The organism is Maribacter sp. 1_MG-2023 (assembly GCF_030547005.1).
Lineage (GTDB): Bacteria > Bacteroidota > Bacteroidia > Flavobacteriales > Flavobacteriaceae > Maribacter.
In genome coordinates this window covers 1-57671 of the sequence record NZ_JAUOPN010000017.1, presented here as the reverse complement: position 1 = coordinate 57671, position 57671 = coordinate 1, and the positions used below count along the sequence as shown (strand labels likewise).

General features: G+C 34.2%; 60 protein-coding genes (1 of these 60 running past the window's edge). 17 read left to right on the top strand and 43 right to left on the bottom strand.

Translation table 11 applies throughout. The features are described from left to right. A protein-coding gene (locus Q4500_RS16310) for an RNA polymerase sigma factor RpoD/SigA (RefSeq protein ID WP_036154298.1) crosses the window boundary here: on the bottom strand, nt 1-469 show its 5' portion. Its footprint begins 395 nt before the window's first position; only the first 469 of its 864 coding nucleotides appear in the window; its start codon is at nt 467-469; its stop codon lies off the left edge, out of view. A gap of 172 nt (nt 470-641) precedes the next feature. On the opposite strand from Q4500_RS16310, the gene Q4500_RS16305 reads away from it, so the two are divergent. The 4 genes from Q4500_RS16305 (at nt 642) to Q4500_RS16290 (ending at nt 6070) form a co-directional block, all read left to right on the top strand. Then, nucleotides 642-1151: a DUF6155 family protein gene (locus tag Q4500_RS16305; protein ID WP_299799536.1), complete on the top strand. Its 510-nt coding sequence runs from the start codon at nt 642-644 to the stop codon at nt 1149-1151. Nucleotides 1152-1154: 3 nt separating this feature from the next. Then, nucleotides 1155-2084, top strand: coding sequence for a glyoxylate/hydroxypyruvate reductase A (locus Q4500_RS16300; protein WP_303600657.1), 930 nt, complete (start codon nt 1155-1157; stop codon nt 2082-2084). 99 nt (nt 2085-2183) lie between these two features. Further along, on the top strand, nt 2184-3695 hold the full coding sequence (locus Q4500_RS16295; protein ID WP_303600656.1) for a DEAD/DEAH box helicase: 1512 nt from the start codon (nt 2184-2186) through the stop codon (nt 3693-3695). 164 nt (nt 3696-3859) lie between these two features. Further along, on the top strand, nt 3860-6070 hold the full coding sequence (locus Q4500_RS16290) for a hypothetical protein (RefSeq protein WP_303600655.1): 2211 nt from the start codon (nt 3860-3862) through the stop codon (nt 6068-6070). A gap of 57 nt (nt 6071-6127) precedes the next feature. Here the strand turns inward: Q4500_RS16290 and Q4500_RS16285 are convergent, their stop codons facing one another. After that, entirely contained in the window at nt 6128-6364 is a 237-nt protein-coding gene (locus tag Q4500_RS16285; protein ID WP_303600654.1) for a hypothetical protein, read from the bottom strand. A 485-nt stretch (nt 6365-6849) separates the two neighbouring features. On the opposite strand from Q4500_RS16285, the gene Q4500_RS16280 reads away from it, so the two are divergent. Further along, nucleotides 6850-8019, top strand: a complete 1170-nt coding sequence (locus Q4500_RS16280; protein ID WP_303600653.1) for a glycosyltransferase — start codon at nt 6850-6852, stop codon at nt 8017-8019. Nucleotides 8020-8093: 74 nt separating this feature from the next. Beyond that, nucleotides 8094-8975: an NAD(P)-dependent oxidoreductase gene (locus Q4500_RS16275; RefSeq protein WP_303600652.1), complete on the top strand. Its 882-nt coding sequence runs from the start codon at nt 8094-8096 to the stop codon at nt 8973-8975. Nucleotides 8976-9201: 226 nt separating this feature from the next. Here the strand turns inward: Q4500_RS16275 and Q4500_RS16270 are convergent, their stop codons facing one another. The 5 genes from Q4500_RS16270 to Q4500_RS16250 form a co-directional block, all read right to left on the bottom strand. Further along, the gene (locus Q4500_RS16270; protein ID WP_303600651.1) at nt 9202-9864 is read right to left on the bottom strand and encodes a hypothetical protein; all 663 of its coding nucleotides are present in this window, start codon (nt 9862-9864) and stop codon (nt 9202-9204) included. A gap of 310 nt (nt 9865-10174) precedes the next feature. Beyond that, nucleotides 10175-12025 (bottom strand): hypothetical protein, encoded by a 1851-nt coding sequence (locus Q4500_RS16265; RefSeq protein WP_303600650.1) that lies wholly within the window; start codon nt 12023-12025, stop codon nt 10175-10177. 185 nt (nt 12026-12210) lie between these two features. Beyond that, on the bottom strand, nt 12211-13398 hold the full coding sequence (locus Q4500_RS16260) for a TlpA disulfide reductase family protein (RefSeq protein ID WP_303600649.1): 1188 nt from the start codon (nt 13396-13398) through the stop codon (nt 12211-12213). A 196-nt stretch (nt 13399-13594) separates the two neighbouring features. Beyond that, a complete protein-coding gene (locus tag Q4500_RS16255) occupies nt 13595-14110 on the bottom strand; it encodes a hypothetical protein (protein ID WP_303600648.1) in 516 nt (171 codons plus the stop codon). Between the two features lie 208 nt (nt 14111-14318). Next, complete coding sequence (locus tag Q4500_RS16250) at nt 14319-14558, bottom strand: hypothetical protein (RefSeq protein WP_303600647.1); 240 nt, start codon at nt 14556-14558, stop codon at nt 14319-14321. A 122-nt stretch (nt 14559-14680) separates the two neighbouring features. Here Q4500_RS16250 and Q4500_RS16245 point away from each other — a divergent pair, with 122 nt between their 5' ends. Continuing rightward, nucleotides 14681-16525 (top strand): cystathionine beta-synthase, encoded by a 1845-nt coding sequence (locus tag Q4500_RS16245; protein ID WP_303600646.1) that lies wholly within the window; start codon nt 14681-14683, stop codon nt 16523-16525. A gap of 17 nt (nt 16526-16542) precedes the next feature. Here the strand turns inward: Q4500_RS16245 and Q4500_RS16240 are convergent, their stop codons facing one another. The 30 genes from Q4500_RS16240 to Q4500_RS16095 form a co-directional block, all read right to left on the bottom strand. Continuing rightward, nucleotides 16543-17523 carry a PLP-dependent cysteine synthase family protein gene (locus Q4500_RS16240; protein ID WP_303600645.1) on the bottom strand — a complete coding sequence of 327 codons (981 nt, stop codon included), beginning with the start codon at nt 17521-17523 and terminating at the stop codon, nt 16543-16545. Between the two features lie 105 nt (nt 17524-17628). Further along, the gene (locus Q4500_RS16235; protein WP_303600644.1) at nt 17629-18018 is read right to left on the bottom strand and encodes a RidA family protein; all 390 of its coding nucleotides are present in this window, start codon (nt 18016-18018) and stop codon (nt 17629-17631) included. Between the two features lie 145 nt (nt 18019-18163). After that, nucleotides 18164-18727: a Crp/Fnr family transcriptional regulator gene (locus Q4500_RS16230; protein WP_303600679.1), complete on the bottom strand. Its 564-nt coding sequence runs from the start codon at nt 18725-18727 to the stop codon at nt 18164-18166. A gap of 448 nt (nt 18728-19175) precedes the next feature. Then, a complete protein-coding gene (locus Q4500_RS16225; protein WP_303600643.1) occupies nt 19176-19760 on the bottom strand; it encodes a hypothetical protein in 585 nt (194 codons plus the stop codon). A gap of 126 nt (nt 19761-19886) precedes the next feature. Further along, nucleotides 19887-20459, bottom strand: coding sequence for a Crp/Fnr family transcriptional regulator (locus Q4500_RS16220; RefSeq protein WP_303600642.1), 573 nt, complete (start codon nt 20457-20459; stop codon nt 19887-19889). 43 nt (nt 20460-20502) lie between these two features. Further along, nucleotides 20503-21315: a bifunctional hydroxymethylpyrimidine kinase/phosphomethylpyrimidine kinase gene (gene thiD / locus Q4500_RS16215; RefSeq protein ID WP_303600641.1), complete on the bottom strand. Its 813-nt coding sequence runs from the start codon at nt 21313-21315 to the stop codon at nt 20503-20505. After that, nucleotides 21303-21956 (bottom strand): thiaminase II, encoded by a 654-nt coding sequence (tenA, locus tag Q4500_RS16210; RefSeq protein WP_303600640.1) that lies wholly within the window; start codon nt 21954-21956, stop codon nt 21303-21305. The genes thiD and tenA overlap by 13 nt, the downstream gene beginning before the upstream one ends. Then, the gene (gene thiE / locus Q4500_RS16205; RefSeq protein WP_303600639.1) at nt 21935-22576 is read right to left on the bottom strand and encodes a thiamine phosphate synthase; all 642 of its coding nucleotides are present in this window, start codon (nt 22574-22576) and stop codon (nt 21935-21937) included. The genes tenA and thiE overlap by 22 nt, the downstream gene beginning before the upstream one ends. Then, the gene (thiM, locus tag Q4500_RS16200) at nt 22569-23360 is read right to left on the bottom strand and encodes a hydroxyethylthiazole kinase (RefSeq protein WP_303600638.1); all 792 of its coding nucleotides are present in this window, start codon (nt 23358-23360) and stop codon (nt 22569-22571) included. The genes thiE and thiM overlap by 8 nt, the downstream gene beginning before the upstream one ends. A 152-nt stretch (nt 23361-23512) precedes the next feature. After that, nucleotides 23513-24613 carry a polysaccharide lyase family 7 protein gene (locus tag Q4500_RS16195; protein ID WP_303600637.1) on the bottom strand — a complete coding sequence of 367 codons (1101 nt, stop codon included), beginning with the start codon at nt 24611-24613 and terminating at the stop codon, nt 23513-23515. Between the two features lie 94 nt (nt 24614-24707). Beyond that, a complete protein-coding gene (locus tag Q4500_RS16190) occupies nt 24708-25139 on the bottom strand; it encodes a DUF3995 domain-containing protein (protein WP_303600636.1) in 432 nt (143 codons plus the stop codon). Nucleotides 25140-25210: 71 nt separating this feature from the next. Next, nucleotides 25211-25681, bottom strand: a complete 471-nt coding sequence (locus Q4500_RS16185; protein ID WP_303600635.1) for a Crp/Fnr family transcriptional regulator — start codon at nt 25679-25681, stop codon at nt 25211-25213. 242 nt (nt 25682-25923) lie between these two features. Beyond that, nucleotides 25924-26868 (bottom strand): NAD(P)-dependent alcohol dehydrogenase, encoded by a 945-nt coding sequence (locus tag Q4500_RS16180; RefSeq protein WP_303600634.1) that lies wholly within the window; start codon nt 26866-26868, stop codon nt 25924-25926. 23 nt (nt 26869-26891) lie between these two features. Then, nucleotides 26892-27824, bottom strand: a complete 933-nt coding sequence (locus Q4500_RS16175) for a carbon-nitrogen hydrolase family protein (RefSeq protein ID WP_303600633.1) — start codon at nt 27822-27824, stop codon at nt 26892-26894. A gap of 32 nt (nt 27825-27856) precedes the next feature. Then, the gene (locus Q4500_RS16170) at nt 27857-28582 is read right to left on the bottom strand and encodes a siderophore-interacting protein (RefSeq protein ID WP_303600632.1); all 726 of its coding nucleotides are present in this window, start codon (nt 28580-28582) and stop codon (nt 27857-27859) included. 112 nt (nt 28583-28694) lie between these two features. Further along, entirely contained in the window at nt 28695-29552 is an 858-nt protein-coding gene (locus tag Q4500_RS16165) for an SDR family oxidoreductase (RefSeq protein ID WP_303600631.1), read from the bottom strand. A 4-nt stretch (nt 29553-29556) separates the two neighbouring features. Continuing rightward, a complete protein-coding gene (locus Q4500_RS16160) occupies nt 29557-29757 on the bottom strand; it encodes a hypothetical protein (protein ID WP_303600630.1) in 201 nt (66 codons plus the stop codon). A 224-nt stretch (nt 29758-29981) separates the two neighbouring features. Beyond that, entirely contained in the window at nt 29982-30755 is a 774-nt protein-coding gene (locus Q4500_RS16155) for a DUF4405 domain-containing protein (RefSeq protein WP_303600629.1), read from the bottom strand. A gap of 99 nt (nt 30756-30854) precedes the next feature. Continuing rightward, nucleotides 30855-31490: an O-methyltransferase gene (locus tag Q4500_RS16150; RefSeq protein WP_303600628.1), complete on the bottom strand. Its 636-nt coding sequence runs from the start codon at nt 31488-31490 to the stop codon at nt 30855-30857. A gap of 141 nt (nt 31491-31631) precedes the next feature. Next, nucleotides 31632-32579, bottom strand: coding sequence for a nuclear transport factor 2 family protein (locus Q4500_RS16145; RefSeq protein WP_303600627.1), 948 nt, complete (start codon nt 32577-32579; stop codon nt 31632-31634). Nucleotides 32580-32885: 306 nt separating this feature from the next. Continuing rightward, the gene (locus Q4500_RS16140) at nt 32886-33635 is read right to left on the bottom strand and encodes a nuclear transport factor 2 family protein (protein ID WP_303600626.1); all 750 of its coding nucleotides are present in this window, start codon (nt 33633-33635) and stop codon (nt 32886-32888) included. Nucleotides 33636-33681: 46 nt separating this feature from the next. Beyond that, nucleotides 33682-34692, bottom strand: a complete 1011-nt coding sequence (locus tag Q4500_RS16135) for an MBL fold metallo-hydrolase (protein WP_303600625.1) — start codon at nt 34690-34692, stop codon at nt 33682-33684. Between the two features lie 11 nt (nt 34693-34703). Then, nucleotides 34704-36284 carry a GMC family oxidoreductase gene (locus Q4500_RS16130; RefSeq protein ID WP_303600624.1) on the bottom strand — a complete coding sequence of 527 codons (1581 nt, stop codon included), beginning with the start codon at nt 36282-36284 and terminating at the stop codon, nt 34704-34706. A 72-nt stretch (nt 36285-36356) separates the two neighbouring features. Next, nucleotides 36357-36746 (bottom strand): hypothetical protein, encoded by a 390-nt coding sequence (locus Q4500_RS16125; protein WP_303600623.1) that lies wholly within the window; start codon nt 36744-36746, stop codon nt 36357-36359. A gap of 170 nt (nt 36747-36916) precedes the next feature. Then, entirely contained in the window at nt 36917-37927 is a 1011-nt protein-coding gene (locus Q4500_RS16120; protein WP_303600622.1) for a hypothetical protein, read from the bottom strand. A gap of 40 nt (nt 37928-37967) precedes the next feature. After that, complete coding sequence (locus Q4500_RS16115) at nt 37968-39422, bottom strand: nuclear transport factor 2 family protein (protein WP_303600621.1); 1455 nt, start codon at nt 39420-39422, stop codon at nt 37968-37970. 102 nt (nt 39423-39524) lie between these two features. Then, a complete protein-coding gene (locus Q4500_RS16110; protein ID WP_303600620.1) occupies nt 39525-40391 on the bottom strand; it encodes an AraC family transcriptional regulator in 867 nt (288 codons plus the stop codon). 18 nt (nt 40392-40409) lie between these two features. Continuing rightward, nucleotides 40410-40982 (bottom strand): DUF2911 domain-containing protein, encoded by a 573-nt coding sequence (locus Q4500_RS16105; RefSeq protein WP_303600619.1) that lies wholly within the window; start codon nt 40980-40982, stop codon nt 40410-40412. A gap of 80 nt (nt 40983-41062) precedes the next feature. Continuing rightward, complete coding sequence (locus Q4500_RS16100; protein WP_303600618.1) at nt 41063-42052, bottom strand: 2-hydroxyacid dehydrogenase; 990 nt, start codon at nt 42050-42052, stop codon at nt 41063-41065. Nucleotides 42053-42120: 68 nt separating this feature from the next. Continuing rightward, nucleotides 42121-42873 carry a phosphatase PAP2 family protein gene (locus Q4500_RS16095; RefSeq protein WP_303600617.1) on the bottom strand — a complete coding sequence of 251 codons (753 nt, stop codon included), beginning with the start codon at nt 42871-42873 and terminating at the stop codon, nt 42121-42123. 160 nt (nt 42874-43033) lie between these two features. Between Q4500_RS16095 and Q4500_RS16090 the strand changes: the two genes are divergently transcribed. After that, nucleotides 43034-43876, top strand: a complete 843-nt coding sequence (locus Q4500_RS16090) for a 1,4-dihydroxy-2-naphthoyl-CoA synthase (protein WP_073244243.1) — start codon at nt 43034-43036, stop codon at nt 43874-43876. A gap of 272 nt (nt 43877-44148) precedes the next feature. Here Q4500_RS16090 and Q4500_RS16085 read toward each other — a convergent pair whose 3' ends face one another. Both Q4500_RS16085 and Q4500_RS16080 read right to left on the bottom strand, forming a co-directional pair. Further along, the gene (locus Q4500_RS16085) at nt 44149-45483 is read right to left on the bottom strand and encodes a serine hydrolase (protein ID WP_303600616.1); all 1335 of its coding nucleotides are present in this window, start codon (nt 45481-45483) and stop codon (nt 44149-44151) included. A 72-nt stretch (nt 45484-45555) separates the two neighbouring features. Then, on the bottom strand, nt 45556-45960 hold the full coding sequence (locus tag Q4500_RS16080) for a DUF2452 domain-containing protein (RefSeq protein ID WP_303600615.1): 405 nt from the start codon (nt 45958-45960) through the stop codon (nt 45556-45558). A 140-nt stretch (nt 45961-46100) separates the two neighbouring features. Between Q4500_RS16080 and Q4500_RS16075 the strand changes: the two genes are divergently transcribed. Genes Q4500_RS16075 through Q4500_RS16060 form a run of 4 tightly spaced genes read left to right on the top strand, consistent with a single transcriptional unit; the run spans nt 46101 to nt 50158 of the window. After that, nucleotides 46101-47579, top strand: a complete 1479-nt coding sequence (locus tag Q4500_RS16075; protein WP_303600614.1) for a VCBS repeat-containing protein — start codon at nt 46101-46103, stop codon at nt 47577-47579. A 5-nt stretch (nt 47580-47584) separates the two neighbouring features. Continuing rightward, the gene (locus tag Q4500_RS16070) at nt 47585-48007 is read left to right on the top strand and encodes a 3D domain-containing protein (protein WP_303600613.1); all 423 of its coding nucleotides are present in this window, start codon (nt 47585-47587) and stop codon (nt 48005-48007) included. Then, nucleotides 48004-48666, top strand: a complete 663-nt coding sequence (locus Q4500_RS16065) for an N-acetylmuramoyl-L-alanine amidase (RefSeq protein WP_303600612.1) — start codon at nt 48004-48006, stop codon at nt 48664-48666. The genes Q4500_RS16070 and Q4500_RS16065 overlap by 4 nt, the downstream gene beginning before the upstream one ends. Nucleotides 48667-48694: 28 nt before the next feature. Then, entirely contained in the window at nt 48695-50158 is a 1464-nt protein-coding gene (locus tag Q4500_RS16060) for a M14 metallopeptidase family protein (protein WP_303600611.1), read from the top strand. A 71-nt stretch (nt 50159-50229) separates the two neighbouring features. Here the strand turns inward: Q4500_RS16060 and Q4500_RS16055 are convergent, their stop codons facing one another. Further along, the gene (locus Q4500_RS16055; protein WP_303600610.1) at nt 50230-51060 is read right to left on the bottom strand and encodes an OmpA family protein; all 831 of its coding nucleotides are present in this window, start codon (nt 51058-51060) and stop codon (nt 50230-50232) included. A gap of 204 nt (nt 51061-51264) precedes the next feature. Beyond that, nucleotides 51265-52356 carry a VWA domain-containing protein gene (locus Q4500_RS16050; protein WP_303600609.1) on the bottom strand — a complete coding sequence of 364 codons (1092 nt, stop codon included), beginning with the start codon at nt 52354-52356 and terminating at the stop codon, nt 51265-51267. A 209-nt stretch (nt 52357-52565) separates the two neighbouring features. Here Q4500_RS16050 and Q4500_RS16045 point away from each other — a divergent pair, with 209 nt between their 5' ends. Genes Q4500_RS16045 through Q4500_RS16035 form a run of 3 tightly spaced genes read left to right on the top strand, consistent with a single transcriptional unit; the run spans nt 52566 to nt 55289 of the window. Then, on the top strand, nt 52566-53573 hold the full coding sequence (locus Q4500_RS16045; RefSeq protein ID WP_303600608.1) for an XdhC family protein: 1008 nt from the start codon (nt 52566-52568) through the stop codon (nt 53571-53573). Continuing rightward, nucleotides 53570-54196 (top strand): nucleotidyltransferase family protein, encoded by a 627-nt coding sequence (locus Q4500_RS16040; protein WP_303600607.1) that lies wholly within the window; start codon nt 53570-53572, stop codon nt 54194-54196. The genes Q4500_RS16045 and Q4500_RS16040 overlap by 4 nt, the downstream gene beginning before the upstream one ends. 1 nt (nt 54197) lies before the next feature. Next, complete coding sequence (locus tag Q4500_RS16035; protein ID WP_303600606.1) at nt 54198-55289, top strand: amidohydrolase family protein; 1092 nt, start codon at nt 54198-54200, stop codon at nt 55287-55289. 1 nt (nt 55290) lies between these two features. On the opposite strand, the gene Q4500_RS16030 is transcribed toward Q4500_RS16035, so the two are convergent. Next, nucleotides 55291-55467: a hypothetical protein gene (locus Q4500_RS16030; RefSeq protein WP_303600605.1), complete on the bottom strand. Its 177-nt coding sequence runs from the start codon at nt 55465-55467 to the stop codon at nt 55291-55293. A gap of 115 nt (nt 55468-55582) precedes the next feature. On the opposite strand from Q4500_RS16030, the gene Q4500_RS16025 reads away from it, so the two are divergent. Together Q4500_RS16025 and Q4500_RS16020 are read left to right on the top strand one after the other, a co-directional pair. Beyond that, a complete protein-coding gene (locus tag Q4500_RS16025) occupies nt 55583-56068 on the top strand; it encodes an RNA polymerase sigma factor (protein WP_303600604.1) in 486 nt (161 codons plus the stop codon). Nucleotides 56069-56074: 6 nt separating this feature from the next. Continuing rightward, on the top strand, nt 56075-56674 hold the full coding sequence (locus tag Q4500_RS16020; protein ID WP_303600603.1) for a hypothetical protein: 600 nt from the start codon (nt 56075-56077) through the stop codon (nt 56672-56674). Between the two features lie 5 nt (nt 56675-56679). Here Q4500_RS16020 and Q4500_RS16015 read toward each other — a convergent pair whose 3' ends face one another. Beyond that, nucleotides 56680-57309 (bottom strand): GntR family transcriptional regulator, encoded by a 630-nt coding sequence (locus tag Q4500_RS16015; protein ID WP_303600602.1) that lies wholly within the window; start codon nt 57307-57309, stop codon nt 56680-56682. Nucleotides 57310-57671: the final 362 nt, after the last annotated feature.

The following is a 57671-nucleotide window of genomic DNA, read 5'->3' as shown; positions in this document are numbered from 1 at the left end:
CTTCTGGAGAAGGCGGACGTTCGTGTGCCTGCTCTAAATAAGAAAATGTCTTTTTGATTTTATTAATTGAACCAATTTTGTTCAACGGTAAACGAACTACTCTAGATTGTTCAGCTAAAGCTTGTAATATAGATTGTCTGATCCACCAAACGGCATAGGATATAAACTTAAATCCTCTTGTTTCATCAAATCTTTTTGCTGCTTTAACTAAGCCTAAATTTCCTTCATTAATTAAATCTGGTAATTTAAGACCTTGATTTTGATATTGTTTTGCTACGGAAACTACGAATCTTAAGTTTGCAGTGGTTAATTTTTCCAAAGCTGCTTGACTACCTTCGCGAATCTTCTGCGCTAGTTCTACCTCTTCATTCGCTGTAATCAAATCAATTTTACTGATATCTTGCAAATATTTATCCAGTGATTTCGACTCACGATTCGTTACCTGCTTGATAATCTTTAGTTGCCTCATATGTGTGTATGGAATTTAGAAGTTGTACAAGTTTACAACATACCGCTTTTTATCCGTATTTCCTAATGAATATCACTATACTTCTACAGCATTTATTAGCTTTTACAAAGATTTAGCTATTTAGGACATTGTTTCTGTAAAGCGTATTTTTGAATATAGACACTGTATTTTTATGAGTAAAAGGGCATTAAAATCTTATATATCCAAGCTTCCAAAAAAGGCGCTTGAAGAGCAAATAGTAGAGCTGTACGAGAAATTTCCTGCCGTAAAAACCTATTACGATTTTGCATTCAACCCTAAAGAGGATAAATTGGTGCAAGATGCAAAAGCTAAAATATCTAACGAGTATTTTCCGCTTAAGCGAAGAAGACCTAAAGCAAGACGTTCTGTTGCTCAAAAGTTCTTAAAGCATTTTATCAAATTAGGAGTTGACCCACATTTAATTGCAGATGTTATGTGCTATAATCTAGAAATTGCACAAACCTTCTCGATGGAGAAGAATGTACCCGATTCTTTTTATAGAAGTATGCTGAATTCATTTAACGAGGTTATTCAATTTACTACCGTGCAGGGTGTCTTTCCTGAATTTAGAGAGCGTATCTTAAAAATATATACAGAAACACAAAAACAAAAATGGCTATTTGAAGATGAGTTCTCAAAAGCATTAGATATCATAGATTAGCATATGGCAATAGTAGTTATTAGACAAGATAATAAAATTGAACTTTGGAAGAATGTCTTACAAAAGGCAGATAACTCTTTAAAGGTATACAGCTATCTAGAAGATCACCCAAAAGATGAAATCACCATGGCGGTCATCTGGAAGCATTCTACCGGTACACTTGCCAATTACCCTAATTTAAAATGTATTGCTTCTGCCGGTGCTGGGGTAGATTATATTTTTGAAGACGATAGCCGCCCTAAAAACATTCCTATTACCCGTATCGTTGATCCGTTTTTGGCGGGTGATATGTCTGAGCATGTGCTTGCTGTAATCTTTGCACATCTAAAGAATTTAAACGTTTACAAATTAGACCAAGTTGCCAATGTATGGGGACCTAAGGAGTACTTAAGAATTAAAGATGTTACCGTTGGTATTTTGGGTCTCGGTGAATTGGGTGCACTTACAGCTACTGATCTTACCAAATTCGGATTCAAAGTACAAGGGTGGAGTAGAAGTAAAAAGAATATTGAGGGCGTAGCAACTTTTTCTGGTGCTGATGGACAACAAGAGTTCTTAAAAACTACCGATGTTTTAGTATGTTTATTACCCTTAACTACGGCAACCGAAGGTATTCTAAACAAAGCGTTGTTGTCTCAACTTCCTAAAAATTCATACGTCATTAATGTTGCCCGTGGCGGTCATTTGGTGGACGAAGATTTAATTAAGCTGTTAGATACAGACCATCTTTCTGGGGCTTGTTTAGATGTATATCATACAGAACCATTGCCTAAAAGCCATCCTTTTTGGAATCATAAAAAAGTACACATGACTCCGCATTACGCTAGTGTTTCCGATACTAACTCCGTAATTCCGCAGATTATTGAAAACTACAAAAGGTTAAACTCCGGTGAGAAACTGCAAAATTTAGTAGATTCTGACAAGGGCTACTAATATTGTTTTTTTCAAGTTTTTTATTTCCTAGACCCATAAAAATCTCATAATTTTATAAGGTTTTTGCATTATTAACATAAATAAACGCCTACAAACCTTTTGAAGCTACAAAACGATACTACTGAAAAGACCCTGTACGATTATCAAGAGGAGGATCTACATTCCATTTTTAAATATTTAGATGAGAATGGCGATAATTCTAATTTATTATACCAATTGCCAACCGGTGGTGGTAAAACGGTTGTATTCTCTGAAATTGCCAAACGGTACATTGCAAGAACCAATAAAAAGGTAATTGTACTGACCCACCGTATAGAATTAAGTCAGCAGACATCTAGAATGTTGAACGGCTTCGGTGTTAAGAACAAAATTATAAATAGCGAAGTAAAAGAATGGCAAGACCAAGATGAGTTCATGTGTTTTGTAGCCATGGTCGAAACACTGAATAATCGTTTACAAGAAGAGAAGATCGAGATTAATAATATCGGCTTGGTAATTATTGATGAGGCGCATTATAACTCGTTCCGTAAGCTTTTTAAGTTCTTTGAAAACTCCGTTATTCTTGGGGTTACGGCAACACCGTTAAGTTCTAATATTAAACTACCCATGAAAGACAACTATAAAAAGTTGATCGTGGGCGAGTCTATAGAATCATTGATTCAGAAAAAGTTCTTGGCAAAGGCAAACATGTATAATTATGATGTTAGCCTACAGACCTTAAAACTTGGTATTAGTGGTGATTACACGGTAAAATCTTCTGATGAATTGTATGGTAACCACAGCATGCTTAACAAGCTTGTTTCTGCCTATAATGAAATAGGTAAAGGCACCAAAACGTTAATATTCAATAATGGTATTAACACGTCTAGGTATGTTTGTGAGACTTTTAAAAAGGCTGGTTATAACATTCGTCATTTAGATAATAAGAATAATGCTACGGAGCGAAAAGATATTCTAAAGTGGTTTAAAGAAACACCCGATGCTATTTTGACATCGGTAAGTATTTTGACTACCGGTTTTGATGAACCAAGTGTAGAGACTATTATATTAAACCGTGCTACGAGATCTTTAACGCTCTATTTTCAAATGATTGGTCGTGGTTCTCGATACTTACCTCATAAAGAAGAATTCAACGTTATAGATATGGGAAACAATGTTGCCCGTTTTGGATTATGGAATGCAGGTATCGATTGGCAAGAAATATTTCATTTTCCTGATTTCTATTTAGAGAATATCAAAAACGACGAAGAGATCGAAAGAGAATTCGTTTACGAAATGCCCGCAGATCTACGTGCTGAATTTGCTAAATCTACAGACATAGATTTTGATATAAAAGCAGAATACAAAAAGAGTTTTGCCAACGGCGAAAAATCTAAATTGGTTCTTGAAAGAAGTATTCAGCAGCATGCCAAAATATGTGTTGAAAATTCTGAAGATGTTTTTGATGCTCGTATTCTAGCCAAAAAATTAAAAGAGGAAATCAAATATCGCGTACGCCAATATTCGTATTGTATTATGAACAATACCAAGAATTACAAAGAATGGTTAGAAGAAGATTATGAACGAAAATTGCGTTCTAAAATCTCTAAAATGTTTGCTGCGAAAATGTAAACTTCTTGGGAGTTAGATATTCAGAATTATAGCAGGTCTCATTATCAATTCTATATTCTAGGTTGGTCATTATTAGCGGATAGTCAAAAAGACTTCGTACGTTATTTATATCCACTTAAGTTGTTTAAATTCAAGTGCTACAACCACCAGAATTTATCCTTTTAATGAAAAACCGCTTATTCTCCCTCATTTTACTTCTTACCCTTGTCTTTTATGCAATTGCTGGCTATCTCTTTTTAACTGGTTGGCACCCCATTGTTATGATGCTCATAGCTATTCTTATAGGGGTGGTCATCAACTTAGTAGTTTATATAGTATTTAATTTTTTAGGGAAAGGAATCAGAAATATTCCACTGAAATCTATTACCGCTATTCTAAGTGGTATCGTAGTTTTTATCATTTTAAAATATTTTGGTTTCGGTTGGCCAACAATACTCTATAGCGGTATTGCTGCAGTTGGTATACTACTATGTATTGCTATTTATAGATTTCAATTAAAAAGAACCTTCTCCTCAAACACATTTTTAATTATCATGCTAATCGGTAGCGGTTATATCCTATTCATTTTGGCTGATACCGGCGCTGACCCATATGATAAAGAAGTGCCTTTGGCTTTCTCTGAAAATGAAAACATTTTACCTTCATCGTTACCATTAGAGAACCCTGCTGCTGTTGGTACTCATACAGTTAAAACATTTACTTATGGTAGTGGAACCGATGAGCAACGAGCGGAGTTCTCTACAGGAGTTACCTATACAACCAATTCCGTAGATGGTACCTGGCTAATTCCTGATTGGAAAGACAAAAAGAAAAAATGGCGTGAACGTTACTGGGGTTTTGGTGCCGAGAACTTTCCTTTAAACGGTAGAGTATATATGCCCGAGGGCGATGGTCCATTTCCATTAACGCTTATTGTTCACGGCAACCATAGCATGATTGATTACTCAGATGATGGTTATGGCTATCTGGGCGAGCTTTTGGCAAGTAGGGGAATCATAACTGTTTCTGTCGATGAGAATTTTTTAAACGGCCATTGGTCTGGCGATTTTATGGGTAAAGAAATGCCTGCTCGTGCTTGGCTGCTTCTAAAACATTTAGAACAATGGAGAAACTGGAATGCTGAAGAGGGGCATGAACTTGCAAGTAAAGTAGATATGGATAATATTATGCTCGTTGGGCATTCTCGTGGTGGTGAGGCGGTTTCTATCGCTGCTGCTTATAATCCGTTACCCTATTTTCCTGACCAGGCGAAACAGAAATTCGATTTTAATTTTAATATTAAAAGTGTCATTGCACTAGCACCTACAGATTATAGGTATGATCGCAAGATAATCTTGAACAATATTAATTTCCTTAGCATACAAGGTTCTTATGATTCAGATGAAGTTAGTTTTTGGGGCATGAGACCGTACCGCCGTTTGCAGTATACAGATTCTATTAATCGATTTAAATCGGGCGTGTATATTCACCATGCAAATCACGGTCAGTTTAATTCTACTTGGGGTAATTCAGATTTTGGCGCTCCAGCAAAGTGGTTGTTGAACCTAAATCCGTTATTGAAAGAAGAACAACAACAAGAAGCTGCCAAGGTTTTTATCAGTGCATTTGCCGAAACTACTTTAAAGGACAACCAAGAAAATAGATCTATCTTCAAAAACGTTTCTGTAGCTAAACAATGGTTGCCTGTAGAACATTATTTAACTTCTTTTGAGTCATCTAATTTTCATACTATTGCCGATTTTGAGGAGGATTTAGATATTACTACAGCAAAAAATAACACTAGTATTAGTACTAGCAATTTAGCTTTATGGAAAGAGCAATACTTGCCAACTCGCGATAAAGGTAGCCAAGAGAATAATGCTGTTATCTTAGGATGGGATTATGAAAATTCGATTAGTTCTTCGGATAAGGGAATATATGAAATGATGCTTTCTGCGGATGATTCCATTCCGTTTTCTGCCAATTCAAGTTTACAATTCACCCTAGGTTCAGGAAATCATAAATGGCTAGATATCAATTTAACAGAAGCCCAAAAGGAAGCTAAAAAAGATAAGGAAGAACGGGAAGTGCCACAATTAGATTTCACTATTCAACTAACCGATGCCGCGGGACAAATAAGTACTTTGAAAATAAGTGAGATAAAAGGGATTACGAAACCATTAAAAACTAGGTTTACTAAATTCGCATTTTTAGATAAAGAGATAATCGGTGAAGATTGGGAAGTGCAATTACAGACCTACCATTTTCCTTTGAAGGTATTTGAAAGTATAAATCCAAATTTTAAGGCTTACAAGTTAATATCGATTGTATTTATTTTTGATCAAACAGATTATGGTGTAGTGGTAGTAGATGAAATTGGTATTGCAGGGGAGTAGTGGTGTATAAATACGTGTTAGTCGGTATATGATGACCGAAATAGTATGAGACTAAATTTAAGCCATTTTAGGTTTGTTCGCTTTAGTAATAAAGTTCAAGTCTTTTTTAATTCTAGAATTTTTGAACTTGTGTAAACGCGCAACTTCAGTTTCTTTTTCTGCGCTTAATTGGTAAATTGATTCTGTTACAATAGTAGTTTCAACTGTTTCTATCTCTACCGTAGTGTCATTATACTGAGCTTGAGCATTGATGTTTAAAAAGATGATAAAGAAGATTGTTACTATTGTTTTCATGACTTGCGTTTGTTACCCTTATAAAACGCAGTATACCTTGTTTTACTAGGGTATGAATCGCTGAAAAACACAAAATTCTCGTTAATTGACCGTACTACGGATGAAGTGTAAAATTGCCTCGATTAACGACAAGTCCCATTTTTTCACCTTATCGATATTAAGTGTCGTTGACCGATTAGTGTCTATTTTAAGGTTAATAAATTTTAGTCGTTTATAAGATTGCCACTAAGTGAAAATTAATCTGCAACTGGTGCGAATAGCTTCTCGCAAAGACGAATTAAAACTGAGCACTGTCAACTGAACTGAATACTGAATACTGAGACTGCCTACTGAAACTGAAACTGCCAACTAAATACTTGCTATCGGTCCAACGATTCATTTACTTTGCACTAACACCTAACACCTAAATTCCTATCGAAACCCAAACCCTCCTCGTTATCGCTCTAGTATGGCCAGAACCTGCTTCTACGGCTGCCGGTGTTCGTATGATGCAGTTATTAGACGTATTGCAAAATCAGGGATATTCGATAACTGTTGCTTCTGCAGCATCTAATTCAGATTTTTCGGCTGATGTTACTTCTTTAGGATATCAAACGGCGTATATTAAAATGAACGATAGTTCTTTTGATATTTTTGTTACCGATTTGAAGCCTGATGTGGTATTGTTTGATCGCTTTCTGACCGAAGAGCAATTTGGGTGGCGCGTGGCGGAAATCTGTCCCGATGCGCTTCGGATGTTAGATACCGAAGATTTACATTCCCTTCGTCATGTGCGTGAACAGTGCTTTAAAAAAGATATTCCATTTACTACAGATGCTTGGTTAGCAGATGATAAAACCAAGCGAGAAATTGCTAGTATTTATCGTTGCGATTTGTCTTTAATTATCTCTAGCTATGAACTGAAATTGTTGACCGATGTTATCATAATAGACAAAAGTCTATTGTTGTTACTTCCTTTTATGGTCGATGAAATTACCAACGAAACTACTTGGAAAACTTTTGAAGAAAGAAAAGATTTTATATTTATTGGTGGCGGAAAGCATGCTCCTAATATAGATGCGGTTAAATATTTAAAAACTACCATTTGGCCACTAATTCATACCCAATTACCTGAAGCCAAATTACATATTTACGGTGCCTATTTACCACAGCAAATTGTAGAAATGAATAATCCTGCTGGCGGATTTCTAGTACATGGTAGGGCAGAAGATGTTAATGAAGTCATGCAATCGGCAAAAGTATGTCTAGCTCCGTTACGTTTTGGAGCGGGAATTAAAGGAAAACTACTTTCTGCCATGGAAAATGGTACACCAAGTGTCACCACAACTATAGGTGCCGAAGGTATGCACGGAATTTTAGATTGGAACGGTTACATAGAAAACGACCCTAACGAGTTTGCTAATGCCGCTGTACGTTTGTACTCAACTGAACATGAATGGAATAACGCTCAAGAGAAAGGTAAAACCTTAGTGAATACTTTGTATGCTAAAACCAGTTTAGAAAGTATTCTTTTAGTAAAAATAGACCAACTTCAAAAGGGTTTGAAATCTCACAGAACACAGAACTTCACAGGGGCTTTATTACAACACCAAACCATGACTGCTACTAAGTTTATGAGCAAATGGATTGAGGTGAAGAATAGGGGGGTGAGTTGATGAGTTTCTTTTTAAAACTAGTAAAATATGTTAACTAGTAAATTTATATTTTTACACTAAATAATGAAACAAATATGAAAAACCCTACTATCGGATTTATAGGACTCGGCCTAATGGGCGCCAATATGGTTGAGAACCTACAAAAAAGAGGATTCCAGCTAAATGTAATGGACCTTAACAAAGATGCAGTAGCAACTGTTATCGCTCGCGGTAATGCTAAAGAAGCTGCCTCTCCAAAAGAATTAGCAGAAAATAGTGACATTATCATGTTCTGTTTAACGACTTCTGCTGTTGTAGAAAAAATCGTTTACGGTGAAAATGGTATTCTTGAAGGTATTAAAAAAGGTGCTGTTTTGATAGACTTCGGAACATCAATTCCTGCATCTACGCAGAAAATTGGTAAAGACCTTGCTGCAAAAGGCGCTGGTATGATCGATGCTCCGCTTGGTCGTACACCCGCTCATGCAAAAGACGGATTGCTAAACATTATGGCTGCCGGCGATAAAGATACCTTTGAAAAGGTAAAACCTATATTAGATCAACAAGGGGAACATGTATTTCATTTAGGACCTCTAGGTGCTGGTCATACTACGAAGTTGATCAATAACTTTATGGGTATGACTACAGTTGTAGCAATGTCACAAGCTTTTGCAGCGGCTAAACTTGCTGGTGTAGATGGGCAACAACTTTTCGATATTATGTCTTCTGGACCTTCGAATTCTCCGTTCATGAAGTTTTGTAAAAACTACGCAGTAGATCATGTAAGTGATTTAGGCTTTTCTATCGCCAATGCGAATAAAGATTTAGGTTATTTTGTACAGATGATGGATGATCTTGGTACAGAATCTAAAGTTGCTTCTGCTACATCTGCTAGCCTACAGGCTGCATTCGATGATGGTATGGCAAGCGCAAATGTTCCTGAAATCTTCGATTATTTTGTGAAGTTGAAGAAATAATTGATTTGAGATATTTTAGTTGTGTGAAACAGTTCGCACAACGGTCAAGCTAAGCTTGGTGCGTAAGTAAGGAATTTTTTAGTTTTACTACACGCACGAAGCTTAGTTTTTTTTGTTTAAAGCTAAATCAGCAGTCCTAACATCTACCTAGTTTATAGGGAAATAAATAGAAGAGAAGAATAGGGGGTAGTTGGGGTTTCGTTATCGTTCGGTGTAGAGTGCGTTTTTACACCTTGTTAGCAGCTTTATTTTGTATGTATTTATCCAAATCTTCAAGCTTTCCATCAAATGGTTCTTGTTCCGTCAGTTGATTCCATAGTTCTGAGTTCATCAATTCTTCAGGTAGTTTGCCTTTAAATACATGATATGGCTCGAGGCTTTGACCATTTTTTATAATTCTTGTATTATAAACACTTGCTTTGCTTGAGTCCATTAGTTCTATATATTCAATCTTATTCTTGAGCTTTCTTACACCATCGAATTCCTGACCACCTATCATAATCAGTTTACCATCTCGTTCAATTATGTAATGATCTCCTTCGTCATTGTAGCTTTTAATTTTGGCATATCGATCTATATTTATTTCTCGAACTCTTGCAATACCGGTTTCAATTATCGCCACTTTTTCTTTTAAGAATTTAGGTAAACGGGCTAAATCTTTTACTTCCATTACTAACATCCATATCATGAAGAACGATATAATTAGTATTGGAATGATTAACCATAGCGTTGGGAAATTGTAAATTGCAATTATGAACCCTAGTAAAACTGGAAGTTTAAGTAGAACAGATTTTTTTGTTTTAGGAAAGTAAGATTTTGTTTCGTTCACTTCCTTTAAAATAACTTTCTTATCCGATTCAGATAAATCTCTTTCGTATTCTTTAATCAAGTCGTTCTATTTATCTTTAATTACTGCAATCATGGAGCTAAAAAGAGTTTCAATTCTTTTTAGCAGATGATGCTTAAGTTCGTTTTAAAAAAAATTAAATGCAAATATTAAAACCTAAATAGCTGCCAAGTTTAGATGCAAATGAATAAATGAGAAAAATTGGGGGAGCTAGTGAAGTTTTCTTGTCTGATAAAATTATAGATTAAAAGGTTTTAGAAAAAATAAATTATCAAGGTATAAAACGGCAAAATAAACATCATTATAATCTACTAGAATTATAAATTACTCTTGGTTTCTAATTGTAATAATTTTAATGTTTGATATAAATTTTTGCTCCACAGCCAGAAACTTTTTTAATTTTAATACCTTTTATTTTTTTGTCAATGGTTTTCAAAAGTTTAGAATTTATATCTTTTATAGCATCTTTTTCAGGTCTAGCTGTATTCTTACTTTCGTGTAATTCTAAAATCAATTCTTCATCATTAAATTTTAATACAACTCCATCAATATCAGTTACTATCCTATTATTTGGTGATAAAGAGTAATTGTAAATTTTAATTCTAGAAAGACAAATTAGCACAGAACCTTCAAATTTTCTGTAAGCTGATTTCTTTAATTGATTTAATTCGTGTTTTCTATCTAAATCTTTTTCAGAATCTATGGCTTTGTCTAAATTTTCTTTTAAAGGATTTAAGCCAGCAACCTTTACTCCAAAATAATCATAGTTCTCAAAAGAGTGATTATCTATATCAAAATGGTATTTTGAATCTAGGTGATAACGCAGAACTGCCCAAAGAATATTTTTGAATATTGGTAAATTTTTATTTAATAAAACTTTTTTAATATTTGACGAAATATGTTCTTGGATTGGCTTTTTGAAATCTTCCTTTTCCGCATTTGTTATTGGTAATTTATTTAAATTGGAATCTATTATCTCATTGATTTTTTTAGTTTTATTAAATTCATTTGATGCAGTTCCTATAATTTGTTCAATTGTAATGTTTCCAATATTATAAATGAAAGTTGAAAAATGTTTAATATTAAAATTATCTTCCAAATAAAAATCAATAACTCTTTCGTCAGTAAACGGATTTAAGTCCATTGATGCATCAACACCACTTACTCCTTTTTTTACAGTCAAAATTTGTCGAGTAGCTTTTGAAATCTCTTCAAAAAGCATATTTTTTTTGTCAAGTTGAATTCTTAAAAAGTGATGCAAATTACATACTGTAGGATTATATAATCCATCTTTTAAAGCAGTATCTAGACTCTTCATTACATCTGTTCCGATTGTTTTAGATGCATTTATTTCGTATGACCTTTGATGTTTTTGGCTTTTAATATTCAAATAAAGATTATCACACAAAATAGAAATTAATGGCTCCAATATGATTGAAATCCTTTTGTTTTGATATTTATTCTCAAAAGAATCTAATGATAAAACTGTAGAAAGAATATCTAAATTGAAGGGTAAAGAACTATTTCTTGAATCTAAAGCTATTATAGAAATATCTCTTAAAATGTAATAAAGATTTTTTAGTTGAGAAATCTGAATAGAGCTTGCTATTGGTTCATTTTCTTCTTCTGGCAGTAGTAATAGTTTGTAAATATTAATAAGTTCTTCTTGTCTTTCAACTCTTCTTGTGAATGTCTTATAAATTCTAATAAAACTTATAATATGATGAAAACTTACGTAATCAAAATTATTAATTACTCTTTCAGACCATTTTTTTAATTTTGCATCTTTAATGCAATTAATTAGTTTTCGTTTGTAAGATTTATTTTGAATACAATGAAGAAGTAATGTTTTTTCGTCTCCAATTGTGTTTTTGCAGTGCCCAAAATTAGAAAGTAAAATCCAAGTTTTAATTACGTCATTTCCAGTCTGTTTTGTTCCATTTATTGTGATACTTCCTTGTGCGTTAGTAGTTCCTTTAAATGAGTTTTCAATTAGTTCAGATATTACACATTGTAAAATTAAATAATCAAATCTACTGTGATTTGAGTTTTTAAATGCGTGAGAAATTAAACCTAAATGAGCTGTGTTTTTTTGCCTATCTATTTCTTCAATGTCAATATAATGTTGATATAGTTTCGCACTTAAATCAAGGAAGTTTACAGTAACTTTTCCTAATATTGGAATGTCTTCCTTTATTCTCATAGGCTAATTTTATAATGTTTCCTACTGAATAGCTAAGAAAAGTTTCAATTCTTTTTAGCTGATTCATTATCATGTTTCGGGGAGAGAAAGCTAAGTTCTATATTTCAATAGTTGTACGCAAGTACTTACATAAAGAGTTGTGACCAAGTTATTAACGAAAAGGGTAATTATAATGTAGTTTCAACTTACTTTTCAAAGCTACCTTTCACCAAATCCATCAATTCTTGACCATGTAAATTTTTAGCAATGACCACTCCGTTACTATCAAGAATAAAGTTAGCAGGTATGGTACGAACACGTATTTTCTTTAAAAAAGGTGCATCATCACCTTTTAAATCTGAAGATTGTAGCCAACGGTCTGCGCCATCGCGGGTTGCAGCTGCTTTCCAAGCTGCTTCATCACTTTCTAATGCATAGGCAACAATTTGTAACCCTTGTTCATGATACTCATTATAAAGCGGTACTAGAACCTTACGGTTTTCTAATCTGCAAGGAGCACACCAAGATGCCCATAAGTCAATTATTGTAAGTTTTTCACCTAATACATCTTTGATATATACGGTATCTTTTGACAACAAAGGAAGTTGAATATTCGGGAATTTATCGCCGATTAATACAGGTAAATTAGTCGGCTCACTTTTTTTGCAAAGTTGTTTTACCCACGGGTGACCGGTTTCTTTTTCCTTCCACTTCGTACATTGATTCACTAAAAATTCAGGTACGCGTTCGTAATCGTTTTCTGGACTTACCCATCTTAACGCTACCAATGCCGGCAGAAGATAGGGAGTGCTATCTGCAAACTGCATTAAAGATGACTTGTATTGTAAAATGGCATGTTCTTTTGCCATTAATTCATCGCCGTCTTCAACATTCCAATGCTTATCGGCAAGAAAGGTTTGGTATGCTTCCGCTTTGATATCTCTTACCGCTAACAAAGCGGTATTCAAATCTGAAGGATTTTCTATCGTAAAACTTTTTTGAAATTCATTAAACCGCGCTGTTATTTGAAGTGATTCTCCAGATTGCCAAATAACAGGCATATAGTTAGCCTTTATAGGGTTGTCATTTTGTAAATAATTAGCTCCTTTTCCTGAAGGCTGAACTACCAACTCAAACAAAACCGGTTCTTTAGTAGTTGGTAGTTTGTGGAACTCAAAACTACCATCACTATTTACAACGGCGGAGTCTATTACTTTACCTAAATAGGAAGCTGCTACATGTTGTAAGGTTTCAGGTTGAATTAAGTATATTTTAGTGTTTTCTTTTTCTAATCCTGCTATAGTACCCGATATAGCTGCAGGAGAATTGCACGCCGTATAGTTTAGCGCCAATACGATAAGACCGGTAATGATTTTTAATGGGTTACTTTTCATTTATATCAAATTAATGTCAACGGTAAACTAATTGATGTTTTGATTTATATAGTAGATAATAACGAAGTTCGTTCTTTCAAAAATTGAATACAATGGTAAATAGTAAAATTGTAAAAGGAAAAATCAGGATTACATTAATAAAACATATATCCTCTAAAGTATTTTTCTAAGTAGTCTCTACTTGTTAGCATAATACTTATTTAAATATTCGATATATATTATAGACTGTTCTAAATGGAAGTACATAAACTCCAATAAATCCTGCTCCAAAAAATTTAAGGATTATTCCTATGCATCCAGAAAAATCATCAGAACGTGTTACGGTGACTTTAATCGTGTTTGGTTTCTGTTTAGGTTTTAATGCGTTTATTATATACCATCCTGAAACAAATCCTGCCGATACAAGAAATGGAATATATTTTGTTATAGCACTTAGAATAGGACCATCATCAGGCGATGATAAAGAATCACTACTCATAAATGATTGACCTATTAAACCTGCAATGACAGTGAGTATAAGTTCCAATAAAACTGAACTTACCTCTTTTGTTTTCACTACCCTTGTTTCACCTTTAATAGTTTTCTCTTGTTGTACCCTACAATTATCACAACTAGGTACAGAAAACTGCTCTGTACACTCCGGACACATGCCTCTTCCACAACCTTTACATTGCGAAACTGCTATGATTTCATGATGTTTATAGCAATTCATAAATTAATTTAATTTCATCTATTTTTTTAATTCTCTTATATCTGTGCCTGATTTTTTTGTTGATGAAGATATCGTGACAACTGATTATATAATTTTCCAAAAAAACTAAGTTCGGTTTTACGTTGAATTAGCACAAGTATGTACTACATTATTTGTAGGAAGTTATCAACGAAAGGGTTCATAACTCTAATTATCATTTTTAGAATCATCAAATGGCTAAAAACATTATAGTAAATGTTACAGTTTGAAAAGAAGGTATCATTTCTCCATAAATATCCCAAGCTTCTTCTAAAATGCTTAGGTTTATAGAGTTGATTCGTATCCCTCTTGGTATTTCAAAAGCAACACATTCTACATACGCACCTATCACTCCGCTGGCAGCCGAATCTGAACACTTAACACTTAGACATACATGAAATAGATTGCCACGTCGCGAAAGGCTCCTCACAAAGACGTTTTTTATTTTACACTGCCAACTGTTACGGTGTACTGAGAACTGAAACTGCCTACCGAAAACTTTAAATACATTCAATTATTACGTAATTTTGAATAGTCAAAATGATGATAAGAATGGAGCGAAATAAAATGCTAGAGTATATAGAGAATGTATTGGAAAATATGCCTATAGATTGGTTGAACTTAACTACCCATCGACTAGATATTTACAATGAAGAATTGGCTAAAGTTCAGTTTTTAGATCAGTTTGAAACCTTAGCAAAGGAGAATAGTTTTAATGCCGCTGCACTACTCAATTTACCTACTGCTTATGATTACATCAGACTTGGTCATCCGTTGTCTTGTGTTTTAGAATGGGTAATCGGGAATTTGAACAATTTGGCACCTGAGCAGGTGATTAGTTTTCTATCAAAGACGACTCCGATTTTATCCATCCTTAGAACAAATTTATTAAAGAATAGAAATACGCTTATTGCTTATACGGGAGAGTTACCTAGTTCTTTTAATGAAGAAGTATTGCGCACAGTTTACGGCTATACTTTTGAATTAAAGCAGTTTAAAAATGCATCTGCTGTTGACGTGTTTGATGGTAGTACAGTTTTCGTTTCAAAACAAGAAGAGATTGCCGCTGTTGACCTAAATCCGAATATTGATTTTTATGTCAACCTTCATGGTGATTTAGGTAGTGTGCTATTGGTGAACGGTGAAAAAAATACAACATACATATCGGATATTCAGCACGTGAGACGAAGAGAAACTGTTGCCATGACTCCGGCAAACTGTCTTGCTGCTTTACAGTCTTTGGTGAATCAACCTACTTCTGATATTCAGAAATCAGATGCAGCTGAGAACAATGCTGCGGTGTTAGATTTAATTAGAGAGGTTAGTGGTACCAATACAACTCCGCTGGTAGCTTCAAGCGGATTATCCATTCAATATGCCATTATGATGGGCTTGGTTGATCATGCTATGGAAAATCATAAAGGAAAAGCGATTAAAATTGTGGTTCCTCCAAATTGTTACGGTGGTACAAACGACCAAGCAAGACGTGTTGCTGCCTGTAGCGATGCTATTGAAATAGTCGATTTACCTGTAGATGGTGATAATGATATGGTAAAAAGTATTGGTATTGTTTTAGATAAACTAGCGAAAGAAGATGCCATTCCATTTATCATTGCCGAAATACCAACGAACCCAAGAGTTGAAGTGCCCGATGTTCATAAATTAAGAGCTGTTTTAAGTGCTAAACGTAAAACGGCAAGTGGGAGCGAGGCTGTAGATCCCGTTTTTATTCTGGATCAAACGTTCTGCCCAAATGTTCACTTTCTAGGTGATGCAGATATTCTTTCATCCATAAGAACAATTTCATTTGCTAGTGGGTCAAAATTTCCAAGTGGCGGAAAATGCACTGCAGGGTATTGTATCGCAAATAAAATAGCGGAACCTTTAATGGATAAAATTGCCTTGCATTTAAGTCTTTGTGATAATGAAGCTACCGATTTGCAAATGGAAATATTGGCAAAGCAAATGCCTTCGATGATACAAAGAATTCACGATGCTTATGTAAATACACTTGATTTTGTAAACTATATTAAGAAAACATTACCCGCCGCTAAAATCAATTTTGTATCTGAAGAATTGGCTGACGAAGGATTTACTCCCTCTGTTTTTTCATTAGACCTACCAACAAAAGGCGATAGCCCTGAAGAAAGAGAAACGTATAAACGAGAAATGAACCATAGGTTAATCAACCTAATGATTACCGAAATACCTAACGAGAGTAAGTACTGTGTTAGCTACGGACAGTTGAATGGTTGTTACTGGACGATACCGGCAACTTCTACCCAAGGCACCACTAAAGAAGATGATAAGGATTATATAGCCCGTGTATCACTTTCTCCGAATATGGATGTGGAGCTTCACAAAAAAGTATTTCTGAAGTTTGTTGAAAGTATGTAAAAATTGTTTGAAAAAGGCTATTCTATATATCCTTTTTCACGCATCCAATCATCATTGAACATTTTACCAATATATCGGCTACCGTGGTCATGAAACAATACTACGACAACATCGTCTTTTGTAAAATTTTCTTTTAATTGCAAAACACCTTTTATAGCAGATCCTGCAGAATTGCCCAGAAACATGCCTTCTTCTTTTGCCAAACGTTGGGTATATACCGCGCCGTCTTTATCGGTTACTTTGGTGAACCCGTCAATAATATCAAAATCCACATTTTTTGGCAGAATGTCTTCACCAATACCTTCGGTTACATAAGGGTAGATTTCCTTTTCGTCAAAAATTCCCGTTTCGTGGTATTTCTTGAATACACTACCATAGGTGTCTACACCCCAAACTTTTACATTAGGGTTCTGTTCTTTTAAATACTTTCCTACTCCAGATATGGTTCCACCGGTTCCCACACCAACTACAAAATGAGTGATCTTGCCATCGGTCTGCTTCCAGATTTCTGGTCCGGTGCTCTCGTAATGTGCTTGGGCATTACTAGGGTTGTCATACTGATTTACATACCAACTATTCGGAATTTCCTTTGCCAATCGTTTAGAAACTGAATAATACGATCTTGGGTCTTCTGGTTCTACGGCTGTGGGGCAAACCACAACTTCTGCACCTACCGCCCTTAAAATATCACACTTTTCTTTAGACTGTTTATCCGCCAATACAAAAATACATTTGTAACCTTTTACAATGGCGGCCAATGCGAGTCCCATTCCCGTGTTTCCAGAGGTTCCTTCAATGATCGTTCCGCCTGGTTGTAACCTACCATCAGCTTCTGCATCTTCGATCATCTTTAACGCCATACGATCCTTAACCGAGTTGCCAGGGTTAAAAGTCTCGTACTTAGCCAATACCAAACAAGGTAACTCTGCCGTAAGTGTATGGATTTTTACAAGGGGAGTATTACCGATTGTACCAAGTATATTTTCTGCGTATTCCATAGCTGCTTTTAAAGTCGATCAAAGTTATAAAACTAGATCGACCAAAGCAAAATTGTTGCAGATACATCAATAATTGATTTTTTCGCTTATCTGTTACAGCAATTACTACCGAACAACAGTAACTTCTAATTCTACTTTTAAGGTTTCAAATAGACTTTTAACTTCTAAAACGGTACTAGCCTGTTTTATCCCGTGCTTATTTACCCAGGTTTGAAAAATATCAAAAGAGGCAAAAAATTCATCTGATGAATTGGTGTAGATATTTAATCGTACAATATTGTTGCATTGATACCCTGCCTCGTCAATGACTTTTTCTAAATTCAATATGGTGTCTATAAGCTGGCTTCTCATATCGCCATTACTTGATTTCCCGTCTGCATCAATTGCCGTTTGACCAGAAATATATAAGGTTCCTTCTGGTTTTATTACTTCTATTGCCTGAACATAACTTCTTTCATTCTGCCAATCCCAAGGGTTGATTATTCTTTTTTCCATTTGTTTCTTTTTTTTTGCTAAACATGATGACACGGTAGTTTATTAATGTGTCATGATGAATAGCTTTATTTTAAGCGACAAATATTTGAATAATGAAGTGGTTTTAGTGTGACAAACATCACAATTTTAAATGATGCAAACGATTTTAAGAAGAAAGTCTACTAAGCGTCTCACGAGAAACACCCAAGTAAGAAGCGAGAAGCGTTTTAGACACACGTTGAAACAATGTTGGATACTGTTTCAGTAATTGCTCATATCTTTCATTTGCACTTGAAGTTAGAAAAGATATGATTCTATTTTGTGAAGCTATATGCCCTAAATTAGATTTTTGAAGGAAGAAACGCTCCATTTTCGGTAATTCTGTCGATAGCTTTTGATAATCGCTTAGACCAATGGAAAACACCACTGTGTTCTCTATACACTGTAATGACATTTTAGCTTTTGACTGTGTAAAATAAGCTGAAAAATCACTTTCCCACCAATCTTCCATTGCAAATGATACAATATGTTGTTTTCCGCCTTGGTCCATATAAATTAATTTTAAAAGACCTGTAACCACATAATAGCAGTAATCTACATCTTCTCCCTGTTGAATAAGAAAGTCGTTTTTATTATATTTATCAAATTTAAAATGGGATAAAACAAAAGCAAATTCATCATCTGTAAGAGGAATTAATTTGTCTATATGTTCTTTTAATTTCTCTTTCATCAATGATTATCCATATTATTGATATTTCAATGAATTTAATTTTAAAGTTTTTACAGGATTATTAAATAGCGTTTTGATAAGCCAATACTAATTTCTTTATCATTCATTTTAATTCGATTCCATCATTTTTTAACATTTCGATAATATATAGCTAGGCTGTTTCAATTGTTGATTTTTTAGTTGGCAATTTTTGTTTCAAAATCACTTTTTTCTTTCAGAAAAAATACTAACTCTTTTTCTACTTTAATATTCTCAGCATCCATTCTTGAAACATCAAAAGTCAATTCAGAAACTATTAATAGATTTTACTTGCTGTTGGAATTCTTAAGCTTTTCCTGATTGTGCGCTTAACATGAGCAATAAGATGATAATGTATGTTTTTCTTAATATTAGATTTAAATTTTTGGTAATTGAATTATTAATTTATAAGGATATGGTTTAATTACATCTATTCCCATATAATATTCAAATTCTTGAATGTCACATTTAATTTGTCTTTGTTATAACCGCTTCGAGTATAAAAGTCAATGATTAATGAAGCTAACATTGGGGTGCCTTCAACTATTTGCTCAAGTTCAATTGTAAATTTTGTAGGTACATCCTTTAAAACTTTATCAACCCTAGATAAACCTCCTATTTTTAATTTGTAGGACATAATACCATTCCCTTGAGGATCTGTGGCATATGCTTTTTGTCCTTGTACAGGTCTTACAGCACCTTTGTTTATTAGTATTCCATTAATATTCACCACTCCTGAATTTGAGTTACCAACAACTGAATTAATTTTAAGGGTAACATCATTATCCTTGGTGGATATTTTAGAACTAATAAGGTTTAATGTTTCTTTATAATATTCTATATCTTTTTCTAATTTATCCATTTTATCATTTTGGGAAACAATGATATTATCTTTGGTTGTTAACTCCTTTTTTAAATTGTCAACTTCTGACTTATAATCTGTATTATTTGATTGTGAATATCCGTTTACTAGAAATAATAAAACGAATCCAATGATTAATTGAGTGTTTTTCATAATGATTAGTTATTTAAACGGAAGATCGAAATTATATTTATAAACCGAGGATAAATCTTATGAAATTTGTAAGAACTTATTAACGAAACTTTTAATACACTACTCAGTTAAAATAGGAGGTGTGAGTTAAAATTCCTTTTTAATCTTGCTCAAAAATTCATGTGTAATACCCAAGTAACTAGAGGTTTGTCTGTCTGTGAGTTTTGAAGCGATTTCTGGATATTTGGAGGTGAAGTGCTGATACCTTTCTTTAGCTGTCAAACTTTGATTACGTACCAATCGTCTTTGCCAAGCAACTACTGATTTTTGGAACATAATGCGAAATAGTTTTTCTGCCGATGGAATTGCTTCATATAATTTTTCTTTATCAGTTTGAGAAATGATCAACAACTCACTGTCTTCAAGTGCTTGAATATTAAGTTCAGATGGTTTGTTGTTCATGAAACTATCGATATCCATTAACCACCAATCTTTTGTAGCAAAAAACAGGGTGTTTTCATTTCCCTTTTTATCCAAAGTAAAGGTTCTAAAACAACCATCTAGCACAAAGCCTTCAAACTTGCAAATTTCACCTTGTTGCAATAAATACGCTTTTTTAGCTATGGACATGGGTTGAAAGTAACGACACAATTCTTCTTCTTCGGCTTTCGAAAGTCGAACAATTTTATTGATATGTGCAATTAGTAAATCGTACTTCATTTTACGTATTTCTCGTAATGAACCTTATTGGTTTAAGATACTATTATAATCCAAAATGATTAATTGGTCCGTTACCAAGACCCAAGGTTTTATGCTGACCGGCAATGATGGCTTGGTTCACATAATTACAGCCATTTCTAATGGCAATTTCTATTGGCTCACCCAAACTTAAGAATGCAGCAATACTTGACGATAGGCTACAACCTGTACCGTGAATATTTTTTGTATTTACCTTTGGATTGGTTATTAAATTGACTTCTTTGGTTTCATGATTGTAGCAAACATCTGTCATTACAATAGTTCCATTATCAATATGTCCGCCTTTTAGAAGGACCGAAGTTTGGTAGCGCTCCCCAATTTTCTTTGCCATCTCTTCCATGTTTTCACTATTAATTTTCTCGTCAATCAATAATTCTGCTTCTGGAATATTAGGAGTAATTAAATTGACGTTTGGTAAAAAATCCTTTAAACAGGCAATGGCATCATCGGCAATTAATTTATGACCGGATGTACTGACCATTACAGGGTCTAAGACGATATTCTTTGCTTTGTATTCGCTTAATTTTCTCTGGACAACCTTTATTACTTCACATGAATGAAGCATGCCGATTTTTATGGCTCCAAAATCAATATCACTTAAAACAGCATCTAATTGCTTTTCTAAATGTGAGATAGGAATGGCATGTATGTCGGTAACTCCCATTGTATTCTGCGCTGTAGTTGCAGTAATTACCGTAGCGGCATAAGCTCCGCAGGCACTAATACTTTTAATATCTGCCTGAATACCGGCACATCCGCCAGAATCGCTACCGGCAATGCTCAATACACTTTTGTAAGGTGTTTTTAAATCTTCCATAGTTCTTTATTGTAAGCGCTGTCCCAAAACATCCATTCTAATTTAGAGGCTTTTTCAAAAGCAGTTTGCATTTTTTGCAAAACTTCTTCAGAAGCGTTTGCTGCATACTTATTGGTGATAATTATGGCATTATTTACCGAGTTCGCAAATTCTTCCCCGCCATAGGTGTCGATCCAATCTTGATAGGGGTTATCGGCTTTGTTTGATTGGTTGGTATGTATGTAATCTCCAATTTCCTTGTAAATGGTAAAGCAGGGTAGTACGGCAGCCAATGCTTCTTCTAATGAATGATTTGCCACTATGCGTGTTAAATAACTGGTGTATAATTCGCAAGTAGGAGAGGGCTCGTGAGCCAACTGATTATCCTTTAAAAATATTTGATGCAAGGCATTTTCTACATTGATAATTCCTGTGGCCGAATCCAAAAAAAACTGAGTGTCATCTACGTGCTCACATTTAACACCTATAGTTGCTAATACCTTTTTATATTCCGCCAAATACATGGCATCTTGATTAATGTAAAATTGGAATACTTCTTTAGATAGCGTGCCGTTCATCAGTTCTTTGATGAAAGATTGCTCTTTTATGGCTTCTAGAATATAATCTGTTTCTTGTCGTGCTATTTTATACCAGTCTTGCATACTATTTCTTTAAGTTCTTTTGTTGCCGCTTCTGGGTTTGCTGCTTTTGAAATGGCAGAAACCACAGCTATTCCGTCCGCGCCATTTTTAATTATTTCTTTAGTGTTGTTTTTGTGAATTCCGCCAATACAAACAATAGGCTTAGAATACAGTGCGCGAATTTCTTTAAGTCCTAATAAACCCAAAGGTCGTGCTAAATCAGTTGTCTTTGTATTTGTCGAAAAAATAGGGGAGATGCCAATATAATCTGCCGCCTGAGCATCCTGATGTTCGGCTTGTTTTTTGTTACTAACCGATAGTCCAATAATCTTACTATTACCCAATAATCTACGAGCAACATCATAAGGCATATCGGTTTGACCAATATGTACACCGTCCGCATCTATGGCAAGTGCAATATCTAATCGGTCATTGATGATCAATGGAATTCTATAGGTGCTACATAATTCTTTACACCGTAATGCACGGTTATAAAATGCCAAAGTATCTAAAGTTTTCTCTAGTAATTGAATGATAGTTGCCCCGCCTTTTAAAGCGGCTTCTAGCATGGCAAAGAAGGTGTTGTCATTCCTAATACTATCATCCGTCACGAACATTAAAGCGTAATCTACATTAAGCATTGGTCTTTACTTTTTCGGCTAAAATATTAGGAGTAATATCATACAAGCTGTCATAGAAATGCATTTGAAAGCTACCTGGACCGGCGCTCTTGTCATTTGCCATATCTCCAGCAACGCCCATAATTGCCATTGCCGCAGTTGCCGCTAAATGTGCATTTTCTTCTACACCTAAGCACGCACCTACCATTGCAGTTGCCGTACAGCCCATACCGGTGATTCTCGCCATAAGCGGACTCCCGTTTTCAATTTTACTTACAGTATCGCCAGTGATGATATAATCTATTGCGCCACTGATTACTACGGTATTGTTGAATTTCTTTGATAGTAGGGTAGCGCCTTCAATAGCATCTTGGGTATCCATAGTACTATCCACCCCTTTTGTAGAATTGGTCAGTTTTGCCAATGCCATAATCTCGGATGCATTACCACGAATTACATTAGGTGTAGCTGTCTCTATAATTTTTTGGGCAACCTCTGTTCTGTATGCAGATGCACCGACACCTACAGGGTCAAATACAAACGGAGTATTGGTCGCTTTAGCTTGTTCAGCTGCCATAAGCATACTTTCTACCCATTTTTCGCTCAACGTACCCATGTTGATAACCAGCGAAGAAGAAATAGTAACAATATCATTAACCTCCTCTATAGCATGAGCCATTACAGGAGATGCGCCAACAGCTAACAATGCATTGGCGGTGTTATTCATTACAACATAATTGGTAATGTTATGTACTAACGGACCTTTAGTTTTTACTTGTTCTAATACGGATGCAATACTGCTCATTATAATAGTCGTGTTTAGCGATACAATTCATTTATAAACTGAATCAACTAAGTTCGCTATTTTCAGAAAAACTAGAAACATAATCCTATTACCATTGTAATAAGTTATTAACTGAGAATATTTAAGATGTTTATTTTTATTTTAAAACTGATTTAATCATTTTTAGTAAAATACCCTTCATTTGATACGGCTGCATCGCTAACGCTTATACTGGCTGTTTTAAACCAAACTTCGGCATAATTACCATCTGCATATTGCTTTTGAATATCGCCGCCATGGGTTTCTGCACCTGAGCACCAATTCATATTAGTTTCTGGAGATTTACCATTTGTTTGGTTGTAAGTACCCAATTTAAAAAAACAACCTTCACCAGTATATGCCTTTTTGCGCTCAACACCATCTTGACCTATTGGGAAGAATAATTTCTTCGTTTGCTCTGGAATATCAGCCTTTGTAGTGTATTCTGATTCTAACAGATTCTTAGTAAATGTTTTAGTTTCATGTCCGTCACTCATAAATTTCAAGCTCATGATTCCGGCTTTTACAACAACTTCATAGCTGAATTCTTCCCCTAATGCTATACCATCTTCTGGCTCTGCAGGATAGGTATCTGCTGTTTCGCCAACCACAGAAAAGTCATTTCCCCAAACAGCATTAGAGTAGTCCCATCTGCCAGCATTATCATCACCAGCGGTATTAATCTCATAATGCCAAAAAACAGAACCTTTAGTGTGACCCGGAAATTTCTTGTAGAATATTTTCAATGGTTCATTTTCAAATGCGTCTGCACTATGAATTTGACCTACTACAACGGCATGTGTTGCTGCAACACGAGCATCGCCCGTGGCAGAAACATTCATTACTTTAAGGGTAGCGGTCAGTTTATCATCTGCTGTTTCTGGATAAAACTTTTTAATCTGCGCCAATTCGGTTCTAGTATTGTTAGATGTACCATGAGTATCGCCTCCATTGGGAGCTTTAAAAACTACCCAATCATCTTTGCCATCATTAGTGGTATAAAAATAATCTTTGTTTTCAAAATCATTGGCGATGCCTGCATTAGAGCCATCACCAAGAATTAATTTCCAATCATCAAAAAACGGAATCACATCACTTGCGTAAACGGTTTCATCAGGCTGATTTTCTATAGATGTATCTTCGGTGGAATCAGATGTTTTTTTGGTAGTATTCTTGCAACTAGTAAAACAGAAGATGACTAGTAATGATGCTAAGGTAATTGTATATTTTTTCATTTTTCTTATGATATGACCGATAAGATATGAATAGTTTAGATGTTTTAACGCGATTGATGGAATAATACTTAATGGATGAAGTTAGATTTGTTGTCTAAATGTAATTTGTTAAGAATTGAATGATTAAACCAATTAGCCCGATGCTAAGACATAATGGCGAGAATAACTTCGTATCGGCCTTGGCAAATTCTGTATGTTTTATCTTTTTGAAAAAACCAACATAATTAAATTCACCTATGGCACGAATTAGGAACAGAATAGGGATGACATAATACAATAGATTTGTAAGTTGATTTGAAATGTTGAAAACCTCAAGCTTATTTAAATAAATCAACCCAAAAAGAGCCAAAACCAGAGCAACTAATAGTGTTGCATATTTTGGAATTGAAAGAAGTTCCAAGTCCTTTTCTCTTGTTGGTATTGCCTGTCTTAAACCCCAAGTACCCCCAAAAAGCCAAAAGAAATGAAACCCTGACAGAATCATAAAAATAAGAAATAAAACCGCACTTAATATATTGACAATCATAATGCTAAAATTTGTTTGCGAAACAACAAATTTCAGTTAAGTAGTTTGAATAGCCACTTAACTTTGGGTAATTAATGATGCGCGATCTGGTTTCTTATTCTACTTAATGATTGGGGAGTTATACCTAAATAACTGGCTATATGTTTCAATGCATATTTTTGAAAAAAATTAGGCTCATTTTTCAATAGAAGTAAATATCTTTCTTTTGGAGATAGAAACAACATCTGCTCCGTTCTTCGTTTGCTATTTAGAAATATCTGTTCGCTCATAATTCTACCGAATTTGTTCCAATAAAACGAGGTTTCGTAAAGGGAGTATAGTCCGTTTCTATCCAACAAAATCATTTCACCTTTGTCAATCGATTGTATACAAAGTGCAGATGGCTCTAGACTAATAAAACTCTCATAATCGGTAATGAATTCATTATTAGATTTTAGTAGCAGATTGGTTTCTATTAAATTGTCATCGATATGATACGATCTAATAGAACCTGTTTTTATAAAAGCAATAAAATTACATACACTAGGCGGGCAAAGAAGCATTTCGTTCTCATCAAATTCAACAATTGAAAGATGTGGTTTAATAGCTACCCAATCTGTCTCTTGGATTGGTAGAATTTGGTGGAGTATATCTTTTAATAGATCGATTGACTTGGTATTTATAGTGATTAGCCGATAATATTTTTTTAAAAGTATAGTGGATAATGATCGAAAGCAAATTACATGTATTTTAAAATTCTTTAAACCACTATTGTTAATTAAATTGTTTTAAAAATGATTATCACCTAGCTAACGATAACTACTTTACCTCGTGTTCGCATCTTTTCAATATGCGCTATAGCATCGGGAATCTGAGTATAGGGATACGTTTTTTCTATGTGAACCTTAATCTTCTCTTCTTTTATCAATAAAGCTAAAGTCTCTAAATCTTGGGTATTGGCTTCGGCAGTAAATTGGGTTAACGGGAACTTACTGAACGCCTTTTTAAAAAGAACAGAAAACATATGACCCATAGTAGTGAAACCGACCAAAACACCTCTATTACCCATTCTCGTATAATCGTCATGTTTTAGGTTACCATGGGTATCGATGATTACATCATAGTTGTCATTATATTCATGAATGTTTACTTTATTATAAGCAATGACATTATCTGCACCAATAGATAGTACAAAATCAATATTTCTACTAGAACAAACCGCAGTTACTTTAGCTCCATGAGCTTTTGCTATTTGTACGGCAAAGTGGCCAACACCACCTGATGCTCCATTGATTAAAACCGATTCACCAGCTTTTATTTTTCCATGTGTAACTAGGGCTTGGTAAGCTGTAAGACCTGCAACTGAAACACTTGCCATAATAGGGAAATCTACATTTGTTGGTATTTTTGCACATACTTTTGAAGGCACACATACATATTCAGCAAAAGCTGCACCTTCTATAGATTCCCCAAATACCTTATCTCCTATATTGAGTGTTGTTACATTAGTGCCTACTTCTTCTACAATTCCTGAAAAATCAGTACCTAAAATAAGTTGCTTAGGTTTGAGTAACCCGATAGATAATCTGGCTAAAAATGGTTTTCCGCGTAGTATATGCCAATCTGCAGGATTAACTGAATTTGCCATAACCTTAACCAAAATATGATTGTCTTTTACAGTAGGCATCTCAACTTCTTCTAGTTGCAATACTTCCGGTCCGCCATATTTTCTTTTAGTAATGGCTTTCATACTATATATGTTATTTTACTTGGTTACGACGTCTTATTTTCAACTTTTATGTCGGGCTGATTATTGACTTTAAAATCAAAAATGTCGTTACGAGAATAATGACCATTGACATCAAAATCTAACTTTGCATGTACTATTTCATTTAAATCTATTTCTGCTACCAATGCACCTGCTTCATTAAATAATGGACCTGCAATAACTTTACCCAAAGGAGAAACAATAACACTGCCGCCACGACATAAATTTTCAGGTTCATTTTCTAACAAATGCTGATATTTCTCTGGATACATAGATTTGGTATAATACTGATTACAACCTAAAACAAAACACCTGCCTTCTAAAGCAATATGTTTCATGGTAGATGTCCACTCTTCTCTTGAGTCCGCAGTAGGTGCAATATAGATTTCTACACCTTTTTGATACATCGCCATTCTAGCCAACGGCATATAATTCTCCCAGCAAATGAGCCCGCCCAGTTTACCAATTTTAGTATCGAAACTCACTAAAGATGAACCATCGTCTTCATTCCAAATAATACGTTCGCTGCCTGTGGGTTTTATTTTTCGATGGACACCTAAAAAGCCATCAGTAGGTGAGATGTAGAGCATTGAACAATACAGACTTCCGCTATTTGATTGTTTCTCTGTATTACCAATTATTAAATATACCTTCTCAGTTTTGGCAAGTTTAACCAGTCTATGTAATTCCTTACCTTCTAAATCTAAGCTGTTCTTATGGTAATCAGCATATAGTTTTCTGCCTTTATCGGTTCTGCTGCCAACCACGGCGCCAAAAGAAAACCCTCTTGGGTATCCAGGAATAAACGACTCTGGAAAAACTATTAATTCACATCCTTGCTTGGCATAGGTTTTTACTAGACTTTCTATTTTATCGATAGTTTTCTCGATATCAAAGAAAACGGGACTATCTTGAATAAGGCAGACTTTTACTTTCATGTATACGGCATATATTCACCGTAAGTTAACAATTATTCCAACCCTTTTTTATCAGGATTCCAGAAAGGCTTTGTTTTTATTTGCTTGGTACTCCAATTCAATTCTTTTCTGAAATAATTGGTCAATGTAATACAAACTCGACTATCACCAGCGATATACACCATGTTATCGCCTTTCATTTCAGGAATTATACTATTCAATTTTTGGATGATTTCTGTAGATGGATTTTCACACATTACATTAAAACCAAAAGGGTTTGACCTATCAACATCCGCAAAAAAATCTTCACTTTGCTGACTGTAAACAACACTCTCAATCTGTTTATTATCCGGTAGGTTTCGATTGATGATATACAAGTGTGATAGTGCTGATAAATCACCGATCATTAGATAGCTATCTGCTGAGTCCTCAACAAGAAATTTTCCTTTTTTCCACTTAAAATATACCGTGTCATTGAGTTTACAAGTTTCTACCCACCTAGCGCCAATACCCTGGCTATGTGTTGCAATGGCAATATCTATGGTACTATTTTCTTTATTAATATCCCAAACGCTATAACTTCTGACCTTATCTTTTAAAGAAATATCATCTTGATCAATTCCTACACCTAATCTTAAAAAGTGTCCTGGTTCAAAATCATAATCAGCAATGCCATCACTCTGAATGCGTATTTTATACACTGAACCTGATAGCTTTGTTTTTTCTATAATAATCCCTTTTTCAAGAACCTTTTTAATAATGGTTTCCATCAACCCCATATTGTTTCGCTTTTAATTAATGAACAAAGCACCTAAAAATTTTATTCTCGGTGCTTCGTCTATAATATTGTCAATTGCTCTCAAGATCAAATGATCTAATTCTTAAAAAAGACTAAACTTCACTGTTGTTCTTAAACTCAGAAATCATCACAAAAAGAGATTTGGGAGCCCTGCCCGTTGCTTTTTCAAAGTCTGATGGTACATTGTTAGCTCCAGCTTTTATCCCTTCATATATACCCGCAATAACGGTACCCATAAAATCTCCTAAAGCAGCTTTTCTATCTGCAGCATAATTGTTAACCGTTACCGAATTGTAGATAACATTAGTACCATACACTTTATTGATATTTTCTGCCAACTCGCTTTGCGTTACTGGCTCACCAACCAAGTTGTATACTTGACCATTGTGTTTATCTTCAATTAATAATTTGGCGTAGGCGTATCCTAATTCTTCTCTGCTAGTGTAGGTACATTTTCCTTGTCCGGCACAGTTCTCGATTCTACCTTCTTTTACATAGGTATGTATATATTCTAGATCTGGTTCTATGTAAATTCCGTTTCTGCCAATTACCCATTGCAATCCTGATGCTTGCACGTCTTTTTCTGTTTGTCTATTACTTTTTACTATAGGGCTAAAAGCATTCTTATCTTCATCGCCAACAATGCTAGTATATACTATTTTTTTAACGCCATTTTGTTTTGCAGCTTCTATGACATTTCTATGTTGTTGGATTCTTTTTTGAGGTTCGTCCATTCCGGAAACCAAAAGAACGGCATCTACGCCTTGTAATGCTGAATTAAAATCTTCACGACTATTATAATCACCTTTTCTAATTTCTACCCCTAAATAGGTTGCCTTTTCTACAGTTCTGGCAATACCTATTACATTCTCTTTTCCTATTAAGTTAATTAGGTGTTTTACAATAGATGCACCTAATTTTCCACTGGCTGATGTAACTGCTATTTTCATCCTTCTAATTTTTATTTGATTTAAGACCTTTTAATTCTTTCTCGAGTTGTTCTGCTTTTGCCTTAAACTTTTGCATTGCAGTTTTTAACTGACCTATTTTCTTAAAGGCATCTTTGTCTTGCACAGCTTTATAGGTAATAATCCCGTCCTTTTCTTTTATTTGTGATTTGCTCCCACACTTAGGGCATGCTTCTACTTTACCCATAATAGTTTATTCTTTAGAACAAAGTTAAAAGCTATATAAGTTTTGCTTGTGGTAAATATTAAACTAAGAATGGTAAAAATAATTACATCACACTTCATTTTATCAAATGTCGTAATAGAACAGTTTTAAATGTAGCGTTTTATAATTTCTTTTAGCTAAGATGAACTTTTGTTCTACAATCCCAGTCAGGCATTATATAGGTTACGCAATGCGATTTTCAACTATTACTTGACGAGCTTTTTCTTAAGTCTAATGATACCGCCAGAAATAAGGGCAGGTATACCAATTAGAACGGTAACCTTTACCAATGGTAACACGTACATCATCCAACTAGCACGTGAATTTTGTTCAACATTATTTTCTTTTATGGACTCGACCCTAAAACTATCGGCCCAATCGGTAAAGTTTAATAACCATACCGCGAATGATAATACCGTTGAAATCGAAATTAAAAAAATTAAATCTCGAGAATATGTTTTTATAATAGCACCTATTCCTATTAAATTATGAAGGTCTGTTTTTAGTTTAAGTTTACTAAAAGCACCTAAAATCCATTTCCAGTGTAGGGTAATGTGAATACCCAAAACTACCATAAAAAGTGTGGCGCTTAGGTTATGAATTGTAGACCAAAAAGCATCTGGCACAAAATGAATACCGAAAGCGGGTAGTGCGGCTTCAGAAATTACTATTCCAGAAACGGTAACTGTTATCATTAAAAGGTAAAGAAACCAGTTTAATATATAATCGAATCTGGTTTTAATAGTTTCTTTCTTGAAGAATTTTTGAGAATTAACGGTAATCCAATTCCAATTTATAATTACGTGGATAAAAAAAGGAATTATGATGATAAAACTTGCCCATTCATGAATAGGTATTCCTGTAGATTGCGGTACTAAAACTAAAATCATTAGTATAAAAAACAAAAGGTCAACCAATATTCTAATCTTCGAGGCTTTTTTGGGCTTTTTCACTTCTTTCATTTCTAAATCTTTATTCATCGATTTCTAATAGTATATATGACTATTTTTAGACATATAAGTTTAATTCTAAATTGATATTTTAATTATCCTTTAAACAGAAAAACTATGGTTATCTTATTAATTCTGATGTATTAATACCACCTTACCATGGTGTTTTGATTGTAACTTAAATTTTTTATTTTTTGATACGGTTTTGAGAAACGTTTGGCAATCTGACATGTCTGCATTGTCTACATAAATGATTGTGCCTTTATGAAAGTTCGGTTCTAGTATTTCAAAGACAGGTAAGTATAAATCTTTCCAACCATCTAAAAGTAAGAAATCGACTTGTTCGTTATGGTTTTTTAGAGTGTTGACAGCATTACCAATTCTTAAATCTATTAATGTATCTACGTCAGCTTTTTTGAAGTTTTCTAAAGCTTTTTCGGCTTTTTCGACAATTAACTCTGTAGTAATTATATGACCCTCTGTATTAATAGCTGCTTGAGATAAGAATAAGGTAGAAATACCGAATGAAGTGCCAAATTCTACGATATTTTTAAGATTGTTTTGCGTAATTAAACTTACTAATTCCTCACCTTGAGATTTAGAAATTGATAAATACGCTTCTTTTAAATCACTAGGTTGCATCGTTCTATTTTGAACATTTGCAAAAGCTTTCATAATTCTAATCTGATCATACTTTGCCTCGTTATAAAGCTCGTCTAAAATACTTGTGATTTTTTTTTGTTGTGCGGTATTTATATGTTTCAACTAGAAATGATTTTATTTAGCTAAACTTCTTTAGCTATTATTATTATTATTATTAGGACTTTTAAATATTTGACCTTGATTGATATATCTTAAAAAGCTAATCATTTAATTTTATTAAAAATTAAGGGTAGCTTTTGTTTTCTAAAACATACCATTTTTATGTGGCATATCTTTATCGGCATGTACGGGTTCTACAACGTCCCAGTGTTCAACAAGTTTACCGTCCCTAATTCGTAAAATATCTACAACAGCAGTTACACCTGCATTTGAAGTCACTTTTGAATACACTACTACGATATCATTTTGAGCTAAAACATATTTAATATCATAGCAAAGCGCAGGAATTTTTCCGCTTTTAAAAATTTCTTTTACAGGAGCAATACCATCGGCAATCATCGGATTGTGTTGAATATATCCTTCATATACCATGGCATCTAAAGCTTTATCAAGCGCACCTTTATTGAATGCTCTGTTCAGAAATTTAACTGCCGTTTTTTTGTTCATTTCTTCTTGCTTTTCAGAATAGTTAACAGGGTTTTCTTCGAATTTTCCCGTTGTACCTGTTTCTGAATGTCCAGAAGCAGTTTTATCTGAGAGCGGCTGACGAATATCCCAATGTTCGGCATATTTACCTTCATTATCAAAACGCATAATATCTACGATTTTACTCTTTGGAGTTCCATCGCCACGATTTACCTCTCTAAGCATTACTAAAAAATTACCGTTATCTAGAAGTCCGTCCGTACCGAGCCATTCTATTTTTTTAGATGAAAAACCTGCAGGTCTTTCAGTGGTTAATTTCCAAACGGGCTCCCATCCATCAGGCAAATCTGGACTATGTTGAATGTAGGGGTCTGAAGCGATATTCATAAATGCTTCAAAATCATTTGACTTGGCAGTTTTGAATATTGCAGTTAATGCAGAACGTGAGCGATCACCGAATTGATGACCCTTTTCTGATATATAAGTAGTATCTATTTCACAAGTGGTCGTAGATTGCTTACCAATACTTTTATTTGAATTACAAGACGATAAAACCAAAATGATAGCCATCGTTAAAATATTCTTTACTATTCTTTCATTGCGCATTTTTGCTGATTTTTAAGTTAATAATTGATGTGAGCCAATAACATATAAGCTGTTAGGAATTATTATTTTCATTTTCCTTTTAACCAAAACCACTGTATAATAAAAAGTAGTTTATAGTCAATGAGGGCAAACCCAAGGCACCAGAAGCTGTAGTACCGAACATGTCAAAAAATTCTATTACGAATACTCCAAAAAAAGCTAAAAAGCTGCCAAAAAAATAACCTAATTGACATTCTTATTCTATCTATTATTTTCAATTAAATTGATAAATACTTGAATTTTAGATTGGTTCTGCTTAAAATGAAATTATACGTAACTAGTATCAACATTGTCGTAAACACGAATAGCCTTTATTTTACCAGTTTCTTTGTTAATATCATAAATTGAAATGCCTGCCTGTGGCTTAAAAGTCGCACTGCCCCAAACATCGCAAGTATATTCTCCTGCAAAACTTCCTTTGTTTTTATCAAATATGTAATTATGGAATTTTAAGGGTACACCACCATCAGCAAAAAAATGTTCAAAATGTTCATGAAGTCCTGCTTTTGTCTTATGGTTCCAACGCCAACCGGCAGGCTCTCTAAAATACACATCGTCTTCAAATGATAAGGTCTGCATGGTTTTCTCTACAGATCCATTACTAATTGCTTCAAAATAATGAACCACCTCCGTTGGTTCAATCAAGGGTATCAACTTGTCGAATATAAAGGCTCTGAAAATATGACCTTCGGTAAGTGGATAAACGGAATGATAAGTTCGTATGCTATTGAATTTTGCACCGTTTTTTGTTATAACAGCTACCAAAGGTAAATCGAATGTATTTTTTAGTAAAATGTCATACTCTATAACTAATTGATCATCATCTTCGAACTGTCTGAAAATTTTAACTTCTTGTATTTCATTTTTAAGATAGTCGTTTTGTTTTATCAAAAGTTCAAGACTCTTATCTTTTCCTATAATCGTGCCCACGGTTTGCAAATTTAATTGCACGTCGTCAGTTAACTGTTCTAGAATAGTTGAGTATTCATTCGCAATAACCATTTCTATAAAATTCATTTTATTTATTGTTTTAAGTGATTTCTTTATTATTAAGAATTAACGATTAAGGATCTAAAACGATTATGTGCATAAACATGGTTTGAAAATTTTCTGCCGCGTTCAGCTCGATATTCCGCAGTTTTTCAGACCAATCGCTGTCTATTAGTTTTTGGGCACATAAATTCATTGCAGACGTAATACCTGCCTTGTATTTATAATGCACTTCAAACTCAGCGTATCGTTTATCGGTTTGTTCAGCCAACACTTGATAAACAGGAGATTTTACCGTCTCTATCAATATATTCTTCATATCTACAAGCAATGCACTATACTTTTCCATATGTGCTTTTGTACCGATTATTTTTTCATGCCCGACTACTACAAAATCTAAGTCATAGGTAGTTAGCAATAAATCGGGAAGACCAAATGCAAACATAGGATCTGAAGACTCCCCAAAATGAATCCAAGGAGCTGCATCTGGATGAAACATATCTATAGCAATCAAGATTTTTTGTTTTGGTGCGTACATAATAACATCTTGTTGTGAATGCCAATTTCTACCCAAATCTTTCATCTCTAAAGTGAATCCGCCTGTTGTAAGTGTAAAACTATCTGTCCAATTAACATCAGGAGCCGGACGCATTGGGTCATTGGCAATTGCCATAAACTCAGCTACTTTTTTATGCGCAATAAGCTCAGCAGAATCAGGAAATAAATACGCACCTTGTGAGTGATCTCTATGATGATGAGAATATACCACATGTGTAATAGGTTTGTCGGTGACCTCTTTTATTACTTCAATGACCGTTTGTGATAAGGCAGGTTTAGGGTCTACTACTACAACACCAATTTTAGTAATGAAGAAGACCATACTATCAAAATCATTATGAACAGAATAGGTATCTTTAGCGACTTTGAAATAGTTATATCCACGTTCAGGCAATGGTGTAAATACATAATCTCTAGTACTATACTTGGTAAGCACATCACTTTTTATTTGCGCATCTATTTCTTGGGCAAACAATTTAGCGCTAAACAGCAACAAACAAAAAAAAGCGAATTGTATGATTTTCATAGTTCTCAGATTTAAGCATTTTTAATAAAATCTGCTGCTCTTTCGGCTACTAATACTGTAGGCGCCATGGTATGTCCACTAATAAGATTTGGAATTACAGATGCATCGGCTATTCTTAAATTTTGAATACCCCTTACTTGAAGTTTCGTATTTACAACAGCCATTGGATCATCATCACCACCCATTTTTGCAGTACCTACCGGATGATAAATAGATTCTGCCCTGTTTCTGATATATGCCTCAATTTCTGCATCAGTTGAATCTACACTTAAAGTAATGGTACTTTCATCGGTAAACGGTTTAAGAGCCTTTGACTTAAAAAACGATAATGCTCTTCTAATTCCCTTAATATAAATATGCAAATCATTTTCGTTTGACAGATAATTCGGATTTATTAAAATAGTGTCTTTTGGATCAGCCGATGCTAGGCGCAGAGTACCTTTGCTTTGAGGTTGCACCAACCCTATATCAATATGATAACCAGCATTTTTTGGTGGTTCTTTACCCCATTCTACGGGAGCATTTATATTGAACATCATTTCTAAATCGGCAACGGGTACATCTGGTGATGACTTAAAAAACGAGGCACTGGTATTTTCTAAAACCGATAGCGGACCGTAGCCTGTCTTTCTCCATTCTTCTAGTTGTTTTGGGTCTTCAGGATTTGCTCGCAGAGAAACTCCGACTCCGTCAGGTGCTGTTACGCCTATATCTGTACGTAAGTGATCAGCAAGATTTTCACCAACACCTGGCAAATCTTTATGAACTTCGATATTTAAACTTTTTAAATACTCAGCAGGACCAATGCCCGATAACATTAATATTTTTGGTGTAGCGAAAGTACCGGTACACAATATCACTTCTTTATTCGCTTTGATAGTATGATACGCCCCATCTTTAAAATATTCTACGCCAACTGCCTTGCCTTTTTCAATGATTACCTTAGAAACGAAGGCTTCTGTTTCTATGGACAGATTTGAACGTAATCGAGCGCCATTTAGATAATTGTGAATGGTATTATGCCTTGTTCCATTTTTATAAATACACTGCCAAACATCAAACCCTTCATTATTTTTCGCGTTAAGGTCTTCTGTTGTTCCTAGACCTAGCTCTATACAAGCCTGTTTAAAGACTTGTGTCATATAGGTGCCTTCTGGTGTGGTCTCTAATTTCATAGGACCATCAACACCTCTATATTCATTTGCTCCGCGGTCACTATCCTCAATTTTTAGATACCATTTTAATAAAGTGTTCCAATCCCAATCAGCAAGATTCCAACTGTTATAATTAGCAGCAGTACCTCTTGACCATGAACCTATGTTTATAGCGGCCGAACCACCCATTACTTTACCACGTGGTTGCATGAGTTGACGTCCGTTTAGTCCTTTTTGGGCTGTAGACATAAAGCCCCAGTTGGTATCTTCTGCCCACATTTGACCTACGCCGTTGACGTAGTTCATGGCTTCTTTTACATTTTCTTTTCCAGCTTCCAATATCACTACCGAATTTTCTGGATTTTCTGTTAAACGTGTTGCCACAACAGGACCTGCAGTACCGCCACCAACAACTATATAATCATATGCATTTTCCATAAAATGTTCTTTTTAGAGTTAGAAGAAGATGATTCTAATACCTTCTTTTAAAAATTTTTAATCTTCAGGCCATTATGATTTTATTTTTGTAAAAGCAAAAATTTCAATTAAGCACATTACACCACCCATAATAGCAACTGGCATATTGCCGGCAATTAAATTATTTATAAGATCAAATCCGTCGCTAACTATTCTTAGTAACAACACTAGCTTAATCATCGAATGGTTGTTTTTTACTAATGCAAAAGCCGTTACCACAGCTGTTGCAACATTTCTAGAGAGAAAAAGCCCTAACGGACCAGCAAGAGAAAGTGCTCCTGTGGCTAAAAGTGCCTCCCAGGTTTCTAGTAAAGCATCTGGTTTAAAATAACCTGCCAAGCTTGCAGATATGGTAATGAATGCTGTTATCCACAAATAAATCTTTATCCACTTTGGTATTGAACTAGTAACATGGTTTGTCATAATCTTTGGTTTTTAGACATTTATAATTTAATCGATATTGCTCAATAATTTCTATACAATTGAAAACTAGAAGTTTCTAAAAACACAAAAAACTCTTGTAAATCTATTTGACCCAAGAGTTTTTTGCGCTGAAAAGCTAAGAGCTTAGACCTTCTACTTTAAAAGACTATTTAATTTAAAGTAATAGTAAAAGACGCTCCTGGTTCAAATACAAACCCTTCTCCAATTTCTACAACTAAAATAGTATCGGAATCTACTCTAAGATTGACTGCAGTATCACTTGATGTAAAGCTTTCTACATTGTGCTCTAGACCAAAAGTGATATAATAGCGATCAAAAGAACCCGCTTCAATAGTTCTAAAAAGAGAACCGTAGTTAGGGTCGTCTGCTTGTGCTACCAAAGTGTACTCAATACTATTTTCGTCTACATCAATATCATACAGCCCCAACAAATAGGCTGGGAATTCTACACCTTCTATTACTGTGGCTGTTGCCTCCAATGATCCAGCAGGAGCTCCAAACAGGTCTTCTATTTTTTCTTCAACGCCATCTGTAATTTCGATACCTTGAAAAGTATTTCTAATCGCTATACTTTCTCCATTTAAAATCTGAGGAGTCGTTGGCAAATCTTCACTTAAAGTTATCGAAAATGAGGCTCCAGGTTGAAACACAAATCCTTCTCCAATCTGAACAACTAATACATTATCAGAATCAATTCTAAGGTTTACGGAAGCATCACTAGATGAAAAGCTTTTAACATTATGAGCCTTATCAAAAGTTAAATAATAACGATCAAAAGTTCCTGCTTCGATAGTTCTAAAAAAATCACCATAAGTAGGGTCACCCTCTTCTGCTACCAATTTAAAATCAATGCTATTTCTCGTAATATCAACATCGTACAACCCCAATAGAAACGCAGGAAATTCAACTCCATCTTCGACCGTACCAGAACTTGATAATAAGGCTGGATCTGCATCAGGAAAAAATGCTTCGATAGGTACTTCTGCGCCATCGGTAAAAGCAGGTCCGACTCCACCTTGAAACGTATTTTTAATAGTTACACCAGTACCTTTTTCAATAATAGGCATTGATTTATTGTCATCATCATTGTTACATGATGCCAATGATGCAGCTATTGTTATTAAAAATAAACAATAACTCTTTAGTTTTATATTTTTCATAAATGTCTTTTGTTAGTTAATAATTAAAGCCTGATTTTATTTAAAATTTACCATTAGTATTTTTCCAATCAGACTTTGCAGGTATGGTAGATATAACATCCCAGTGTTCTACGATAAGACCATCTTCTAGTCTGAACAAATCATAATATGCCGTATGGTCTCCTTTTCCAAATTTTCCTTCACTAACACTTAATACAAAGTTCCCTTGCCCTAAGACCATATGAAGATTATCATACTCCATAACTAATCCGTTTTCTGCGAAGTACTTCATTGCAGCTCCAAAACCTTCTAGACCGTCTGCAACTGCAGGGTTGTGTTGTACATATTCTTGAGGATTGATGTAGCTAGCCACTTTATCCATTTGGTGACCTAATAATACATCTTCAATAAATGCTCTTACTACAGCTTTATTATCTTCTGTTTTATCTAAATCTGATAGAGCAGTTGTACCATCGAACTGAGTATGTCCGCTAGGGTTTGGTTTTTGAACCTCTAAAAGATTATCCCAGTGCTCAACAATTAATCCGTTTTCAAAACGAAAAATATCAAATGCAGCTTTTGGTCCGAAGAAATCATATTCTGTTTGTGCAAAAACATAATCGCCATCTTGAAACGCACGAACAACGTTTGCTTTAAATCCACCTTCTGGAGCATGTTGCATTAATTCTCCAAAACCTTGTAAACCATCTGCAACACCTAAGTTATGTTGAATGTATTTGTTTGGATTGATGTAAGAAACCGGAGTTTGATCTCCTGTATTAAAGCTGTTTAACAAAGCAACTACTTTATCCTTATTTGATAACGTTACGTTTTTTAAAGAAGTAAGTGATTGATACCTAACCATATCGATACTTGACTGATCCATCATGCCCATAAATTTTTTGGCAACTGCAGCATTCATAAAATCATTAATTACAGCATCTGAATGTGCTTTAGTATCCCAATAGGCAAGGGCAACTTGTTCACCAGCGTCATTTTTACCGGTAATACGTTGTAAAAAGCCAGTTTGTTTTTCGCTAAATTCTGGGCCGACTCTATCATTAACCTTATTAAAAACTTCAGTATTGGTTCCTTCTTTAGTTTTAAAGGTCATTACCTCTGTAAAGGTGCTAATGCTTGCCGTAAATTCATCGTTTATGGTAAAACGTGACATCTTCATTGTTGAACCTTCGATCATGTTGGCATAGGTTGCTACAGATGCATCTGCCATAAACTTATCCATAGAGGCTTTTGCATCTGCTAAAGATTTCCAATAAACCAATACAACATATCTACCTTGATCATCTACACCACTTTGGCGTCTTATATAACCAGGTTGTTTACTAGTAAAAGATTCCTCAATTTCAGTATCAAGCTTGTTGAACTCAAGTTCACTAGCTGTTGTTTTTATATTGAAACTTGTGACCTCTAATACATGATTTTCTTGTTGTGGTGCACTGTTACAGCTTGCCGCTGCAATTGAAAAAAAGCATAATCCTAATATTTTCATTTTCATAACTTTAATTTTTAAATGTTCTTGTAATTAGCACTTTAAAATTAAGGATACAAAGACTTAATCGATAGTAAATATGAGGTTTAGAATGGTAAATGTTAGAAATTACAACTGACTATTTCTGAATTCTTTAGGAGAAATACCTGCTTTTTTTTTGAAGAATTTGGTAAAATTTGTCAATTCATCAAATCCGATTTCAAAAGCAATTTCTTTAAAGCTTTTATCAGTACTTACTATGACACGTTTTGTTTCTAAAATAACGTAATTATCAATAAATGATTTAGCAGTGTTTAATGTGTAGTCTTTAACCGCTTCATTTAAATGTTTGGTAGTTATGGTAAGTAATTCAGCATAGTCTTTAACATTTCTTGTTTGACTATAGGTTGATTCGACTAAATTTTTAAATTTAATGAACAGTGAATAATTTTTAGAATTGCTTAATTCTTCAGAATTTATGTTCGAGAAGCGCTCTAGTCTTAATAAATAAAGATTTAGTAAAGTTGCTATAATATTAATTTTGGCGAAACTATTTTCACTTCTAAGCTCTTTACTTAATTCAGTTAGAAAATTCTCGTTTAATGTGATGTTATTCGAAATTGGGCTGGTAATATGATAATTATATAAATGGGAGATAATGCATATAGAAGATTTTGAAAAATAGTTCATGACAAGCTCTTCGGTAAAGATGAGTAGAAAACCTTCGTACTTGGCATTTTTTTGAAAATTATGAATTTGCCCTTTCGCAATTTTAAGCACAGAGCCCTTGACCAAAGAATATTCTTCTAAATCCACATTATGAGTGCCAAAACCATTAGAAACTATTAAAAGTGCAAAAAAGTCTATTCTATGTGGCAATGTAGGGTCGTGATCTTTAATATCTGGCATCCTTTCAAAGAATTCATTCAAGACCAAACATTCAAAATTACTACTGTCTTCTGAACCTTGAAATGATATGTTGGGTATGTTTTTCAAACTTTATATAATAGAATTTTAATAACTTATAGTCAATTCTACTCTGTCCATGTCCCATGCAATATACATCACACCAATACCTTCTTCTAAATCATCAAATTGAATCGAAAATTCTTCAACTGGCTGCTGGTTTTTTAAAACATGAGCACTTATTCTTAATACATCATTATTTTCATCGTAGCTGTAATGACCCCAGTGATCTATAGCGGTATTGAAAATGATAGTCCATTGTTCTTCTGTAGGTATTGCATACATAGTATATGTACCCTTTTTAAGTAGTCTACCTTTTATTTTTACATCCTTATACACTTTAATCTCTGTAGCTTCATTAGCACCAAGACGCCATATTTCATTAAACTTAACCATCCCTCCAAAAACTTCTCTACCGTTTTTCTGTGGTCTACTGTAATCAATTCTTAATACAGGAGAATCAGGAAGATTTCTTTCTGGAGCAAATTTTATGTCATGGGCAAAATGGTCTGGTAAATAGACTCTGTCTAACGGACTCTTATCTAACCCTCTAAATTCTTGAGCGAATCCAATGGTGGTAAATAAACTAAAAATGGCAACTACGGCGATAAATTTTCTCATATTACTTTATATGTTGAATCAATTGGTATGGGAATTTAAGAATTATCAACCAATTTTGAGATTATGCCTAGTAAATCTATTTACTTTACTTCATTTGTCAACTCTGTATTATTCTTAAAAGCCTTTATATTATTAAGGGTGGTTATCGTTATTTGATCCATAGCTTCTTTAGTGAAATAAGCTTGATGGGAAGTAATCAATACATTCGGGAAACTCAACAATCTCAATATTTGCTCATCTTGAATAATATGTTCAGATAAATCTTCAAAGAATAGATTCTCTTCTTGCTCATATACATCAATACCTAAGTAGCCGATTTTCTTCGTTATCAGACCTTCAATAGCATCAGCAGTATTAATTAAAGCGCCACGGCTTGTATTAATAATCATGATACCCTCTTTCATTTCTGCAATTGAAGATTTGTTGACTATATGTTTGGTGTGTTTGTTTAGTGGACAATGAAGCGACAAGATATCTGACTGTTTAAACACTTCTTCTAATGAAACATATGTTACCCCAAATTCTAATAACTCTTTATTTTCGGTAATATCATAAGCAATAATATTACAGCCAAATCCTTTGACTATTTTGCAAAAAGTAGCTCCGATTTGTCCGGTTCCTATGACACCGACCGTTTTTTTATGCAGATTGAAACCTATCAAGTTTTTCAACGAAAAGTTACCTTCTCTAACTCGGTTGTAAGCTTTATGTGTTTTTCTATTTAAGGTTAGTATTAGTGCTAATGCATGTTCTGCCACTGCCTCTGGCGAATATGCAGGTACTCTGACTACTTTTATGTTATGACTTTTAGCTGCTTCTAAATCTACATTGTTATAGCCTGCACAGCGTAATGCTATTAATTTTACTCTGTTAGCTGCCAAAACCTCAATCGTAGCTTTGTCGACAACATCATTTACAAAAACACAAACTACATCGCTATCTGTGGTAAGTTTAGCAGTGTCTGAATTTAATGCAGTTTCATAAAATGAGAACGTATATTGGTGTGCATCGTTATACTTTTCAAAGTATTCTTGGTCATAAGATTTTGTACTAAAAACTGCTATTTTCATAAAAATCAAATTGGTTATTTATAATGGAATAAAATTACATAATAGAACTTAAAATTTTAAAACAAATATCAAGTTTGTGGGTCTTTTTTAAATAACTCGATTAAGTCAAAAACTAATACGCAGAAGACTACCCAAATAAATCCGGCTATAAAACCACCTGCAATATCCGAAGGAAAATGGACTTCCAAATAAACCCTACTTATTCCAATGCTTAAAATAATTGTTATTAACGTGATCATCAATACATATTTCATTACTTTCTGAATATTGAACTTGGTGACCAGAAAAATTAGAAATCCATAAAATGCCATTGCGCTCATTGCATGACCGCTAGGATAACTCAACGTCTCTACAGAAATTAAATGTTCAATACCGGGTCGTGCACGGTCAATAAATCTTTTTAATACCATATTAGAAATGGTAGCCAAAGCTAATATCAATGTTGCCTGTACCACGTATTTCCAGCATTTGAAGACTAAAAGTGAGATTAATAGAAATACCCCTAGTACTATTAAATATCCGTACACATCACCAACATTGGTCATAAATTTAAAGTATGAGGTTAAACCGGGTCTACGATAAGAAATTACATAATCGGTAATCGCCGTGTCATATGTGGCAGGTGTTTCTGTCTTTAAGATTTCTGTCAATTCTACAAATAAATTAATTCCGCCAACGACGATGACAAAAGCAATTTTTACTGTAATTACATAGAGTAATGTTGTGTTGTATTGGTTTAATTTATTCGCTAAAAATTCACGAAGCGATATTATAAAAGTAAAAAGGGATTGTTTCATGAAATGTTCTATTGTTTGTGCCATAAACATAGTAGTAATTGGACACATCTACTGTTTCAAAGAAATCGATAACTAACTCGATTGAGTTAATTACTACATGTTAGGTTCTTTAACATCATCTTCAAATTTGGACAGGTATACTTTGAACCCTTATCTTTATACGATAATAGAATTGTTAGAAATTATGAAATCACCCAATTGGAAAACAGCTATAGAATTTGATGATATTACGTATAAAAAATGTGACGGCGTAGCGCGTATTGCTTTCAACCGACCTAATGTGCGTAATGCTTTTAGACCACATACCACAAGTGAGTTAATCAAAGCTTTTTACGATGCTCAAGAAGATACTTCTATTGGAGTAGTTTTACTTTCTGCGGAAGGACCTTCTACAAAAGACGGAATATGGTCTTTTTGTTCTGGTGGTGATCAAAAGGCTAGGGGAGAAAAGGGGTATGTTGGTCAAGATGGTCAGCACCGATTAAATATTTTAGAAGTGCAACGTATGATTCGTTTTATGCCAAAAGTGGTAATCTGCGTTGTACCGGGATGGGCTGTTGGTGGCGGACATAGTCTGCATGTGGTTTGTGATATGACTTTAGCTAGTAAGGAACATGCTATTTTTAAACAAACCGATGCCGATGTAACCAGCTTCGACGGCGGATATGGTTCTGCTTATTTAGCAAAAATGGTGGGGCAGAAAAAGGCACGTGAAATATTCTTTTTAGGCAGAAACTATTCTGCTCAAGATGCTTTAGATATGGGTATGGTAAATGCCGTGGTACCTCATGATGAGTTAGAAGATACTGCTTTTCAATGGGCACAAGAAGTTTTAGAAAAATCGCCTATATCAATAAAAATGCTAAAGTTCTCTATGAACCTAACCGATGACGGAATGGTCGGACAACAAGTATTTGCAGGCGAAGCAACAAGATTAGCCTACATGACCGAAGAAGCTAAAGAAGGTAGAAACGCATTTCTAGAAAAACGTAAACCAAACTTCGGTAAAGATAATTGGCTACCTTAATATAGCTGTTGGCTAAAGGCTAAAGGCTAAAGAAGCAACTGAAAACTGCCTACTGAAATGTCTGTAACTAAAAAGAGTCCGATCAGTGAAGATCAGACTCTTTTACGAGAACACTATATGAAAATGAAAAATTTTAATTCGTTTTTAATAACACTGTAAATGTATATATCATTTAGAGTTCTTTGAAACTATTGTTGCCACACAAGAGAATTTTGTTGTGAATTGCTTAAAAAATGTGGTATTGCATTTAAAAGGTTAAAGTTTTGCCCCTTTTATCGAATAGAAGCTATTATTTCTTTCAACAGCGTGTTGAATTGCTCGTCGGTCTGTTCTTTAAGTCCAGTTCTGACTACAACAAGATCTTTTGAGGGTATTATAAAGATGCGTTGCCCTTGAAATCCGTTTACGGAATATAAGTCTGTAGGAATGTCTTCGTACTTTCCTTCGGCATTTAACCAAAAATGCGCCCCGTAGGTTCCGTTAGAATTGATTGTAGGTTTAGCGACATAATCTGACCATGTTTCAGAAAAGATACGTTTGCCGTTCCAATCTCCCTTATTCAAGTATAACAATCCGAATTTAGCCCAATCTCTGGTAGTTGCCCATCCGTATGAAGACAAGATATAGTTGCCAGATAAATCGGTCTCTAAGAGCATAGAGTTCATTCCAATTTTATCAATCAGTTCTTTATAGGGAAAATCTAAATATTCTTGATGTGTAGCGAACTGATCTCTTAGAATACCAGAAAGTAAGTTAGTGGTGCCAGAAGAATAGTTCCACACTTCTGTTGGTTCGGCTACCACTTTTTTAAATCGTTGCGCCAAGGTCATGTCAGAATCTAAAAAAAGCATCTTTGTAACATCAGATATTTTAAAATAGTTCTCGTCCCAATCCAAGCCGCTTTGCATACGTAATAAGTGATTAAGGGTAATATCGGGCTTGTGGTTCTTCATGCTCATTTCCTTTGCAAATGGCTTAAATTCCATATCGATTTCATCTTGATACTCCAAAATACCATAAAGGGTAGCCAATATACTTTTGGTCATTGACCATCCAAGAATTTTTGTGTCTTTAGAAAATCCGCGAATGTAACGCTCTCCAATAATTTGATTTTTATGAACCACTAAAAGAGATCTTGTTTTTTGTTCTGGATCCTGAAAAGCATTTTCGAATGCTACTTCTAATCTATCATAGGCTACATTTTCTAAAATAGTATCGATTACTCCGTTATTTCCATAAGGGAAAGACAGTGAATCCTGCACTTGAAATCTATTGGGGACAATGTCGAAATTATGTTTAGAAAACTCTTTGTTAGTTAGTACAGCTCCAAGTCCTTCTTTATACACAGCTGTTCTTGGCATTAGCCCGTATACCTTGGCAGTGGCAGATTTATCGTCTGCCGAAACTTCACAATCTGCCAATTTAATTAAAGGCATATTATTATCGTTTAGAGTAATGTCATCAGCACCTCTGTCAGCAATAAAAACACTAGAAGCCATGTTTTTAGAAGCATAGCCAGAAATTAGATTTAGTTTTGGGTAGTTGAAATATGCAGCGGCAATAATACCTACTAAGACAATGCCTAAAAATAGTTTTGTTTTCTTCATTCTTATTGTGTTATTATAAATTTAAAATGTGTTGAAATTCTACGTTGATATATACCGCTTTTATTACCCGAATTACTTCAATTTCTCCCATGTTTTATCTGATGTAAGCTTAAAACTGCCAACATAATTAAAGTTACATTCTTGAGGTAAAATCAATGATAGAAATGTGCTTTCATCTTTTGCTTTATATAAATGGTATTCTTTACCAACAATGGGCTCAAAGCTAAATTTAACACTATATACAAGATTGTTATATTCAAAATTATCCATCAGTTTTTTATACGATGCTTGTAGTGCTTCATATTCTGCCTTAAACTGATTATTAGCACTTACAATATGTGTATTCTTCCAAGAAGTTACATCTGGCGGTGTAATTTTTGGTGCTGATACTCCGGTTGCAAAAGGGGATAGTTTTCCGTGATATTCTTGGGTATCTTCATTGAAAACTACATTATCTGGTTTTTTGTCTTTTTTCATAGCAGTACAAATTTAAAGAAAAGCCTGCATTTATCGCTTGCAAGATTATAGGGGTATAGGTATCTTCCATTCTTTAATTCCAAATTTAATAACGCTATCTAATTCTAATGGATTTTAAATCTTGCTTTTACTGCATTTTATTGTGTTTGTTTTTTTCGTGTAATACAGAGAAGCCTTCTAGAGAAGTTGTTCTTTACAATAGCTATTGCGCTAGCTGCCATGTGGCTCCAGATATTCAATCTTTGCCTAAAAATATTTGGCAAGATTATGTTTTACCAGAAATGGGAGCTAGAATGGGTATAATTACTCCAGAAAAACATCCCTACTACAAATTACCATTTCATGAACAGATTGCTGTAATAAAAACAGGCGTTTATCCTTCAAAACCATTGATACCATTAGAAAACTGGAATTTATTACAAAAGTATATTATTCAGCTAGCACCAGATAGTTTAAATAATGACAATGCCATTGACGAAAGTACACCGCTATCTCAATTTAACCCCTTACCAATTAGTCTTGATAGTATAGGAGGCAGCTTAATTACGTATATAAAAATAGAAGTCAATTCAAAAAATATAATTACGGGTACTCGTAACGGACAGTTAAACCAATTTAACCTTAATACAAAAACCTCTAAGTTATTAGGAGATTTTAATTCTGCTATTATTAATGCTAGAATACTGAAGGATAGTATTTATGTAACAAATATGGGGAAGATGGACCCTAATGAAATTCCTAGAGGGCAATCTGTATTAAGGCATGGTAACGCTACCGCTGTTTTGCAAGATTCATTACACAGACCTGTACATACCATCTATTCTGATTTGAACAATGACGGAAATGAAGAAATTGTTATTAGTGAATTTGGAGATCTAAAAGGCAAACTGACCTTACTACAAAAGGATAGTTTCGGTTTTTATAAAGAAAGAACGCTTTTAGATTTACCAGGTGCATTAAGGGTAATACCTAAGGATATGAATAAAGATGGCAAAGATGATTTAGTGGTCATGTTGTCGCAAGGTGATGAGGCTGTTTATATTTTGTATCAAGAAGATAACTTAGAATTTACAGCAGAGAAAGTAATACGTTTTAGTCCGGTTTACGGTTCAAGTTGGTTTGAATTAGTAGATTATAATGGTGACGGATTTGATGATATAATTACTGTAAACGGCGATAATGCCGATAAGTCATTTGTAAACAAACCTTACCACGGTATGCGTATTCATATTAACGACGGTGAAAATAATTTTGAGGAAACCTATTTTCATCCTTTAAATGGCGCAACACGAGTAATAGCAAATGATTTTGATCAAGATGGTGATTTAGATTTGGCTCTTTTAGCTACTTTTCCTGACTATGAGAACCATCCTGAATATAATTTCGTGTATTTAGAGAATATAAACAGTGAACAATACCAATTTAAGCAGCAGCACTTTAACGACATAAAAATGGGTAGGTGGTTCTTAATGGATGCTGCCGATATTGATGCTGATGGTGATGAAGATATCGTTTTAAGTTCACTTACTTTTTCTTTTACACCTGTACCAGAATATTTAGAAAAAGCTTGGAAAGAAAGCAAGACCGATCTTTTAATTTTAGAAAATAAACTACATTAGTAGGTATGATGAAAAAATTATCCATCGTGTTTTTTCTTGTTACAACCCTTAGTTGTGCAGATAAACCCATGGATGATAAATATAATTGGATATCATTGAAAGTAACTGCAACAGCTTATAATTCGCTTCCATATCAAACATCTTACGAGCACCCGGCAATTGCCGCTTGGGGAGATTCTATAAAACCAGGTCAAAAATGGATAGCAGTATCTAGAGATTTACTAAAAAAGGGATTAGCCTATAATACCATGGTTAAAATAGACACCTTTGAAGGTGTTTATCTAGTAAAAGATAAAATGCATTCTCGTTGGCGTAACAGAATAGATATTTACATGGGCGAAGATGTAAATAAAGCAAAGGAATGGGGGAGGCGAAAAATCACCATTTCGTACGCCATTGAAAAAGATAGTTTAGAAATTATTGAATGAAGAAAAACAGTTTAATTTATTTTATTTTGGGTTTGATATTAGTATCATGTTCTTCTACAAAAACAATTGTAGAACACCCTATAACCTTTAATGAAGAACGTAAAATGTTAACGTTAGAGTATCTTCAAAATAGATACGGATTAGAGCAGGATTTACCAAAAATTGAACCTAAAATGATTGTTCTACATTGGACGGTCATTCCCACATTCGAAAAATCATTTGAAGCCTTCGACCCTGTAACTTTGCCCAATTGGAGACCAGATATTAAAAATGTTAGCGGCTTAAACGTATCTTCTCAATTTATGGTAGATAGGGATGGCACTATTTATCAGCTTTTACCAGAAACTACCATGGCACGCCATGTCATTGGTCTAAACCATTGCGCCATTGGAGTGGAGAATGTTGGTGGTACCGAAGAGCTTCCTTTGACAAAAGCACAGTTGAAATCTAATATTTGGTTGGTGAAGTATTTGAATAATAAGTATGATATCGACTATTTAATAGGTCATTACGAATACACCCTTTTTGAAAATCACCCACTTTGGTTAGAAATAGATGAAGGCTATAGAACTGTAAAAACAGATCCAGGACCTGAATTTATGGATAACGTTAGAAAGGCTGTGAAGAGTTTAGATTTTAAAGAATTACCCATTAAATAATAGAAAAACAACTAAAGAATATCAGTAAATGAAAAACATATTTCTATCTATATTAAGTTTATGCTCGCTCTCAGTTATTGGGCAATCAGATAATATTACTACTCAATTATACGATACATACGAGAACTACAAAGAAGGTTCCATTGGTAAACGACGTATTAAAAGAACCGATATTCAACCGCTTATTGATAACCTTTCTGCTAACAGCAAGTTTAAAGTACATACGGTCGGTAAATCTATTGGTGGCAAAGATTTAAGCTTAATAAGCATTGGCAGAGGTGAAACCGATGTTTTTCTTTGGTCTCAAATGCATGGCAATGAACCAACGGCTACACAAGCTATTTTTGATATTCTTAATTTCTTTGATAGTCCTGATTTTAAAAAAGAAAAAGAAGCTATTCTTGCCAATTTAACGGTACATTTTTTACCAATGCTGAATCCTGATGGTGCCGAGCTTTATCAACGTAGAAATTTGCTAGGTATAGACATTAATAGGGATGCGTTGCGTTTACAGTCTCCTGAATCTCAGACCTTAAAACGAGTACGTGATAGTCTTGATGCCGATTTCGGATTCAATCTTCATGATCAAAGCACCTACTATAATGCTGAACGCACAGAAAAGCCAGCTACAATTTCATATTTAGCTCCTGCTTATAATTATGAGAAAGATATTAATGAAACCCGTGGTAACGCCATGAAGATTATTGTTTTTATGAATGATATTTTACAGAAATATGCACCAGGACAAGTAGGTAGATATAATGATGATTTTGAGCCAAGAGCTTTTGGGGATAATATTCAAAAATGGGGAACAAGCACTATTTTAATTGAATCTGGAGGATTTCCCGAGGATGTAGAAAAACAAGAAATCAGGAAACTAAATTATACTTCTATTTTATCTGCCATTTATACCATCGCTCAAAAATCTTATGAAGCTATAGGAATTGAAGAATACGAGAAAATACCGGAGAACGATAGAAAGCTGTTCGATTTAAAAATAGTTAATGCGAGCTATGAACTTATGGGTAATACCTATACCATAGATATAGGTATGAATCAGATTGAGGTAGATTACCCTGATCACAACTCCTTCTGGTATAGTAGTAGAATTTTAGACCAAGGAGATCTTTCAACATATTATGGCTATGAAACGTTAGATGCTACTGGTTATACAATCAAACAAGCAAAAGTGTACCCAAAGACTTTAAATAACTTTAGTGATATACAAGGATTAAATTTTACTGATGTATTAAAACAAGGATATGGTTATTTGCGTTTATCATCATTCCCTGCTAAAAATATTAACTCACCTTATCCGGTTCATTTAATTGGCGAAAAATATACAGTTCCAGAATTGAATTTAATGCCGGGAATCAACCCGACTTTCTTTTTAGAAAAAGACGGAGTTATAGCATATGCGGTAATTAACGGATTCTTAGTAGACCTAAATAAACCTCATATTCAGGTCCCAAACGCAATGATATTTAGATAACTAATTTAATTTTTAAGCATAAAAAAAGGGAAGCATTTGCTTCCCTTTTTATTTTTATACTACCGTAGTTCTTACATATTATCGTCTGCATCTAAAAGTGCAAAGAATTTATCTAAGTTAGGTAAGATGATGATTTTTGTTCTTCTATTCATAGCCATGTTTTCCTTGGTGTCATTTTCAACTAAAGGCAAGTAGCTACTTCTACCAGAAGCGATTAATTGAGAAGGATCAACATCGTATTCTTTCTGTAATTTACGTACAATTGAAGTCGCACGTTTTACACTTAAATCCCAGTTATCAGAAACCATCGGAGTGTTGATTGTTCTAGAATCTGTATGACCTTCAACCATAACTTCCATACTTGGTTCTGACTTGATTACGTCTGCCAATTTTTGTAAAATCTTGTTTGCTTTGCTGCTCACGTTATAACTAGCTGTGTTGAATAATAACTCATCAGAGATATTGATCATTACTACAGTCTTATCAATGCTAACATCGATATCTTCACCTTCTTCAGAAATTGATTGCTTCAATTTGTAAGAAACAGCCAAGTTCATTGAATCTTGTAATGTTTGTGCACCAGCTAATTTTGCAGGATCAACATTTTTCAATGTATTTCTCATCTTAGCTTTTGTATTGTTACTCATAACAGCAACATCATCAACGCTAGTGAACTGGCTATCGTTCATATCTTTCAATGAGTTGATTTTTGAATTGTACTCATCTACACGAGCTTCAATTTTTGTCATTTGAGCTTGTAACTCTTCTTTCTCAACTTGAGTCTTTTGTAACGTACTCTGTGTTTGAGATAGGTTATCTTCTAAAGCAACATATTTCTTTTTAGAAACACATGAAGTTAAAAGTGCTACCGATACTATAGTAACCAAGGATAATCTTTTCATTTTGTTCTTTTTAATTAATATTAGTCTAATCGGTTTTATATACGGCACAAATCGATAAACGGATGTTTAAATGTTAATATGAAAGAGCTTCGCCCTGTAAATAACTAGTGCAAAGAGATGATTATCAACACGTTGTTTATTTCATATTAGAGCAAAAAAAAGAAGCATTTTCATGCTTCTTCTTATTTTTCGTCTGAGAATTACTTATTCGCAACCCCCTGTAAATCCGTTTGCGCTAAACTTGGTTTGTACTGCTCCTTGTCTAGAACCGGTATTAATTTCAATAGCTAAATTGTTTTCACCACTACCATCTCTTTTAGGGCTACAGTACTCAAATAAGTAAAAGCTATTTGCTCTTTCAGAAACCTTTTCAGAAATGTCTCTAAATGTGTTTTCCAATTCGTCTTTGTTAGTAGCAAAAACACTTGCTGTTTTACCTACAGCGGTCAAAACTTCAGTATCGATTTCTGCTCCAAGACCAATACTAAAGAATGATATGTTAGCATTCGCTTCATCTACTTTTTTCAACGCTGCTTCTTCTGTATAACGAGAAGCTTGATCCGTACCATCTGTAAATATAACTACTGATGCTGCACCAATTTTACCACCCTCAGTAGATACTTCAATTAAATCAGATGCAATATCTGTTGACTTTATAACTGCACCGTACAAATCTGTAGAAGGGTCATTACTGATATCATCTGTAATTCCGTCAACTGCTTCTGTAAGTTCAACTCTTGAAGATGTCAATTCATTTAATAAGTGCAACTCATCTTCACCATCAAACCAATAGATTGCCATTTTTACTGATTCTGATGCAGTTGCAGGCATAACTGCCTCTATAAAACTTGTTGATGCTAATTTTAGTTCTTCTAAGCTGCTGCTCAATACACTATTACTTAAATCTAATACAAGTAAGGTGTTATTTGAGAAAATTTGTGAGTTCGGCGATATACGCGCAGAAGACTCTGATGTAGAAATGGTGTTGAAACAATCATCGTTTCTACCTTGCTCATAAATTGTAAATTGATCTGCTGTTAAACCAGGTACAGGGTTACCGCCTGTATCCGACACTCTAAAAAATACAGATACTTTCCCGGGTAGGGTTGTATATTGTTCCTGTATGGATAAAACTAGTTCTCCCTCTTCGAGTCCTAAACAATCATCTACTTCAGTTCCTTTTCCTAATCCGTCGCCTGTATTTAGGTTCAAGCTTACATCATCATCTGCATTACCACAAGAAACAAGTAGTGTTAAAATAAATAACACACTGAAACTCTTAAAAAAAATTTTCATATTCATTAATTATAGGTTCAACTAGCAGAACGGACAAAGTTTATTTAAATTATGGCGATTGAAAAAATAAATGTTAAAGATTGTTAAAGTGGAAACTGTGCCATGTTAAAAGTTCTCAAAAGACCTATATTTCTTTAGGTTTAAGTCAAATGTACTTTCAAAATATTAGCCTTAATTTTACTAACTTAGAAGTAGTAAAGCTGTAATTAATGACCCACGAATTCAAGATAATTATTAAAGAGTATTTCATTGCTACATCTGCAAACATAAAATGTGTTTTGGCAACGGTAGTCGATTTAGACGGATCATCATATCGCAAGCCTGGAGTTCGTATGCTTATTCGTGAAGATGATGTAATGATAGGTGCAGTTAGTGGCGGCTGTGTTGAAAAAGAAGTTTTGTTTCAAGCACAATCTGTATTTGAGAATGGAGCAACAAAACTAATGACCTATGATGGTCGATTTAGATTGGGTTGCGAAGGTTTACTTTATATATTACTAGAATCTTTTTCACCAAGCGAAGCGCTTATAAATGATTTCAACTCAGTCATTGAAAATCGAAAACCTTTTGAGCTTCATACATCATATCAAAAAGAATATGACATTTTAGATGGATACGGTAGCTTCATAGCGCTAAATTCTAAGTCCTATACTTTTAATAAATATACCATAGCGCAATCACAAGCTTTAGTTTTTAGCCAAACAATGCAACCTTGTCAACGACTTTTATTAATTGGTAGTGAGCATGATACTGTTCAATTAGCACATTTTGGACTAAGCATGGGCTGGGAAGTTAATGTAGCTGTGACTCCAAAGGAAAATAAATCAATTTCAGATTTTCCTGGTATTGATATGTTGCTTGACTGTGAACCCGAAGACTTCCCAGTTGAAACCGTAGATAAGAATACAGCCATTCTTTTAATGACGCATAGCTATGTTAAAGATTTGAAGTATTTAATGATGCTTAAGAATAGTAGCCCTACATATTTGGGAGTATTAGGGCCAATAAAACGCAGAGAGAAATTGCTGTCTGAATTATTGGAACATGATTTGGATATTGACTTAGATTTTATAGAGGGTATTCACGGACCAGCAGGATTGAATATTGGAGCAGAAACTCCGCAAGAAATAGCAATATCAATTCTTGCAGAAATTTTAACCGTTATTCGAAAAACGGAACCCGTAATGTTGAAAGACAAATTGAAACCTATTCATTGAAAAAAGATGTAGCTATAGCAGTGCTTATTATGGCAGCTGGCGCCTCTAGAAGAATGGATGGCATCAAGCAATTAATGCCTTGGAAAAATTCTAATTTCTTAATGGAAACCATTAAAACAATTCAAAATACAAATGCAACATCAATATATGTCGTACTAGGTTCAAACGCTGATTTTATTACTACTCAGTGTGGTTTAAAAGAAAAAGATATAGATGTCATCGTTAATTCAAATTGGGAAAACGGATTGGGTGATAGTATTGCCCAAGGGGTTAAAGTGTTACTTAAGCAAAGACCTACCTTCGACGGAGTTTTAATTTGCCTTGCGGACCAGCCTTTATTAAGTTTTGAATACCTAAACTCCTTAATTGAAGAGTTCATAAAGCATCCATTAAAAATCATTGCAACAAACTATGATAAAAAAGTAGGTGTACCCGCATTGTTTCCTAAATTGCTGTTTGAAAAGTTGTGTACATTAAAAGGAGATTTCGGTGCTAAAGAAATTTTAAACGATAAAAGCAATGTAATTATTTCATTAGATGCAGCAAATCAAATTATTGATATAGACACAAACCTAGAGTATCAGAATCTATTAAACCGAACCAATAACACACTTAATACCTAACATGATCAAATTAAAATATACAGTTCTTATAGTGCTAACGTCCTTACTATCTTCGCCATTACTAGCCCAAGAAATGGGTTTTGAAGAATATAATCCAACATCTACTTTGGTGGTGCCCGGTGGTGAAATCACCAAAGCAAAATTCCCTTTTATAGACGTTCATAGCCATCAACGAGATATGTCGGTCGAGGCTTTAAACGGATTAATTTCTCATATGGATGCTATGAACGAAGCCATAATGGTGAACTTGAGTGGAAGGTCTGGAGAAAGTCTCAAGGAGAAAATTGATAATATTAATAAAAGTTACCCAAACAGGTTTGTAGTTTTTGCCAATGTAGATTTTGAAGGAGCAAAAGACATGGAATGGGGACAACAAGCTGCAGCCCAATTAGAGCAAGATATTAAGAACGGAGCTAAGGGGTTAAAGATTTTTAAAAGTTTAGGATTGCGGAATAAAGATGTAGATGGTAATCGCTTGGCAATAGATGATCCTCGTTTAGATCCTATTTGGGCTAAATGTGCTGAAATGGGAGTACCGGTATTAATTCATGCTGCGGATCCAAAATCCTTTTGGGATGATATGGATTCAGATAACGAACGTTGGTTAGAATTAAAAACACACCCTAGAAGAAAACGTACAGCTACAGACCCTGCGCCTTTCGAGCAAATTATTCAAGAACAACATAACGTGTTTAAAAAACATCCGAATACCAAATTCATAAATGCTCACATGGGTTGGCATGCTAATAACCTTGATAAATTAGGGGAACTATTAGATGAAATGCCAAATATGAATGTGGGTATATCTGCAGTAATTGCAGATCTTGGTAGACAACCTCAGAATGCTAGAGCATTCTTTATTAAATATCAAGACAGAGTATTATTTGGAAAGGATAGCTGGAAACCAGAAGAGTTTCCTACATATTTTAGGGTATTGGAAAGCAACGATGAATATTTTCCATACTACAAGAAATATCATGCCTTTTGGTCAATGTACGGCTTGAACCTACCTGACGATGTGTTAAGAAAATTATACTATAAAAATGCCCTGAACCTTATTCCTGGTTTAGATACATCATTATTTGAAAAGTAGATTATACTTTTTTAAGTACTACCGTTTCTGCTTTAACGGGGATATCTTTAACATCTTGAAAAATACCACATGATACTTGCTTTTTAGCTAGTGCTGGAGTATTTTTTTTTTTTGTCAATGCTTCTATTTCCGGATTTAAAAACTGCATATCAGAATATTTTTTTAATAAAACGTACATATACACCTCATGTTGTATGAGTTAGGATTATTTTACTCTAATTTAAAAAAGAATTTACATTGAAGTGTGACAAACCACATAAATCTTATACTAATAGGTAAATAGGTTTTTATAAATGCGAAAAGAAGGAGTTTTTACTGAATTAATACAAGAGCATCAGGCATTGTTATATAAGGTGACTTCAATCTACACCGAAAACAAAGAGGATCAAGAAGACCTGTTTCAAGAAATAGTCTATCAACTTTGGAAGTATTTTGACTCGTTTCGCAACGATTCAAAAATAACAACTTGGATGTATCGTGTAGCAATGAATACTTCAATCACATTTATTAAGAAAAAAAAGAGAAGACCAGATTCTGTTCCCATTGCAGATGCTTTTTTAAAGCAATCAGATACTAATGATGATGCGTACGACGAGCGATTACGATTACTATATCAACATTTAAAACATCTAAACACCTTAGAAAAAGGTCTTATTTTTCTTTTACTTGAAGGCAAAAGCTATAAAGAAATAGCGCAAATTACAGGGCTGAACGATAGCAATGTAGGTACGAAGATATCTCGAATAAAGAAGAAATTAAAAACTAACATGGCAAAGTAATATATCATGGAATTAGAAGAACTACAGTCTGCATGGACACAAATGAGTGATGAACTAAATCATCAAAAAAAATTAACAAACCAAATAATATTAGATATGACAAAGCAGAAATATCAAAATAAATTTACAACCATTACGAAATATGAAACTATAGGTGCTGTAGTCTGTTTTGCTATAGCATTCTTTGTGCTGCTAAACTTTGGCAAATTAGATACTTGGTATTTGCAAATTTGCGGAGTGCTCACCCTCTCATTTCTAATTGTGTTACCTGTAATGGTACTTACAACTTTAAAAAAGATAAAAAACATAGATATTTTAAACGGGTCTTATAAAGAAAATTTAAAGTTTTACTTGAAGATAAAGAATAGACTTTTAAGGTTACAACAAGTTGGTATAGCCGTTGGATTTGTAGGCCTCTTATTTATAGTACCTGTAACTTCTAAAATTATTTCGAATAAGAACGTATTCTTAACTAGCTTAAAAACTGAGCAATACGTAGTATTTACTATAACATTAATAGTAATGGTGTTTTTTTGTAGATGGGCATATAAAGGCTACGTTAAGGTAACCCAATCTGCCCAAGAGTTGATACAAGAATTAGAGTAAATTCTCTATTCAGTAAGTTTCTTTTGCGCGTAATTTAAAATAAGCATCCAATTCATTTTTAATAGGAGGGAAGCTGTTGGTACATTGTCATCGGCTATTGCAGAAATAATAGAATCATGCTGATTGTCAGATTTGTTGTAGAAAGTTTCATCATTGGTAAAGGCACGCTCATAAAAGAAGATGCGTGTCTTTAAATCATGCAGAATTTTAAGCGCCAATTTGTTTTTATATCCTTGAGTCAATAATCTATGAAATTCTAAATCTGCCTGAATTCTATCGATAGCGTTTGTTGCATTTTCAAAAACCTCTTGTTGATTCTTTAAATCAACGATATCTTTTTGACTAAACTCCGTATTTTCAATAGCCATCACCTCTAAGTTCGCTACTAGTTCATATAAGTCTTCCGCTTCTTCAACATCAAGTTCAGCGATTATGAACCCTCTATTGGGTATAGCCTTAATAATATGTGCCTGTTGCAATTGTGTTAACGCCTCTCGTATTGGAGTTACGCTAACATTCAAATAACGCGCAAGCGCAGCTAAGTTGATGGTCTTACCTGTTTTTAAATTACCAGTAATCATTTCTGACAATAGGTAATCGCGCACTTGATCTCTTAAATTTATTTTAACCAGCATACATCAAATATAATATATCGTATACGATTATAACCGTATTACAGAGAATTTAGTGCCTGTATCATCTAAAAAAATATGCACGTAAAAAGAGATATGAGTGATGAATTCATATCTCTGTTACTATTAGAATGCTAAATGTCTTTCAATAGATAATAGTTTTCTCTGCTTGTCTTTTATAGCATTCAATAAATTATGCTTAACTGAGGTTATAGGTAATACTCTTTGAAAATTTCTCATGATATTCGTTTTTAGATTCGGTGATTAGTCGAGTGATTGATAAATTATTGATTGATGAATGTTTGTTGTAACTATTTTAATGGGTATGATTTCTTGATGATGCCCATTGTACTCTTTTACTATTC

What these genes read in the sequence shown, in the direction of transcription:
- Q4500_RS16305 (WP_299799536.1), top strand. Translation starts at nt 642, where the DNA reads ATGAGTAAAAGGGCATTAAAATCTTATATATCCAAGCTTCCAAAAAAG.
- Q4500_RS16300 (WP_303600657.1), top strand. Translation starts at nt 1,155, where the DNA reads ATGGCAATAGTAGTTATTAGACAAGATAATAAAATTGAACTTTGGAAG.
- Q4500_RS16290 (WP_303600655.1), top strand. Translation starts at nt 3,860, where the DNA reads ATGAAAAACCGCTTATTCTCCCTCATTTTACTTCTTACCCTTGTCTTT.
- Q4500_RS16285 (WP_303600654.1), bottom strand. Translation starts at nt 6,364, where the DNA reads ATGAAAACAATAGTAACAATCTTCTTTATCATCTTTTTAAACATCAAT.
- Q4500_RS16280 (WP_303600653.1), top strand. Translation starts at nt 6,850, where the DNA reads ATGATGCAGTTATTAGACGTATTGCAAAATCAGGGATATTCGATAACT.
- Q4500_RS16275 (WP_303600652.1), top strand. Translation starts at nt 8,094, where the DNA reads ATGAAAAACCCTACTATCGGATTTATAGGACTCGGCCTAATGGGCGCC.
- Q4500_RS16265 (WP_303600650.1), bottom strand. Translation starts at nt 12,025, where the DNA reads ATGAGAATAAAGGAAGACATTCCAATATTAGGAAAAGTTACTGTAAAC.
- Q4500_RS16260 (WP_303600649.1), bottom strand. Translation starts at nt 13,398, where the DNA reads ATGAAAAGTAACCCATTAAAAATCATTACCGGTCTTATCGTATTGGCG.
- Q4500_RS16255 (WP_303600648.1), bottom strand. Translation starts at nt 14,110, where the DNA reads ATGAATTGCTATAAACATCATGAAATCATAGCAGTTTCGCAATGTAAA.
- Q4500_RS16245 (WP_303600646.1), top strand. Translation starts at nt 14,681, where the DNA reads ATGGAGCGAAATAAAATGCTAGAGTATATAGAGAATGTATTGGAAAAT.
- Q4500_RS16240 (WP_303600645.1), bottom strand. Translation starts at nt 17,523, where the DNA reads ATGGAATACGCAGAAAATATACTTGGTACAATCGGTAATACTCCCCTT.
- Q4500_RS16235 (WP_303600644.1), bottom strand. Translation starts at nt 18,018, where the DNA reads ATGGAAAAAAGAATAATCAACCCTTGGGATTGGCAGAATGAAAGAAGT.
- Q4500_RS16230 (WP_303600679.1), bottom strand. Translation starts at nt 18,727, where the DNA reads ATGAAAGAGAAATTAAAAGAACATATAGACAAATTAATTCCTCTTACA.
- Q4500_RS16225 (WP_303600643.1), bottom strand. Translation starts at nt 19,760, where the DNA reads ATGAAAAACACTCAATTAATCATTGGATTCGTTTTATTATTTCTAGTA.
- Q4500_RS16220 (WP_303600642.1), bottom strand. Translation starts at nt 20,459, where the DNA reads ATGAAGTACGATTTACTAATTGCACATATCAATAAAATTGTTCGACTT.
- thiD (WP_303600641.1), bottom strand. Translation starts at nt 21,315, where the DNA reads ATGGAAGATTTAAAAACACCTTACAAAAGTGTATTGAGCATTGCCGGT.
- tenA (WP_303600640.1), bottom strand. Translation starts at nt 21,956, where the DNA reads ATGCAAGACTGGTATAAAATAGCACGACAAGAAACAGATTATATTCTA.
- thiE (WP_303600639.1), bottom strand. Translation starts at nt 22,576, where the DNA reads ATGCTTAATGTAGATTACGCTTTAATGTTCGTGACGGATGATAGTATT.
- thiM (WP_303600638.1), bottom strand. Translation starts at nt 23,360, where the DNA reads ATGAGCAGTATTGCATCCGTATTAGAACAAGTAAAAACTAAAGGTCCG.
- Q4500_RS16195 (WP_303600637.1), bottom strand. Translation starts at nt 24,613, where the DNA reads ATGAAAAAATATACAATTACCTTAGCATCATTACTAGTCATCTTCTGT.
- Q4500_RS16190 (WP_303600636.1), bottom strand. Translation starts at nt 25,139, where the DNA reads ATGATTGTCAATATATTAAGTGCGGTTTTATTTCTTATTTTTATGATT.
- Q4500_RS16185 (WP_303600635.1), bottom strand. Translation starts at nt 25,681, where the DNA reads ATGCTTCTTTGCCCGCCTAGTGTATGTAATTTTATTGCTTTTATAAAA.
- Q4500_RS16180 (WP_303600634.1), bottom strand. Translation starts at nt 26,868, where the DNA reads ATGAAAGCCATTACTAAAAGAAAATATGGCGGACCGGAAGTATTGCAA.
- Q4500_RS16175 (WP_303600633.1), bottom strand. Translation starts at nt 27,824, where the DNA reads ATGAAAGTAAAAGTCTGCCTTATTCAAGATAGTCCCGTTTTCTTTGAT.
- Q4500_RS16170 (WP_303600632.1), bottom strand. Translation starts at nt 28,582, where the DNA reads ATGGGGTTGATGGAAACCATTATTAAAAAGGTTCTTGAAAAAGGGATT.
- Q4500_RS16165 (WP_303600631.1), bottom strand. Translation starts at nt 29,552, where the DNA reads ATGAAAATAGCAGTTACATCAGCCAGTGGAAAATTAGGTGCATCTATT.
- Q4500_RS16160 (WP_303600630.1), bottom strand. Translation starts at nt 29,757, where the DNA reads ATGGGTAAAGTAGAAGCATGCCCTAAGTGTGGGAGCAAATCACAAATA.
- Q4500_RS16155 (WP_303600629.1), bottom strand. Translation starts at nt 30,755, where the DNA reads ATGAATAAAGATTTAGAAATGAAAGAAGTGAAAAAGCCCAAAAAAGCC.
- Q4500_RS16145 (WP_303600627.1), bottom strand. Translation starts at nt 32,579, where the DNA reads ATGCGCAATGAAAGAATAGTAAAGAATATTTTAACGATGGCTATCATT.
- Q4500_RS16140 (WP_303600626.1), bottom strand. Translation starts at nt 33,635, where the DNA reads ATGAATTTTATAGAAATGGTTATTGCGAATGAATACTCAACTATTCTA.
- Q4500_RS16135 (WP_303600625.1), bottom strand. Translation starts at nt 34,692, where the DNA reads ATGAAAATCATACAATTCGCTTTTTTTTGTTTGTTGCTGTTTAGCGCT.
- Q4500_RS16130 (WP_303600624.1), bottom strand. Translation starts at nt 36,284, where the DNA reads ATGGAAAATGCATATGATTATATAGTTGTTGGTGGCGGTACTGCAGGT.
- Q4500_RS16125 (WP_303600623.1), bottom strand. Translation starts at nt 36,746, where the DNA reads ATGACAAACCATGTTACTAGTTCAATACCAAAGTGGATAAAGATTTAT.
- Q4500_RS16120 (WP_303600622.1), bottom strand. Translation starts at nt 37,927, where the DNA reads ATGAAAAATATAAAACTAAAGAGTTATTGTTTATTTTTAATAACAATA.
- Q4500_RS16115 (WP_303600621.1), bottom strand. Translation starts at nt 39,422, where the DNA reads ATGAAAATGAAAATATTAGGATTATGCTTTTTTTCAATTGCAGCGGCA.
- Q4500_RS16105 (WP_303600619.1), bottom strand. Translation starts at nt 40,982, where the DNA reads ATGAGAAAATTTATCGCCGTAGTTGCCATTTTTAGTTTATTTACCACC.
- Q4500_RS16100 (WP_303600618.1), bottom strand. Translation starts at nt 42,052, where the DNA reads ATGAAAATAGCAGTTTTTAGTACAAAATCTTATGACCAAGAATACTTT.
- Q4500_RS16095 (WP_303600617.1), bottom strand. Translation starts at nt 42,873, where the DNA reads ATGGCACAAACAATAGAACATTTCATGAAACAATCCCTTTTTACTTTT.
- Q4500_RS16090 (WP_073244243.1), top strand. Translation starts at nt 43,034, where the DNA reads ATGAAATCACCCAATTGGAAAACAGCTATAGAATTTGATGATATTACG.
- Q4500_RS16085 (WP_303600616.1), bottom strand. Translation starts at nt 45,483, where the DNA reads ATGAAGAAAACAAAACTATTTTTAGGCATTGTCTTAGTAGGTATTATT.
- Q4500_RS16080 (WP_303600615.1), bottom strand. Translation starts at nt 45,960, where the DNA reads ATGAAAAAAGACAAAAAACCAGATAATGTAGTTTTCAATGAAGATACC.
- Q4500_RS16070 (WP_303600613.1), top strand. Translation starts at nt 47,585, where the DNA reads ATGATGAAAAAATTATCCATCGTGTTTTTTCTTGTTACAACCCTTAGT.
- Q4500_RS16065 (WP_303600612.1), top strand. Translation starts at nt 48,004, where the DNA reads ATGAAGAAAAACAGTTTAATTTATTTTATTTTGGGTTTGATATTAGTA.
- Q4500_RS16060 (WP_303600611.1), top strand. Translation starts at nt 48,695, where the DNA reads ATGAAAAACATATTTCTATCTATATTAAGTTTATGCTCGCTCTCAGTT.
- Q4500_RS16055 (WP_303600610.1), bottom strand. Translation starts at nt 51,060, where the DNA reads ATGAAAAGATTATCCTTGGTTACTATAGTATCGGTAGCACTTTTAACT.
- Q4500_RS16050 (WP_303600609.1), bottom strand. Translation starts at nt 52,356, where the DNA reads ATGAAAATTTTTTTTAAGAGTTTCAGTGTGTTATTTATTTTAACACTA.
- Q4500_RS16045 (WP_303600608.1), top strand. Translation starts at nt 52,566, where the DNA reads ATGACCCACGAATTCAAGATAATTATTAAAGAGTATTTCATTGCTACA.
- Q4500_RS16035 (WP_303600606.1), top strand. Translation starts at nt 54,198, where the DNA reads ATGATCAAATTAAAATATACAGTTCTTATAGTGCTAACGTCCTTACTA.
- Q4500_RS16030 (WP_303600605.1), bottom strand. Translation starts at nt 55,467, where the DNA reads ATGTACGTTTTATTAAAAAAATATTCTGATATGCAGTTTTTAAATCCG.
- Q4500_RS16025 (WP_303600604.1), top strand. Translation starts at nt 55,583, where the DNA reads ATGCGAAAAGAAGGAGTTTTTACTGAATTAATACAAGAGCATCAGGCA.
- Q4500_RS16020 (WP_303600603.1), top strand. Translation starts at nt 56,075, where the DNA reads ATGGAATTAGAAGAACTACAGTCTGCATGGACACAAATGAGTGATGAA.
- Q4500_RS16015 (WP_303600602.1), bottom strand. Translation starts at nt 57,309, where the DNA reads ATGCTGGTTAAAATAAATTTAAGAGATCAAGTGCGCGATTACCTATTG.